This window comes from Streptomyces sp. NPDC101118, assembly GCF_044759445.1.
In the GTDB taxonomy this organism is placed as follows: domain Bacteria; phylum Actinomycetota; class Actinomycetes; order Streptomycetales; family Streptomycetaceae; genus Streptomyces.
Map to the genome: position 1 here is coordinate 1 of NZ_JBIVZG010000018.1, position 53914 is coordinate 53914.

The window sequence follows — 53914 nt, forward strand, 5'->3', positions numbered from 1 at the left end:
AACCCGGAAGCTAAGCCTTTCAGCGCCGATGGTACTGCAGGGGGGACCCTGTGGGAGAGTAGGACGCCGCCGAACAATCATTGTGGGAAAGCCCCTCACCTGATTCGAAAGAATCAAGGTGCGGGGCTTTTCTGCGTTTCAGGGCCTGTGCCGGCCGTTTAGGGTCGGGGCATGGGCTATGAACTCGTCATCTTCGACAACGACGGCGTGCTGGTGGACAGCGAGCGGATTTCCAACACGCTCCTGGCCGCCTACCTGACCGAACTGGGGCATCCCACCAGCTACGAGGACTCCCTGCGCGACTACATGGGCTCCGCCATGCACCGGGTGCACGAGCTCGTCCTCGAGCGGACCGGACGCCGGCTGCCCGACGGGTTCGACGACACGTTCCACGCGCGCGTCTTCGCCGCCTTCGAGCGTGAGCTGCAGCCCGTGCCCGGGGTGCGGGAGATGCTCGACGGACTGCGCGCGAGCGGGACGGCGTACTGCCTCGCCTCCTCAGGGAGCCACGAGCGGATCCGGGTCGGCCACCGGAGCGCCGGGCTGACCGGGTACTTCGACGACGCGCGCGTCTTCAGCGCCGAGGACGTCGGCAAGGGCAAGCCCGCCCCGGACCTCTTCCTCCACGCCGCCGCGAAGATGGGCGTCGCGCCCGAGCGGTGCGTGGTGGTCGAGGACAGCCGGCTCGGCGTACAGGCCGCGGTGGCCGCCGGCATGGACGTGTACGGGTTCACCGCCATGACCCCCGCCGACCGGCTCGCCGGGGCGACCGGACTCTTCGGTTCCATGTCCGAGCTGCCGGGACTGCTGAAACTGGCCATGTGATCCATCTACCCACCGGTAGCGGCGAGGCCTACGCTGTGCGGCCATGACAGACGTGCGCCTGCGCCGCGGCCGGGCTTCCCTGGCGGTCAGCTTCTTCGTCCAGGGGGTCACGTTCGCCCTCCTCGTGACGCGGATCCCCGCCATCCAGGACCGGTACGGGATATCCGACGCCCTGCTTCCGGCCTTCCTGGCCGCCGTGCCGATCCTGGCCGGGGTGTCGAGCGTGGCCACCGAGAAGCTCGTGCGCAGGGTTCCGCCCAGCGCCATCCTGCGGTGGAGCCAGCCGCTCGTGCTGCTCGCGCTCCTCGGGGTCGGCGCCGGGTCCCAGATGTGGCACGTGGCCGTCGCGCTCGGCGCCTTCGGGCTGGCGGTCGGCGCCCTGGACGCGTCCATGAACATGCTGGGCGTCAGCCTCCAGCGCGACTACGGCCGCAGCATCATGCTCGGGTTCCACGCCGCGTACAGCCTCGGCGGCATCGCCGGTGCCTCCGCGGCCTGGGCCGGCGCCCACTGGCACCTGTCGCTGTTCGTCTCCTACCTGCCGGCCGTCGTGCTCCTGCTGCCCGCCGCGCTCGTCGGGTCCCGCTGGTACGCCGACCAGCGCCGGCCCGGGGCGGCCGCCGGCGAGGGCACCGAGGCTGCCGGGTCCTCCGGCGTCGCGTTCAAGCTGCTGCTGCCGCTGTGCCTGGTGATGGCCTGCGCCTACATCGGCGACTCGACCGTCGCCAACTGGAGCGCGAAGTACCTCCAGGACGTGCTCGGCAGCTCCGAGCAGCTGGCCACCGTCCCCTACAACGTCTACATGGTCACCACCCTGCTGGGCCGGGCCGTCGGCGACCTCGGCGTGCGCCGCCTCGGGGCGGTGGCCGTGGTGCGCGGCGGGACTCTGCTCGCCGCCGCCGGTTTCGCGGTCGTGGCCGTCGCGCCCGGGGCCTGGGTCGGCATGGCCGGGTTCACGCTGCTGGGCCTCGGGCTGTGCGTGATCGTGCCGCAGACCTTCGCGGCCGCGGGGCGCCTCTTCCCCGGGTCCTCCGACGCCGCCATCGCGCGGCTCAACATCTTCAACTACGTCGGCTTCCTGGTCGGTTCCCCGCTCGTCGGCGCCCTGGGCGACGCGTGGAGCTACCGGGGCGCCATGCTCGTACCGATGGCCCTCGTACTTGTCACACTCGGGTACGCCCGCTCGTTCGGCTCCGAGACCGCCCGATACGGTGGCGGGCATGAGCGGGCGCGCGCTGTTGATGTGGGACGAAGCGGTCACGGGGTATGACTTCGGGCCGAGCCATCCGATGGACCCGGCGCGTCTGGCGCTGACCATGGGCCTGGTTCGGGCCTTCGGGCTCGACCGGGAGGTCGAGGTGCGGGCGGCCAAGGCGGCCGGTGACTCCACCCTGCGGCTGGTGCACCGGGAGGACTACGTGGCCGCCGTGCGGGAGGTCTCGGCGGACCCCGGCGTCGCCGACGGCTCGTACGGCCTCGGGACCGTCGACGACCCCGCCTTCCACGGCATCCACGAGGCCTCCGCGCTGATCGCCGGGCAGTCCGTGGCGGCCGCCGAGGCGGTGTGGCGCGGCGAGGCCGAACACGCCGTGAACTTCGCCGGCGGACTGCACCACGCGATGCCGGGGGGCGCGGCCGGGTTCTGCGTGTACAACGACGCGGCCCTCGCCATCGCGCGGCTCCTGGAGCTGGGCGCCGAGCGGGTGGCGTACGTGGACGTCGACGTGCACCACGGGGACGGCGTGCAGGCGGCCTTCTGGGACGACCCCCGCGTGCTCACGATCTCGCTGCACGAGCACCCCAGGACGCTCTTCCCGCAGACCGGCTGGCCGGAGGAGACCGGCGGCGCGGAGGGTTCGGCGGTGAACGTGGCGCTGCCGGCCGGCACCGGGGACGCGGGCTGGCTGCGGGCCTTCCACGCGGTGGTGCCCGAGGTGCTGGCGGACTTCCGGCCGCAGGTGCTGGTGACCCAGCACGGTGCCGACACCCACTTCGAGGACCCCCTCGCGCACCTGGCGGTGTCGCTGGACGCCCAGCGGGCCGTGCAGGAGGCGTGCCACGCGCTGGCCCACGAGCACTCCGACGGGCGCTGGCTCGCCCTGGGCGGGGGAGGGTACGCGATCGTGGACGTCGTACCGAGGTCGTGGACGCACCTGGTCGGGATCGCCGCGCACCGGCCCGTCGACCCGGAGACCGCCGTGCCGGCGTCGTGGCGGGAGGCGGCCTACGCGCGGACGCGGCAGCTGGCGCCGGGGCGGATGACGGACGGACGGTCCGTCAGCTGGGCGGACTGGGAAGCCGGTTACGACCCGGCGGACCGGATCGACCAGGCGGTCCTCGCGACCCGGCGGGCCGTCTTCCCGCTGCGGGGGCTGCTGGCCTGAGCCGGTCGCATCCCGGCCCGGACCGGGCTGGAAAGGGTTAGGCCAAGTGTGGGCCGTATCCGGTGTTCCGGTGCCGGCACCGGGCCGGTGCGGGAGCATCGAACGGTGTTGAGCACCGCCGCGCTGCGTGCGCATCTGCTGGCCGCCCGGTTGGCCGGGCCCGTGGCGACCTCCCGTGAGGAGAGCCTGCGCAGCTACCGCCTGTTCGCGGCGCGCGATCCGCGGGCGCTGCTCGGGCTGGACCCGGAGTGGGGCTGGGGCGAGGGCGACCTGCTGGCGCTGATGGCCGACAAGTGCGGTGTGTCCGGGGACCCCCGCCACGTGAGCGGCCCGGACATCATCGATCCGGAGCGGACCCTGGCGGCGCTCGACGCGTTCGCGAGCCGGTTACGGCAGGTGGCGGCGGCGCGGGCACCCGTGCTGTTCGGCACCGGTCATCCACACCGTCTCCTGGGGTTCTACGTCAGTTTGGCGGAGGCGCTGTCGGCGGCGGGATGTGAAGTCCTCACCCCGGCGCAGGGGTGCGGTGTCGACATGGCGAGCCGGTTCGGCGTACGTCCGTACACCCTCGATTACGTACGGGGTGTCGCCCTCGTGCGGGAACCCGGAGCGCGGCCGCCCGGGAGTGCGACCGGCGCACACACGCACTCGCCGCTCCCGGTTCGGGTCGCCCTGGGGGCCCTGGCCGACTCCGGAGGGCCGCTCCCGGCGCTGGTCGTCGGCGATCACGGATGGGTCTGCGGCGCAGGTCAGCTGGGGTTCGAGGCCATCGGGCTGGCCGACACGGACGACCCGGCGCTGTTCGTCGGCGAGGCCGAGGGGCGGGTGTCGGTGGCCGTTCCGCTTGATGACGCCGTGCGTTCGGACTACTACCGTCCGCTCACGCGCTACTTACTCGATCGGGCGAGTCTCGCGGCCTGAGCCGGCGGCCGTAGCTCCTCTTCCCCACTCGTACCACCCGCCCCTACTCTGGGAGTGAGCGCGCAACGACGAGGAGTAACCGGAGGGGAAGCCGGTGCCCGTCAGGTGCGGAAGGTCAAGGTGTGTCATGGCTGCTGGCGAGAGGCCTCTCAGTGAGGTTCAGTTCCTGACCGTGGCGGAGGTCGCCTCGGTGATGCGAGTGTCGAAGATGACCGTGTACCGCCTGGTGCACAATGGCCATCTGCCCGCGATCCGAGTGGGCCGGTCCTTCCGGGTCCCCGAGAACGCGGTCCACGAGTACCTCCGGGAGTCCTACGTGGGGGTGGAGACGGCCTGACGCCTCCCCTCGGTTAACAGGCTCGGAGCTCGGGCGGGTAGGCTAGGCCGACGTAGGTCGTGTGGGCCCAGACGCCCCGCACCAGTGAAGAGAAGTGAGCGAGGGTAGTCGTGGGCTCTGTTATCAAGAAGCGGCGCAAGCGGATGGCCAAGAAGAAGCACCGCAAGCTGCTCAAGCGCACCCGCGTCCAGCGCCGTAACAAGAAGTAAACGGCGTCTGTACGTGTTCTCCGCGGCCCCTCCACCATCCTTTGGTGGAGGGGCCGCGGTGTATAAGGGCCCAGGGAACGCATGCCCGCGCGGGCCGCTCGCGGCCGCGCGTCCGGCATCGAAGGGGAGGCGCTGATCGTGGGCAAGGTCGTGCTGGTCACCGGGGCCGCCCGGCAGCTGGGCAGCCGCTTCGTGCGGCGGATCCAGCGGGACCCGGACGTGGAGCGGGTCATCGCGGTGGACACCGAGGAGCCCGACCGGCGGCTCGGCTCGGCGGTCTTCCTCCAGGCCGACATCAGACAGCCGTCGATCGCGCGGATCCTCGCCGAACACGCCGTGGACACCGTCGTGCACCTCGCGGTCACCGGCAGTCCCCCGCTGGGCGGCGGCGGCCGGACCTCCGTGAAGGAGGCCAACGTCATCGGGACCATGCAGCTGCTCGGCGCCTGCCAGAAGTCCCCGACGGTCCGCCGGCTGGTCGTGAAGTCGACCACGAGCGTGTACGGGGCCGCGCCGCGCGATCCCGCGGTGTTCACGGAGACCACCCAGCCGAAGGCGCTGCCCGGCGGCGGGTTCGCCAAGGACGCCGTCGAGGTCGAGGGGTACGTACGCGGCTTCGCGCGCCGCAGGCCCGACGTGGCGGTCTGTGTGCTGCGCTTCGCGAACATCCTGGGCCCCCGCGCCGACTCCGCGCTGGCCGAGTTCTTCTCGATGCCGGTGATGCCCACGGTGCTGGGCTACGACCCGCGGCTCCAGTTCGTCCACGAGGACGACGTGGTGGACGTGCTGGAACTGGCCTCGGGCGAGCCGCGGCGCGGCACGCTGAACAGCGGTACGTTCAACATCGCCGGCGACGGCGTGCTGTTGCTCTCGCAGTGCTCGCGGCGGCTGGGGCGGCCGACGGTGCCGCTGCTGCTGCCCGCGGTCACGTGGGTGGGCCAGGCGCTGCGCACGGTGGGCTTCGCCGACTTCTCGCCGGAGCAGATCCGGCTGCTCACGCACGGGAGGGTCGTGCAGACCACGCAGATGCGCGAGGTGCTGGGCTTCGAGCCCTCGTACACGACCGCCGAGACCTTCGCGGACTTCGCGCGGAGCCGCGGGCCGGGGCTGCTGCCGCCGGAGGCGCTGGGACGTACCGTCGACCGTCTGAGAGGGGCGCTGTTGTGATGGCGGATGCCAAGGTCATCCCGTTCGACGAGGACCGTGAGCGGCCGCGCAGGGCGCCGCGGCGCGGCCGAGCCGGGGGGCGGCGGGGCGGGCGCGAGGCGCCGGTGTCGGTGGTCGCGCCGGAGGCTCCGGAGGAGCCCACGGGCCCCGAGGAGCCCGAGGCGGCCGGCGGAGGCCCGGGGGCGGCGGAGGGCTGGGACCGGCGCATCGCGAGCGGACTGGCCTTCCTGCGGCGGCGCCTGACGGGCGAGTACGAGGTCGACGAGTTCGGCTACGACAAGGAGCTCACCGACCAGGTGCTCATGTCGCTGCTGCGGCCCCTGTACGACGGGTACTTCCGGGTCGAGGTGAAGGGCGTCGAGAACATCCCCGCGGAGGGCGGGGCGCTGATCGTCGCCAACCACTCCGGGACGCTGCCGCTGGACGGTCTGATGCTCCAGGTCGCCGTGCACGACCGGCACCCGGCGCAGCGGCACCTGCGGCTGCTGGCCGCGGACCTGGTGTTCATGCTGCCGGTCGTCAACGAGCTGGCGCGGAAGGCCGGGCACACGCTGGCGTGCGCGGAGGACGCGCAGCGGCTGCTGGAGGCCGGGGAGCTGGTGGGCGTGATGCCCGAGGGCTTCAAGGGGATAGGGAAGCCGTTCGGCGAGCGGTACAAGCTCCAGCGGTTCGGCCGGGGCGGGTTCGTCTCGACGGCGCTGCGCGCGGGGACGCCGATCGTGCCGTGCTCGATCGTGGGGGCGGAGGAGATCTACCCCATGATCGGGAACGCGAAGACGCTGGCGCGGCTGTTCGGGCTGCCGTACTTCCCGGTGACGCCGACCTTCCCGTGGCTGGGGCCGCTGGGGGCGGTGCCGCTGCCGACGAAGTGGACGATCCAGTTCGGGGAGCCGATCCCGACGGACGGGTACCCGCCGGAGGCGGCGGAGGACCCGATGCTGATGTTCAACCTGACCGACCAGGTGCGGGAGCAGATCCAGCACACGCTGTACAAGCTGCTGGTGCAGCGGAGGTCGGTCTTCTTCTGAGCGCAGGCCGCCTTGGAGGCGTGCCGCGTTGAACGCATGCCGAGGGGTGGGGCGCCGGTTCTCCGGTGCCCCACCCCTCGTGCGTGTCCTACTCCGCGTCCTCTGCGCCCAGACCCAGGCCCGGGAGGATCCCCGGCAGGATGGGCGGGAGGGTGATGTCCGGCTTCGGGGAGGACGGGGACGTGGCCGGCGGCGTGGTCGTCGACTCCTTGGGCGGGTCGAGCAGGTCGCCCGTACCGCCGCCGAGCAGGCCTTCGGAGTCGTCGTCGCCCGAGTCGCTGGGCGCCGGGCGCTCCGGCGTGCGGCCCTGGGCGTCCGGGGACGCCGAAGGAGCGGCGTGCCGGCCGCCGGGCTCGGCCCGGCCGGTGCCCTGGTCCGCGGTGCCGCCGCCGGACGACTTGGCCTGACGGTGCTGCTCGGGCGTCTTGGGCAGCAGCGACTGCAGCGGCGCGACCTCGTCGTCTATGGCGTCGAAGACCGAGTTCACCTCGTCACCGACGTCGGTGAGCTGGGCGGGCAGCCGCTCACGCAGCTGACCCCAGGCCTCGCGGTGCGAGCGCGAGAACGAGGACAGCGCCTGGATCGCGCCCAGGGAGCCGTCCCGCTCGTACTCGGCGTGGAGCAGGCGGTGGCCTTGCTCGGCGTCGTGCTTCATCCCGGACAGCGCGCGCCTGATCTCGCCCAGCGATTCGTGGTCGAGCGCCCCGGACCTGCCGCGCTCCATGAGGCGCCGGGCCTCGTGGAGCCTGGTCGAGGCCTGGTCCAGATAGAGCTCGCCCCGGTCCGAATCGTCCTCGGCCATACCGAGTTTGAGGTCTTCCATCCCGCGCTTCACGGGGTAGAGGGAGTCACCCGGCAGTGCGTCGGTACTGGCAGCGGCCACTCCGCTGAAGGCCCCTGCGGCCACACCGACGGTGAGACCGCCCGCAGCGATGCCCTTCGACCAGCGGGAGCGGGGCCGCAACTTCCGGAGCGAGGTCGCCCGGTGGGCGCCACGGCCGGTCCGCTGTTCGGGCACCTGAGGGTCCGTCGAAGCACCCGCTCCGAAGGTTCCCTCCATCACCATGGTCTCCATGGCGGCCACGAGCTGCGCTCGCTGCACCACCTTGACCTCGGGGTCCAACTCCGGGCGCGGTAGCGCGTCGAGCACGTTCGCCAGGGCCAACATCCGGTCGTAATCAGCCGGTTCAGCCGGGTCGGCAGGCGCGTCGGGCTGCTCGGCCGCCGTCTCCGCGGGATCGGACAGCGTCCGATCCTCCAGGGCCTGGGCGAAGGCGTTCGCCCGCCGGTGCGCCGAAACGTTCGCGATCACTGGCGGCACCTCCTCTCGTCATGACGATCGACTCCCCTGTGTGTCCGGATGGTTGCCCGGCTTGAGCACATCCACTCTTTCGAGTGAGCGACCGCAGGCAGGGCGTGTCCACAGGGAGTCTGCATTCCGCACAACGAGCGGCGCGGCACTTGGGTTACGGACGAAGGATGATCGGACCACAGCGTCATACAGGGGTCACCGGATGTGAGTTGGGATCAGCGGGCGTCGTCCGGCAGCAGTCGGGCCAGCGTGCGGACGGCCCGGTACTGGAGGGTCTTGATGGCACCCTCGTTCTTGCCCATCACCCTGGCCGTCTCGGCCACCGAGAGGCCCTGCAGGAAGCGCAGTGTCACGCACTCCTGCTGCTGAGGATTGAGTTTCCGTACGGCCTCCAGCAGGGCCGCGTTGGACAGGGACTCCAGGACGGAGTCTTCGGGGCTGCGCTCGACCTCGTTGGCGTCGAGCATCTCGCCGGTGGTCACCTCCAGCCGGAAGCGGCTGGACTTGAAGTGGTCGGCGACCAGGTTGCGCGCGATCGTCACGAGCCAGGCACCGAAGTCCCGGCCCTGCCAGGTGAAGGTGGAGATGCGGCGCAGCGCGCGCAGGAAGGTCTCGCTGGTGAGATCCTCCGCCGTCGCCTTGCCGCCGACGCGGTAGTAGATGTAGCGGTAGACCGTGTCGCTGTACTGGTCGTACAGCCGGCCGAAGGCCTCGGCCTCGCCGTTCTGGGCGCGTTCGACCAGGTCCATCATGCGGGCGCTGTCGCTGTCCGCGGTGGGGCGGCGGGCGGTCGACGTGCTCGTACCGGTGCTCCCCCGGCCTCGTCTGCCCACGGTCGCTCCGCCGTCGGCCAGGGCGTAGCAGGGACCGGCAGGGCCGATTCCGGCGGGGACCGCGGCGGCGAAGGCGGGTAGGGCGTACGCGGTGGGGACGAAGCCGCGCAAGTGGCCGAGGACCGTTGCGCGGAGCGTAGCCAGGCCCGAGGCGTCAACCCCGACAGGTGGGTACACGGGACTCCCAGAGGCAGAGCTTCCATCACGTGCAGTGCGGACCGTTGACTCGCCGACCAGTGGTGGGGCGACGGAGAGGGGGCCCGTATGCGTTTGAGGAGAATAACGCTTCGTACAGGCAGCGCTACACCCAGTTGCTCAAATCATCGATTCCGACGCTTCTGTTGCGTGTCGAGGGCATATTCGATCGCGGATAGTGATCGGCTGGTGATCACTTCTGTACGCGGAATGCCTGCTTCCAGGGCGTGTTGTGGCCGACTCGAAAGCACCCGTGTGCCCCGCGTGTCCTGCGGGCAGAACCGGGGGAATGCCCGTCGTACGGGCGGTGGCCGCGGGGGTCCGCGGGCGGCTACCTGCGGCGCCGGTGCAGGGCGACCGCGGCCGCCGTGCCGCCCGCCAGGGCGCCCACTCCGGCCGCCGCGGGGATGCCGACCCTGGCCGCCTTGCGGCCGGTCCGATAGTCGCGCAGCCGCCACTCGTTGGCCCGGGCATGCTTGCGCAGTTTTGTGTCGGGATTGATCGCGTACGGATGTCCGACCAACGACAGCATGGGGATGTCGTTGTGCGAATCGCTGTACGCGGCGCAGCGCGCCAGGTCGAGGCCCTCGGCGGCGGCGAGGGCGCGGACGGCCTCGGCCTTCGCGGGTCCGTGCAGCGGCTCGCCGACGAGCCTGCCCGTGTAGACGCCGTCGACGGACTCCGCGACCGTGCCGAGGGCGCCGGTCAGGCCGAGCCGCCGGGCGATGATGGTGGCCGTCTCGACCGGGGCGGCCGTCACGAGCCAGACCTTCTGGCCGGCGTCGAGGTGGGCCTGGGCCAGGGCGCGGGTGCCCGGCCAGATCCGCTCCGCCATGTACTCGTCGTAGATCTCCTCGCCGATGACCATCAGTTCGGAGACGCGGTGGCCCTTGACGATGGAGAGGGCGCTGTCGCGGGCGTCCTGCATGTGCTCGGGGTCCTCGACCCCGGCGATCCGGAACCAGGCCTGCTGCCAGGCGAAGCGGGCGAGTTCGCGGCGCTGGAAGAACTCGCGCTTGTAGAGGCCCCGGCCGAAGTGGAAGATCGCCGCGCCCTGCATGACGGTGTTGTCGAGGTCGAAGAAGGCGGCGGCGCGCTCGTCCCCGGCGACGGGGAACTCCGGTTCCTCCGGCGCCGCCTCGGGGGCCTCCGGCGCGGCGGGCTCCGCGTACTGGGCGGAGGTCTTGCGCGCGGCCTCGGCGGAGGCCTCGCCCGCGAGCACGCTCCGCGCGGTCGCGGGGCGGTTACGGCGGGTGAGCCATCCGGGAGCGGCCATGAGGTGAGGATAGCCATTGTGTTCGGGTGTTCCCGAACCGTGCGGAAACGGCTGTGTGAACACTGGCGACATCGGCCGGGCCGTTCCGCACCGCGGACGCCGCGCGAGAATGGCCGTATGAGTCCTCTGCTGCGCCGTAAGGAAAAGAAGGCTCCCGGGGAGCGGATGGTGACGCTCATCGGGAAGCCGGGCTGCCACCTGTGTGACGTGGCACAGGAAGTGATCGAGAAGGTGTGCGCGGAGACGGGCGCCTCGTGGGAGAAGAAGGACATCACCCAGGACGAGGAGCTCTACCGCAGGCACTGGGAGCAGATTCCGGTGGTCCTCGTCGACGGTGAGCAGCACACCTTCTGGCGGGTGAATCCGGAGCGGCTGCGGAAGGCGCTGGCCGGCTGAGGTTCCGGTGTCGGGGGGCCGGCGCGCCGTGCGGTTACCATTCAGGGCGATTTGAGCGGTATCGGGGGCGTATCGAAGAGGAGTGTGTTCCGCTTTGCCCCCGTCGGGACGAGGACGCGCGGCGTCGGCCGGTAGTTCCCGCAGCTCGTGGCCGGAACGCGTGACCCCCATCACTTTGGTCGGACAAATTGGACACAATCTTTGTGCACGCGTTCACAAAGACATAGCCTGCTGTCGACGGGGCGGTCATGGGACAAAGGACCGCCTGCAGCCCCGCTCATCCCGCAGGAGCATCGTGGCAACTGGCCGAAATCACCGACCGGCGACCCGCAGCCGAGGCATTCCCGAGGCCACTGTCGCCCGGCTTCCGCTGTACCTGCGGGCCCTGACCGCGCTGTCCGAGCGCTCGGTGCCCACGGTCTCCTCGGAGGAGCTCGCCGCTGCCGCGGGGGTCAACTCCGCCAAGCTGCGCAAGGACTTCTCCTACCTCGGCTCCTACGGCACCCGCGGTGTCGGCTACGACGTCGAGTACCTCGTCTACCAGATCTCCCGTGAGCTGGGCCTCACGCAGGACTGGCCGGTCGTCATCGTCGGCATCGGCAACCTCGGCGCCGCCCTGGCCAATTACGGCGGGTTCGCGTCCCGTGGTTTCCGCGTGGCCGCGCTCATCGACGCCGATCCCGCGATGGCCGGGAAGCCGGTGGCCGGAATGCCGGTGCAGCACACCGACGACCTCGAGAAGATCATCGACGAGAACGGCGTCTCGATCGGCGTCATCGCGACCCCGGCGGGCGCTGCCCAGCAGGTCTGCGACCGGCTGGTCGCCGCCGGCGTCACCTCCATCCTGAACTTCGCGCCGACCGTGCTGTCCGTGCCCGAGGGCGTCGACGTGCGGAAGGTCGACCTCTCCATCGAGCTGCAGATCCTGGCCTTCCACGAGCAGCGCAAGGCGGGCGAGGAGCCGGCGGGCGGTGCTGCGGCGCCTTCCGCTGCTGCTCCGGCCCCTGCCGCCTCCTCTTCTTCTGCTCCGGCCCCTGCCGCTCCCGCGTCCGGCGCGCCGCGCCCCGCCGCCGGTGGCGGCGCCGCGACCGGTGCCGGGCGCAAGGGCGGCGGCCCGGAGGGCGACGTACCGGCGGTGATGCCGGCATGAGTCTGCTCGTCGTTGGGCTGAGCCACCGCAGCGCGCCGGTCAGCGTGCTGGAGCGGGCCGCGCTGACCGCCGACGCCAAGGTGAAGCTGCTGCACGACACGCTGGCGGCGGAGCCGGCCACGGAGGCGGCGGTGCTCGCCACGTGCAACCGGATCGAGCTGTACGCGGACGTGGACAAGTTCCACGCCGGCGTCGCCGAGCTGTCGACGCTGCTCGCGCAGCACAGCGGGGTGGCTCTGGAGGAACTGACCCCGTACCTCTACGTGCACTACGAGGACCGGGCCGTCCACCACCTCTTCTCGGTGGCGTGCGGGCTGGACTCGATGGTCGTCGGCGAGGGCCAGATCCTGGGCCAGATCAAGGACGCGCTCGCGCTGGGGCAGGAGCTCCACACCGCGGGCCGGCTGATCAACGACCTCTTCCAGCAGGCGCTGCGGGTCGGCAAGCGGGCGCACTCCGAGACCGGCATCGACCGGGCCGGGCAGTCGCTGGTGACCTTCGGCCTGGAGCAGCTGGCCGTGGACGTGCCGGTGGAGGCGTGGGCCGCGGGCAAGCGGGCGCTGGTGATCGGTGCCGGCTCGATGTCCTCGCTGGCCGCGGCGACGCTCGCGCGGCTGGGCGTGGCCGAGGTCGTGGTCGCCAACCGGACCCTGGAGCGGGCCGAGCGGCTCGTCGAGATCCTCGGGGAGAAGGTGGCGGCGCGGGCCGTCGCGATGGACTCCGTCGGGCGTGAGCTGACACGAGTCGACGTGGCGGTGTCCTGCACCGGAGCCACCGGGCTCGTCCTCACGGAGGACGACGTGGCCGCCGCCGTCGGTTCCGTCCGCGCGGAGCCCTCCCTTTCCGAGACCGCGGGCTCCGCCCCCGGCCCCCGCACCCCCGGCCCGGTCGTGGCCGCCGATCCCGCCGTCGTCGCGCGGCTGGCCGAGGCCGCCGCGCGGCTCGGGCGCCTCGCCGACGCGGGTGCCGCGCGGACGCTGACGGCCGAAGCCGCCGGCGCCGACGCGTGCCCCGTCGACTTCGCCCCCGCGGGAGCGAGCGGGCGGGCCGCCATTGCCGGGGTCGACGCCAGCTCGCTGGAGCTGCACGGGGCGTGGGCCGACCGGGCCGAGGCCGCCGGGCGGCAGCCGGTGCGGCGGGCCGCCGTGCCCGCGCAGGCCGGCGGTGCCGTACGGCTCGCGCTGCTCGACCTCGCCATGCCCCGGGACATCGACGCCGCCGTGCACCGCATCCCCGGCGTACGGCTCGTCGACATCGAGTCGCTCGCCGAGGCCTCCGCGGACGCCCCCATGGCCACGGACGTGGAGCTCGTCAAGGAGATCGTCGCCGACGAGGTGGCGGCCTTCGGCGCGGCCCAGCGGGCCGCGCACATCACCCCGACCGTCGTCGCCCTGCGCGCCATGGCCGCCGAGGTCGTGGCGAGCGAGGTGGCGCGACTCGACGGCCGGCTGCCCGATCTCGACGAGCGCCAGCGGGCGGAGGTCACCCAGACCGTCCGCCGCGTCGTCGACAAGCTCCTGCACGCGCCCACCGTGCGGGTCAAGCAGCTCGCCAGCGAGCCCGGTGGCGCCGGGTACGCCGAAGCACTGCGGGAACTCTTCGACCTCGACCCGGAGACGGTGGCCGCCGTCAGCCGCGTAAAGAACACAGGACCGGCATCATGAACTCAGCGAACTCAGCCCCTGACCAGAGGCCCCTCAAGCTCGGGACGCGGCGCAGCAAGCTGGCCATGGCCCAGTCCGGGCACGTCGCCGACGCGGTGCGCGCCCTGACCGGCCGGCCCGTCGAGCTCGTGGAGATCACGACCTACGGGGACGTCTCCCGCGAGAACCTCGCGCAGATCGGCGGCACCGGCGTCTTCGTGACCGCCCTGCGCGACGCCCTGCTGCGCGGCGAGGTCGACTTCGCGGTGCACTCCCTCAAGGACCTGCCCACCGCGCAGCCCGCGGAGCTGGTGCTGGCGGCCATCCCGCGCCGCGAGGACCCGCGTGACGTCCTCGTGGCCCGCGACGGCATGACCTTCGAGCAGCTGCCCGACGGCGCCCGGGTCGGCACCGGTTCGCCGCGCCGCATGGCCCAGCTGAACCACTACGCCCGGCAGCTCGGCAAGAGCATCGAGACCGTCGCCATCCGCGGCAACGTGGACACCCGCATCGGGTTCGTGCGCAGCGGCGAGCTCGACGCCGTGGTCCTGGCCGCCGCCGGCCTCAACCGCGTGGGCATGAGCGCGGAGGTGACCGACTTCCTGTCGGTCGACAACGTGCTGCCCGCCCCCGGCCAGGGTGCCCTGGCCATCGAGTGCACCGCGGACAACGCGGACCTCATCGCCGTGCTCGGAAAGCTCGACGACCCGCACACCCGGGCCGCCGTGACCGCCGAGCGTTCCCTGCTCGCCGCCCTGGAGGCCGGTTGCAGTGCACCTGTGGGTGCGCTCGCCGATCTGCTGGCCGACGGCCAGGTTGTCAACGAAATGCGCCTGCGCGGCGTCGTCGGCACCACCGACGGCTCGACGCTGGTGCAGCTGTCCACCACCGGTTCCGTGCCCCAGTCGTACGACGAGGCGCTGGCGCTCGGCCGCGAACTCGCGGACGAGATGCTGGCCAAGGGCGCGGCCGGTCTGATGGGGGAGCGAGCACTTTGAGCCCCACAAGTTCCACCACCTCCGCGCTTCCGGCCGTCGCCGTCCAGGGGCACGTCACCTTCCTTGGTGCCGGCCCCGGCGACCCGGGACTGCTCACGCTGCGCGCCGTCGAGGCGCTCGGCGCGGCGGACGTACTGATCGCGGAGCCCGAGGTGCTCGACGTCGTACGCACGCATGCGCGGGCAAATGTCGACACGCCGCAGCTGACGGTCGCTGACGAGGCGTCAGCAGCCGCCGGTGTGCCGGTGATCCGGGACGCCGCCAATCTTGTCATGGAGGCCGCGCGCTCCGGCAGGCGGGTCGTCCGTGCGGTCACCGGCGACCCCGGCCTCGACGGCAACGCCGCCGAGGAAATGCTCGCGTGCGCCACGGAGGGCATCCCCTTCGAGGTGGTCCCGGGCGTCGCGACGGCCGTCGGCGTGCCCGCGTACGCCGGTGTCCCGCTGCGCGACACGGCCGGTACCGACGTCCGCTTCGTGGACGCCCGCACCGCCAACGCGCGCTGCTGGACCGAGGCCGGCACGAGCGACGGCACGCTCGTGGTGTCCGCGACCCTGGAGACGGTGTCCGCCGCCGCGGCCGAGCTGGTCACGGCGGGCCGCAAGCCCGACACCCCGCTGACCGTCACGGTCGCCGGCACGACCACGCGCCAGCGCACCTGGACGGCGACGCTGGGCTCCATCGCCCAGGTCTTCAAGCAGGGCAAGGTGCTCCCCTCCCCGGAGGGCCACCGCCCGGTGATAGCCGTGGTCGGTGAGCACAGCACGGCCGCCCGCCGCGACGAGCTGGCCTGGTTCGAGTCGAAGCCGCTGTTCGGCTGGCGCGTCCTGGTCCCGCGTACGAAGGAGCAGGCGGCCTCGCTCTCCGACCAGCTGCGCAGCTACGGCGCGGTGCCGCACGAGGTGCCGACCATCGCCGTCGAGCCCCCGCGCACCCCGCAGCAGATGGAGCGGGCGGTCAAGGGCCTGGTCACCGGCCGGTACGAGTGGATCGCCTTCACCTCGGTCAACGCGGTCAAGGCGGTGCGGGAGAAGTTCGAGGAGTACGGGCTCGACGCGCGTGCCTTCGCGGGCATCAAGGTCGCCGCGGTGGGCGAGCAGACCGCGGCCGCGCTGGTCGAGTTCGGCGTGAAGCCGGACCTGGTGCCGAGCGGCGAGCAGTCGGCCGCCGGGCTGCTGGATGACTGGCCGCCGTACGACCCGGTCTTCGACCCGATCGACCGCGTCTTCCTGCCGCGCGCCGACATCGCCACCGAGACGCTGGTGGCGGGCCTGATCGAGCTGGGCTGGGAGGTCGACGACGTCACGGCGTACCGCACCGTGCGGGCGTCGCCGCCGCCGGCCGAGACCCGCGAGGCGATCAAGGGCGGCGGCTTCGACGCGGTGCTCTTCACCTCGTCGTCGACCGTGCGGAACCTGGTGGGCATCGCCGGGAAGCCGCACAACGTGACGGTGATCGCCTGTATCGGTCCGGCCACGGCGAAGACCGCCGAGGAGCACGGGCTGCGGGTGGACGTCCTCTCACCGGAGCCGTCGGTCTCGAAGCTGGCGGAGGCGCTGGCGGAGTACGGGATCGCGCGGCGGGAGGCGGCGAAGGCGGCCGGCGAGGCCGTTGCCCGTCCGAGCGAGCGTCGGCCGGGGGCGCGGCGGCGCCGTACGACCTGACGCGTCGGGGCGGGTGCCCTCCCGGGCTCCCGCCCCGCCGTGTCCCCTCCGGGCTCCGCCCGGTCCCGTGCCGGGTGCGGGTCCCGTGCCGGGTGCGGTGCGGGCCGTGTGCGGGTGCGGGTCGTTGCCCTGCGGGGCTGGTCCCCTACCCGCCCTTCCTCCGTTCCCCGGGCTTCGCCCGGACCCGTCGGGGGCTCCGCCCCCGTACCCCCGCTCCTCAAACGCCGGAGGGGCTTGATCTGTGGGTAGGGGAACGTTCCCCGGGGGTGGCGCCTACGCTGGGGGCGACCTGCTCCATACCCACCCAGAGGCGAACATGAGCGTGTACGGATCCTTCCCCGGCTCGCGGCCCCGCCGCCTGCGCACCACCCCCGCCATGCGCAGGATGGTGGCCGAGACCCGGCTCCACCCGGCCGACCTGATCCTCCCCGCCTTCGTGCGCGAGGGCGTCAGCGAGCCCATCGCCATCTCCGCGATGCCGGGCGTGGTCCAGCACAGCCGTGACACGCTGCGGAAGGCCGCCGTCGAGGCGGTCGAGGCGGGCGTCGCCGGGATCATGCTCTTCGGCGTTCCGGCGGACGAGAACAAGGACGCGCTCGGGACGGCCGGCACCGAGCCCGACGGCATCCTCCAGGTCGCCATCCGCGACGTGAAGGCCGAGGTCGGCGACGACCTGGTGATCATGTCCGACCTCTGCCTCGACGAGTACACCGACCACGGCCACTGCGGCGTGCTGGACGCGGACGGCCGGGTCGACAACGACGCCACCCTGGAGCGGTACGCCGAGATGGCGCAGGTCCAGGCCGACGCGGGCGTCCACGTCGTGGGCCCGAGCGGCATGATGGACGGCCAGGTGGGCGTCATCCGCGACGCGCTGGACGAGACCGGCCACGAGGACGTCTCGATCCTGGCCTACACGGCGAAGTACAGCTCCGCCTTCTACGGCCCCTTCCGCGAGGCCGTCGCCTCCTCGCTCCAGGGCGACCGCAAGACGTACCAGCAGGACCCGGCGAACGCCCGCGAGTCGCTGCGCGAGCTGGCGCTCGACCTCGAAGAGGGCGCCGACATGGTCATGGTCAAGCCCGCCGGCCCCTACCTCGACATCCTGTACCGCGTCGCCGAGGCCGTGGACGTCCCCGTCTCCGCGTACCAGATCAGCGGTGAGTACGCGATGATCGAGGCCGCCGCCGAGAAGGGCTGGGTCGAGCGCGACCGGGCCATCCTGGAGACCCTGACCGGCATCAAGCGAGCCGGCGCCGACACGATCCTCACCTACTGGGCCACCGAAGTGGCGGGCTGGCTGCGCAACCGGTAGCCCCGGGCACGGGCGGGCCGCCCGGAGCGTGCGAGGGCGGCCGCACGGGTGCACGCTGGTAACAGCGGCCCCGGAGGTGATCGCCATGAAGGACGCTGTCGGATGGCACGTCGACCTGGAGTTCCAGGAGGACAGCAAACGCACCCGCGCGGCTGCCCTCGTCCGCCTGCCGGACGGGAGCGAGCTGCGCTCGCACGGCTACGCGAGCCGCCACCCCAGTGACGGCAACCAGCCCAGGGTGGGAGAGGAAGTCGCGGCGGCCCGTGCCCTCAACGACCTGAAGGAACAACTGCTCACCAAGGCGCACGACGAGATCGACGAGGCATCGGGCCGGACCTCCTACCCGATCACCCGCTGACGCGCGTCGGACCGCGGTGGAGACGGACAAGGGTGGAGGCGAGTCCGTCATGTCGGAGCACCAGCACATCGGATGGCACGTCGAGACGGAGTTCGAGGACGAGGGCCACCGCACCAGCGCGGCCTGCCTCCTCAGACTCTCCGACGGTACGGAGTTGAAGGCGCGCGGGTACTCCCTGCGCCACCCCTCCGACCCGGAGCAGCTGAGGGTCGGGGAGGAGATCGCGGGCGCGCGGGCGCTGATGGACCTGGCGTCGCAGCTGCTGGAGAAGGCCCATGGGGAGATCGACGAGATGACGGGCAAGCACTCGTACCCGATCAATCGCTGATCGTCGGTCGCTCCCCTGGTGGGTGAGGGAAACCGGGACGGCCCGGGCGCGTGCGCCCGGGCCGTTCTCGTACCGTGGGAGTGCTGGTCAGGGGCGGGCGTCCGCCGGGGGTTCGGTGACCGGGGGCAGGACGGCGACGGTGGCCGCGTCCTCGTCGTGGTGGCCGCCGTTGCCGCCGGATCCGTTGCCGTTGTTGTCGTGCTTGCCGTTGCCGTTCCCGCCGGTGCCGTTGCTCTGCCATTCGATGGCGAAGGCCACGGTGTCGGAGGTGCGGTTGGGCTTGACCTCGGTCGAGCCGCCGTACGCGTACACGCACGGGCTCTTCGTGTTCTTCGGGCACGGCGCGGTGGCCCCGGCGAGGCCGCGGTGCGCGACGGGCAGCGACGGCAGGGTCGCCCAGGCGTTGGTGGCCGGACTGTACGCCTCGAAGGTGCTCAGCGGGGTGCCGGCGGCGGTGCCGCCGCCCATGGCGTAGACGCAGGTGTTCTTCATGCCGTCCGGGCAGGGGGCGGAGGCGGCGGCGAGCTGCTGCCGCGCCGTGGGCATGTCCGGTGCGTACGACCAGTTGTTGGCGGCCGGGTTGAAGACCTCGACCGACTTCAGGTCGCCCGAGGCGTTCACGCCGCCGAGGGCGTAGATGCAGGTGCCGTGGTGCTTGTGCTTGCTGGGACACGGGGCCGCGGTGCCGGCGTGGGAGGCGCGGGCGGTCTGGAGCGGGGTGAGGGTGACCCACACGCCGGTCTGCGGGCTGAAGGCCTCCACCGAGGAGAGGAAGCCGCCGTTGCCCTCACCTCCGAAGACGTAGACGCAGGAGCCCTTCAGCCCCAGGCCCTCGGGGCAGGGGCCGGTGGCCGCGGCCGCGCTGTGGCGGGGCGTCTGGAGGCTGGGGAGGGTGATCCAGGTGTTGGTGGCCGCGCTGTACGCCTCCACCACCCCGGAGGGGCCGGGCGCCTGTACGCGGGAGCCGCCCGCGGTGTAGACGCAGTCGCCGCTGAGCCCGCTCGGGCAGGGAGCGGTGGTGGCGGCCACGGCGGAGCGGGGGGTCGGCATGGACGGCAGCGTCATCCACGTGTTGGCGCTGGGGCTGTACGCCTCCAGGACCTTGTTCGCCTCGTCCCCGGAGACCGCGTACACACAGGTGCCCGCGTACCCGGTGGGGCACTTCGCCGCGGCGCCGGCCACGAGGTACCGGGGGGTGGGCATCGGGGGGACGGACACCCACACGCCCTGCGCCGAGGCGGTCGTCGTGGACAGGGCGAGGAAAGGGGCCAGGGCGAGGACGGCGAGCCGTCTCAGGCCCCGGGAGCGGAAGGGATGCATGGGACCTCCACACGCGGCCGATGGTTCGCTACTCACCATCACGCCGGGTGCGCGGAGCGTCGCGCGGAGCGCGTCCGAACGGCCCAGTCCCGGTTCCCTGCCGGTCCCCTGCGGGGTGCCGGCGGCTCTAGCGGGTGACCCAGCCGGTCAGTGCCGCCCAGGCGTGGGGCGCGAGCCGCAGCTCGGGGCCGCCGGTGATCTTGGAGTCCCGCACGTGGATGGCCGTGGGGCACGCGGCGACCTCGACGCAGGCGTTGCCGTCCCCTCCGCTGTAGCTGGACTTCCGCCACGGGCGGGCGTCTGTGGTGCTCATGGTTCTAGCTCCCCTAGCCTGCGGTCCAACAGGTCCCGCGTTTCCCCGACGTTGAGGGCCTGCGTGCGCAGCATCCCATACCGCTGCGAGAGGACGCTGACCTCCTCGGGGTCCATGATGAGCGAACTGCCGTGCTGGGACTCCGCGTACGCGAGTAGCTGGTGCTCCGGTGTTTCGAGGGTGAGGAACGCACCGTTCACCCCCGGATGGCCGGTGCTGCTCAGGGGCATTACTTGCAGGGTGAGGAAGGGCAGATCGGCGCAGGCGCGCAGGTGTCGGACCTGCTCGGCGTGGACGTCCGGGCCGCCCAGCGGGTTCAGCAGGATCGGTTCCCAGAGCACGAAGGTGAGTGACGGGGGCTGATCGCGGCGCAGGATCTCCTGGCGTCCCATCCGGGTCTCCATGTGCCTCTCGATCACCTTCTCGGGGAACGTTGGTACGCGGCCGCGGAACAGGGACAGCGCGTACGCCTCGGTTTGCAGGAGGCCGGGCACGATATGGGCCTCGTACCAGCAGATCGTCAGCGCTTCCCGTTCGTACTCGAAATAGGCCTCCGCTCCGCGCGGCGCCTGGTCGAAGTCGGGCAGGTGCCGGACAGCGACGCTGAGCGTGCCCTTCGTGTTGAGGATCGTGTCGAGCCGGGTGGCCACGTCCGGCTGCAGTGGCCGCCGCCCCTGCTCGATCGACGCGATCGTTTCCTCGTGGATGCCGGCGAGTTCGGCGAGCTTCTTCTGGGTCATCCCCATGGGGACACGGAAGTTGGCCACCATCGCGCCGATCATCTCGTGTGCCGACGCGTTCCTTCTGGGTTTTCTCGCTGCCATGCCCGTGTACTCCCCGGCCCGACCCGTACAAGCACGTCGCCGACCCGTACAACGGTTTTGTACGGGTCGGGTCCCTGTTCCACGGTAGTCACGCACCGCGACGATCGTCCCGTGAATACGGAGACTCGACCCGCCTTGATGCGGGAACGCCTGTTCCCGAAGTGCCGTCAAACGGTGCACGCCGCACGGCACTTCACTGCCCAGACGCTCGACGCCTGGGGCGTCGCCTGGCGTCGGCACGACGTGTTGCTCTGCGTTAGCGAGCTGGCCACCAACGCCCTGCGGCACGGCGTGCCTCCCGGCCGCGGGTACCGCGTACGGCTGCTCGGGTACGACGGCGGTGTCCGGCTGGAGGTGCACGACAGCGGGCCCGGGCTGTCCCGGACGCGGGTCGGGGCCGGGATGGGGCTCGTCCTCGTGGCGGCGACCTCGGACCGCTGGGGCGCGGTGCCGAGGTCGCCGGGGAAGACCGTGTGGTGCGAGTTCGACGCGCAGGGGCGGCAGCCGCGGCAGCCGCTACGGGCAGAGGCGGCCCGGCTTGGGGTAGCAGTCGTCCGGCGGGTCGACCGGGCCGCCGGGACGGAAGTTGGACCACCACAGCGGGGTGTTGGCGGACGAGTAGACGATGAGGTTGCCCTCGTTCGAGACGGCCAGGTACGCGCCCGGTCGGCCCGCGGTGCCGCTGTTCCACAGCGGGCGCCAGGCGGCGTCGTACGCGACGAGGTTCCCGTCGCCCTGCATGTAGAAGTAGGTGCCGATGCCGTACGTGCCGCGGGCCGTCCAGATCGCGGTGCCGTGGTGGTACAGGACCACGTGGCCGTCGGTCTGCTGGACCAGGGACGTGTTCCCGTCGGGCGAGGACCAGGACTGGCCGCGGGTCAGCCCGCTGTTGCCCTGGATGATCGTCTCGGTGCCGTTGACGGTCGCCGTGGCGGCCGTACGGGCCGGCGCACCGGCCGCGTGGGCGGTGGCGGCCCCCAGCCCGGCCGGGGCCAGGGCGAGGACGGCGGAGGCGGCGAGGACCGCCAGTCTGAGGCGGGTTCGGTTCATGCGGACTCCCGTGCGGTGTGATCCGGATGGACGCCGGAAGACTCGCAGCGGAACCGGCGCCGCGGCAGGAGGAATTCGGCCGGGTGCGGATACGTCCGGAAACGCGGACTTGCGGAGGTTCGCGCGGCCTGTCGGGGTTCCTTCCGGGGCGCCGGACCCGGCCCGATCACACCCCGGTGATCCCCGCTCGCCGCATCCGCAGTTCGGAGCGCACGAGTTCGAGGACGCGCCCCGACCAGTTGCGGCCCCGGCCGCCGTTGTCGCCCCAGAACTCCGAGTTCACGTCGTCGTAGATCACGGTGGCGTCGTCCGTTGCCAGCAGGACCTCGGCCAGCTCGGGGTGCTGGTCGTACTTGGCGCGCAGCAGGTGCGTCATGACGGCGGTCCGGACGTGCTCCCAGTCCTCGCGGCGGGGCACCCCTGCCGCGAGCGTGCGCGCCGCGGCGGCGTTCTCCGCCGCCGCGACCGTGTGCCGCGCCCCGGGCTCGGCGACCGACAGGGCCCAGTAGGCGTGGGCGACGGACGGGTAGCCGGTGTCCGCGACCGCGATCGGGGCGGGGTAGTCGTGCCGCAGGCCGAGCTTTCCGGGATCGGCCACCGGTTTGCCGGGATACGAGTGGTACAGCTGGACGGCCGGTGCGTGCGGCGTCGCCGGTCCGTCCGCGGGGACCTCGCTCGCCCTCTTGGCCCTCCAGCGGGCCCGCTCCTCGAAGTACGCGAGGGCCCTGTCGTAGTTCTGCTGGGTGACCGTTCCGTCGTACGAGAGGTAGGTCCGGCCACCGGGCCCCGCCACCAGGACGCGCAGCGGCCAGTCCTTGCTGTCCATGTCGCCCAGTGCGAAGCGCCGCTGGGACTCCGGGACGGCCAGGAACGCGGCACGGGCCACGGCCCGCTTCTCCTCGGTCCGGTCGGCGAGGAAGGCGTCGACGGCGGCCAGGCAGCGGTCGGTCGAGTCGGGCCGCCCGTTCAGCTGGTCGATGGTGTCGCGGACTTCGGCGAGCAGCAGCTCGGGCGTGAGCCAGCTCTCCGGCTCGCTGAACTTCCAGTCCGCCAGCTCGTGGGCGGACGCCTCGGCGCCCTCCGGGAAGCTGGTGGCCACCCAGCCGGTGCGCAGCTTCTCCTCGAACTCCCCGACGGTGACCAGGCCCCAGCAGTCGATGAGCCCGTCCGCGTAGACGAAGAGGTCGGTGAGGAAGTACTGGCCGCCGTTGCGGATGAAGGCGTGCCGCCAGGTTCCGGGTATGCGGACGCCGTCTGCCGTGCGGTGGGTGGTCCGGTTGCCGATCATCCTGGGATTGTGCCGCAGCGATCGTCGCGCGGACCGTGAATTTCCTCCGGGACGGCTCGTCGTGACCCCGTGGCGGAAGTGCAGCGCCGAGGGCGCCGATGCCACCGCCGGCGGTGTCCGGGACCGCTCCCGGGCCGCGTCCTAGACTCCGGGTCATGGGGAATCTGACTGCTGCCGTGATCGAGGACCTCGCGCCCAAGGGCGTGCTGCGGGCCTCGGTCAACCTCGGGAACCCGGTCCTCGCACAGGGCACGCCCGAGGAGCCCGCCGGGATCACCGTGGACATCGCGCGCGAGCTGGCCGCCCGGCTCGGGCTGCCGCTGGAGCTGCTCTGCTTCGACGCGGCCCGCAAGTCCTTCGCGGCGATGGCCGAGGGGCGGGCCGACCTCTGCTTCCTCGCCGTCGACCCGGCGCGGGAGGCGGAGGTGGCGTTCACCGCCCCGTACGTGCTGATCGAGGGTGTGTACGCGGTCCCGGCCGGCTCCGCCCTGACCACGGCCGCCGAGGTGGACTCCGACGGGGTGCGGATCGGCGTCAAGGAGGGCTCGGCGTACGACCTGTACCTGTCCCGGGCCCTGGAGCACGCGTCCGTCGTACGCGGTGCCGAGGGCGTGGACGTGTTCCGGGAGCAGGGGCTGGAGGCCGGGGCAGGCATCCGGCAGCCGATGACCGCGTACGCGGCCGCGCACCCCGAAGTGCGGCTGCTGGACGAGGCGTTCATGCAGATCAGGCAGGCCGTCGGGACGACCGTGGACCGGCGGCCCGAGACGGTGGCCTGGCTGCGGGCCTTCTTGGAGGAGCTGAAGGCGTCGGGCTTCGTCGCGGACGCGCTGCGGCGGTCGGGGCAGTCGGAGACCCTGGCCGCCCCGGCCGCCTGACGGGGCCGGGACGGGGGGCGGGGGCCGGGGCGGGACCGGTCAGGCCGGGTCGGGCTGCTGCGGCGCCTCCTTCGTCCTGATCACCGCGAACACCGCGCCCTGCGGGTCCGCGAGCACCGCCATCCGGCCCACCGGCATGTCGAAGGCCGGCGCCAGGACGGTGCCGCCCGCCCGGACCGCCGCGTCCTGCACGGAGTCCGTGTCGTCCACGTGGAAGTACGTCAGCCAGTGCGGCGGGGTGCCCTCCGGGTGCTGGTCCAGGCTCATGATCCCGCCCACCGAGCGGTCGTTGACCCGCAGCTCGGTGTATCCCTCGCCGCCGGGGATCTGGGACGGGGCCGTGTCCACGGGCAGGATCGCCCGGTAGTAGCCGGCGGCCGCCGCGGGGTCGGTGGTCGCCAGCTCGGACCAGACCACCGCGCCGTCCTCGTTCACGATCCCCGCGCCGGGGAACTCCTTCGGCTGCCAGATACCGAACACCGCGCCGGTCGGGTCGGCCAGCACGGCCATCCGCCCGAGGTCCATGACGTCCATCGCGTCCACGAGCACCGACCCGCCCGCCCCCTTGCTCGCGGCCACCGTGGCGGCCGCGTCGGGGGTGGCGAGGTACGTGGTCCAGGCGGCCGGCGGTGCCGGGTCGGGCACCGTGCCGTCCGGGTTCATCGCCTTCATGATCCCGGCGACCGGCGCGCCCTTGAGGTGGCAGACCGAGTAGCCGCCGGTCTCCGGCGGCCCGACCTCGCCCTGCCAGCCGAACAGGTCGCGGTAGAAGTCGAGGGCGGCCTGCTGGTCGGGAACCATCAGGTCGGTCCAGCAGGGTGTGCCGGGCCGGTACGGGCCGGACATGACGGCCACGGGTGCCTCCAGGAAGAGCGGGAACAGGACGCGCCCACCCCTACCCACCCAAACCGCCCGGAACCGACCCGTTCGGGTGGTCCCCTGCCGCCGGGAAGAACGTTCCCCGTGGTCCCCGTCATACCGCGCGGCTCACTGCCAGAAGATCTCCTCGACCACGATCTGCGGCTCCGCCACCCGGGGCAGGAACGTGAACAGCAGCCAGCCGCGGTTGCTGTCGAAGTAGGCCACGTGCGGCCCGCGCGGAGCCGTCGACCTCGCCGGCTCCACGTGCTCCGCCCGGTAGGGGTGGCGGGCCGTGAGCAGCTCGAAGACCGCTTCACGGAGTGATTCCCGTACGTCCTCGGACAGGCTGATGCGGTACTTCTCGGCTTCCTGCGTGTAGTCCACGGCCCACGGCGGCCCGGTGAACTCCTCGCTCACTCGCCGGGCTCCAGGGTGCGCAGTTCGTGGCGGATGCGGGATGCGTCCTCCAGGAGCTTCCGGGCCGCTTCGGCATCGGTGGCCTCGGCCGCGCGCGCTTCGAGGTCGGCGACGTGCCGGTCGAGCGCGGGGTCCCGGGCGAGGGCGTACTCGCCCCACCAGCGCGCCATGAAGGCCGGGACGGGGCCGATGTCGTAGGCGTCGGCGATCTGCACGCGCCACGAGGAGTCGAAGTCGGCCAGGAGCGCCGGCGCGTGGGCCGCTATGGCGGCGCGCAGTGCCTTCGGCGTGTACTCCGGCATCGGGGGCACCGGCCCGGGGGCCGGGGTGGCGGTGGTCATTTCCGGTTCCTCCTCGACGACGCATCCCACGATAGAGGCCGTGCCCGCTCCGGGGCCGGGGAACGCGACGACCCCCGGTGCCGGAGCGCCGGGGGTCGTCACGCGCGGGACGTGGAGCGTCAGAGGCGCTCGGGGGTGCGGATGCCCAGGAGGGCCATGCCCTGGTGGAGGGTGCGGGCGGTGAGGTCGCACAGGAAGAGGCGGTTCTCGACCTGCTCCTGGGTGTCGGCCTTGAGGACCGGGCACTCCGCGTAGAACGACGTGTACAGCGAAGCCAGCTGGTAGAGGTACGCGGCCACCTTGTGCGGCGCGTACTCGGCTGCCGCCTCGGCGAGCAGCTCGCCGAAGCCGTCCAGGTGCAGTCCGAGGGCGCGCTCCGTCGGCGCCAGCGCCAGCTCCGGGTGGGCGACCGGCTTGTGGTCGCCCGCCTTGCGCAGGATCGACTGGATACGGGCGTACGCGTACTGGAGGTAGACGGACGTGTCGCCGTTCAGCGAGACCATCTGGTCCAGGTCGAACTTGTAGTCGCGGGCGGCCGACGTGGACAGGTCCGCGTACTTCACCGCGCCGATGCCGACCTGCGCGCCCCGCTCGGCGATCTCTTCCTCGGTGAGGTCCTGGGCCTTCTCCCGGACCACGGCCGAGGCCCGGTCCACCGCCTCGTCCAGCAGGTCCACCAGCCGTACCGTCTCGCCCTCACGGGTCTTGAACGGCTTGCCGTCCTTGCCCAGGACCGTGCCGAACGCCAGCTGGTAGGCGTGCACGTCCTCGTTCAGCCAGCCGGCCCGGCGGGCGGTTTCGAAGACCATCTTGAAGTGCAGCGACTGGCGGGCGTCCACGACGTACACCAGGCTGTTCGCCTTCAGGTTCGTCACCCGGTCGCGGATCGCCGACAGGTCGGTGGCCGCGTAGCCGAAGCCGCCGTCCGACTTCTGGACGATCAGCGGGGTCGGGTTGCCGTCCGGGCCCTTGTACTCGTCGAAGAACACGCACAGCGCGCCGTTCGAGCGGACCGCGACGCCCGACTCCTCCAGCAGCCGGCAGGTCTCCACCAGCATGTCGTTGTAGCCGGACTCGCCGACGATGTCCTCGTCCTGGATGTCCATGTCCAGCTTGTTGAAGACCGAGTAGAAGTAGATCTTCGACTCGTCCACGAACCGCTGCCACAGCGCGAGGGTCTGCTCGTCGCCCGCCTGGAGGTCCACCACCCGGGCCCGCGCCCGGGTCTTGAACTCCTCGTCCGCGTCAAACAGCGCCCGCGAGGCCTTGTACAGGCGGTTGAGGTTCGACATGGCCTCCTCGCCGGACGTCTCCGCGTCCGACTCGGCGGCCTTGTGGTCCAGCTCGTGCGGGTGCTCGATCAGGTACTGGATGAGCATGCCGAACTGGGTGCCCCAGTCGCCGATGTGGTGCCGCCTGACCACCGTCTCACCGGTGAACTCCAGGATCTCGACCATCGCGGCACCGATCACCGCGGACCGCAGGTGGCCGACGTGCATCTCCTTGGCCACGTTCGGCTGCGCGTAGTCGATCACCGTGGTGCCGGCGTCCGGGTTCAGCGGCACGCCGAGCCGCGCGTCGGCGTACCGCGCCGCCAGCGTGTCGATGATCGCCTTGTCGGAGACCGTGATGTTGAGGAAGCCGGGGCCCGAGACCTCGACCTCGGCCAGCACGTCGCCCTTGTCCAGGCCCTCGACGACCGTGGCCGCCAGCTCGCGCGGGTTGGCCTTCGCCTTCTTCGCGAGCGCCAGGATGCCGTTGGCCTGGAAGTCGGCCCGGTCGCTTCGTCGCAGCAGCGGGTCGGCGGCACCGGCCTCCGGCAGGGCGGAGACGAGTGCGTCCGCGACGCGCTGGTTGACGTTCGAAGCGAGGGAAGGGACCGAGGCCATGGGCTGCCGTTCCTGTCAGTGAGTACGGGACTGCGCGTGGTGCGTACGTATACGCCCAGCGACACGAGTATCCCACGCGGCCGCGACCCACCTCCCGGGATGAAAAGCAACCCCGGGCCGCGCGCTTCCGTCTGGGAGAATGTTCCCAGCCAGTTCCAGAACCAGATAGCCAGATAGAAGGACGTGTCGTGGCTCAGAGCGCCCCAAGCAGCACCGAGACCGACTGGGTCTCCCGTTTCGCGGACGAGGTCATCGCCGAGGCGGAGCGGCGTGCGCCGGGCAAACCTGTCGTCGTCGCGTCCGGTCTGTCACCCTCCGGCCCGATCCACCTCGGCAACCTCCGCGAGGTCATGACCCCGCACCTGGTCGCGGACGAGGTCCGCCGCCGCGGGTACGAGGTCCGCCACGTCCTCTCGTGGGACGACTACGACCGCTACCGCAAGGTCCCCAAGGGCATCCCCGGTGTCTCCGAGGAGTCCCACGGGCAGCACATCGGCCGCCCGCTGACCGCCGTGCCGGCGCCCGAGGGCTCCGAGTACCCGAACTGGGCCGAGCACTTCAAGGCCGCCATGGTCGAGTCGCTGGCCGAACTGGGCGTCGAGTACGACCCGATCAGCCAGACCGAGCAGTACACCACCGGCGTCTACCGCGAGCAGGTGCTGTTCGCGATGAAGCACCGCGGCGACATCGACGCCGTGCTCGCCCAGTACCGCACCAAGCCCAAGGCCGCCAAGAAGTCCCAGAAGCCGGTCGACGAGGCCGAGCTGGAGGCCGCCGAGGGCTCCGGCGCCGCGGGCGAGGACGACGGCAGCACCGAGGGCTCGGAGTACTTCCCGTACAAGCCCTACTGCGGCGAGTGCAACAAGGACTTCACCAAGGTCCTGTCCTACGACGACGACAGCACCGAGCTGACCTACGTCTGCACCGAGGACCAGTTCACCGAGACGGTCAAGCTGTCCGAGTTCAACCGCGGCAAGCTGGTCTGGAAGGTCGACTGGCCCATGCGCTGGGCCTTCGAGGGCGTCATCTTCGAGCCCTCCGGCGTCGACCACTCCTCGCCCGGCTCGTCGTTCCAGGTCGGCGGCCAGATCGTGCACATCTTCGGCGGCGAGCAGCCGATCGGCCCGATGTACGCGTTCGTCGGCATCAGCGGCATGGCCAAGATGTCCTCCTCGAAGGGCGGCGTCCCCACCCCGGCCGACGCCCTGAAGATCATGGAGCCGCAGCTGCTCCGCTGGCTGTACGCCCGCCGCAAGCCCAACCAGTCCTTCAAGATCGCCTTCGACCAGGAGATCCAGCGGCTGTACGACGAGTGGGACAAGCTGGAGGGCAAGGTCGCCGACGGCACCGTCCTGCCCGCCGACGCCGCCGCCCACTCCCGCGCCGTCCGCGTCGCCTCCCACGAGCTGCCGCGCACCCCGCGCCCGATGCCGTACCGGACCCTCGCGTCCGTCGTCGACATCACCGCGGGCCACGACGAGCAGACCCTGCGCATCCTCTCCGACCTGGAGCCGGAGAAGCCGCTGGCCTCGCTCGACGAGGTGCGGCCGCGCCTGGACCGCGCGGAGAACTGGATCACCACCCAGGTCCCGGCCGACCAGCGCACCCTCGTGCGCGACGAGGCGGACGCCGAGCTGCTCGGCTCCCTCGACGACGAGGGCCGCCGCTCCCTGGAGCTGCTGCTGGAGGGCCTGGACAGCCACTGGTCGCTCGACGGGCTGACCACGCTGGTCTACGGCGTGCCGAAGGTGATGGCCGGCCTCGACCCCGAGGCGAAGCCGACGCCGGAGCTGAAGGTCGCCCAGCGGCAGTTCTTCGCCCTGCTGTACCGCCTGCTCGTGACCCGCGAGACCGGCCCGCGCCTGCCCACCCTGCTGCTCGCCGTCGGGGCGGACCGGGTGCGCAAGCTGCTGGCCGCGTAGCCGCCGCGTACGGCCCGCGCAACGCGGAAGGGCCGGTTCCCCGCTGGTGCGGGGGACCGGCCCTTCCGTGTGCCCGGGTGCGTGCGCGGGCTACGCGATGTGCTCGTTCTCCAGCTCGGTCTGGTAGCGCTGCTTCAGGTACGGCTGCATGCGCCGGATCAGCGGCAGGCTCCGCGGGTGCGTGACGCCGTGGATGTCCGCGAGGTGTATGTCGAGGGCCTCGGGCGACGGGAAGTTGTTGTGCTCGTCGACGAAGGCGCGGAACGCCTTGTACGCCAGCTCCTTGAACTCCGCGTCGCCGGGCTGCTCGGGCTGCCCGGCCGGCTCGGCCGGATCCTGCGGGGCGGCCTGCGGACCCTCGGCGGCCGGGCCGGCCTGGGCCCCCGCCGCGGTGTCCTCCGCACGCGGGGCCGGGATCGGGAGCTCGGCCTGCTGCTGGTCGGCCGCCGGGTCCGGGCCCGCCGGGGGCGCGACCGGGTGGGGCGCCAGGCCGTCCACGAACTGTGGGTTGTATGCGCCCTCGTACGTCGCCTGCGGGGCGACCGGGGCCGCGAACCACGAGCTGTTGTGCGCGGCCGGCATCTGCGTCGGGTCCAGCGGCACGAACGGCTCGGCGGTCGGGGCGTACGGGGTCATGCCCGGCGCCATGCCAGGCGCCATGCCCTGGCCCGGGTACGGCTGCTGGGGGAGGCCCTGCTGCGGGATCCCCGGGAGCTGCCCCTGGACGGCCTGCCGGGCGTCCGCGCCCTGCTGGGGGTACGGGAAGGCACCCGCGCCCGCGTCGGCGGCCTGGACGGGCTGCTGCGGGCCCTGCGGAGCCTGCTGCCCCTGCACCGGGCGGGCGCCCTGCGCGGCTCCCGGCACCTGCGGGCCACCTGCGGCCTGCACGGCACCCGGAACCTGCCCCGCACCCGGAACCTGCCCCGCACCCGGAACCTGCCCCGCGCCCGGAACCTGCGCCGCGCCCGGAATCCGGCCCGCGCCGGCACCCTGCACAGCGGGCTCCTGGGCCACCGGCTCCGGATGCGGCAGCCCCTGGGGCCCGTCACCCGGCACCCGTACGCCCTGCGCCACACCCTCCGGCCCGGCGGCCGCCCGTACCGGAACCCCGGCACCCGCCCCGCCCGAGGGCAGCTCCGCGGCCTCCGGCGGTGCCGCCACGGCCTGCGCCAGCACCGGCGACGCGGCCGCGGCCAGCGCAGGCTGCGGCGCCGGGGGCAGCAGCACCGGGTCGATGCCCGCGGCCGCCAGACCCTCCGGCGCGGTCTGCGCCAGCGGCACGCCGATGCGCGCCAGCCGCAGCGGCATCAGCGCCTCCACCGGAGCCTTCCGCCGCCAGGCCCGCCCGTACCGCGCCTGCAGCCGCGCCTGGTAGATCAGCCGGTCCTGCTCCATGCCGACCGCCTGCTCGTACGAGCGCAGCTCCCACAGCTTCATCCGGCGCCACAGCTTGAACGTCGGCAGCGGCGACAGCAGCCAGCGGGTGATCCGGACGCCCTCCATGTGCCGGTCGGCCGTGATGTCGGCGATCCGGCCCACCGCGTGGCGGGCCGCCTCGACCGTCACGACGAACAGCACCGGGATGACCGCGTGCATGCCCACGCCCAGCGGGTCCGGCCAGGCGGCCGCGCCGTTGAACGCGATGGTGGCCGCGGTCAGCAGCCACGCCGTCTGCCGCAGCAGCGGGAACGGGATCCGGATCCAGGTCAGCAGCAGGTCCAGGGCCAGCAGCACGCAGATGCCCGCGTCGATGCCTATCGGGAAGACCAGCGAGAAGTCCCCGAACCCCTTCTTCAGCGCGAGCGCGCGCACGGCGGAATACGACCCCGCGAAACCGATACCCGCGATGACCACGGCGCCGGCGATCACGACGCCGATGAGTATCCGGTGCGTACGAGTCAGCTGCATCGCGGCCACCCGCGACCCCTCCCTTGTCGAGCCTGGCGCGCACAGCCTGGCACATGCGCGCCGTCCGGGCGCCTCTCGGGGACCACTTGGGGCCGGCTCGGGACTGCCCGTAACCGGCCCGGAACTGCATGGAACCGGACGGGGCCCGTCCGGCCCCGTCCCGCCGTTCCGTCGTGCTGCTCGGTCGGTGCTACTTGTTGGCGGCCGCCACGGACGCGGCGGCCTCCTTGGCCGCGGCGACCGCGCCCTGGAGGAGCTTGGCCGGGTCCGGTGCCTTCATGCCCTCGTAGGACGCGCCGTTGTAGTCGAGCGTGATCACGACGTTCTCCGTGCGGGCCACGACCGTCTGGTTGAAGAAGTCCACCTGCTTCTTCGCCGAGGAGGTGATCGTGGTCGCCTCGTCGCCGATGCCGGCGGCGGCCTCGGCCTTCACGCCCGTCGCGCCCTCGGCGGTCTTCGCCGCCTCGACCTGCTTGGCGTACTGCTCGGCGGCCCGCTTGTTGCCGCTGCCGAGGGTCTCGTGCGAGTCGTAGCGCGCCATGGAGATCGCCAGCCAGCGGTACTCCGAGCCCTTCAGGCCGTTCTCGTCGAGACCGTTCCAGGAGCAGGTGGCGCGGCTGGTCAGGTCGTTCGACTTGGCCGACGTGCCGTCCTTGTCCTTGGCCTCCGGCACGAGCGTGTCGACCGTCTTCTGCACGATCGCCTTGCACGGCTCGGGAAGCTTGGCGAAGGCCGCCTTCTCCAGGGTCGGCGTGGGCTTGCCGCTCGGCGACGAGGCCGAGGACGCGCCGGACTGCTTGCCGCCGTCACCGTCCGAACCGGAACCGGAGCCGGAGTCCGAGGAGCAGCCGGAGACGGCGAGGACCACCGGGACGGCAGCGCAGGCGAGAACGCGGGTGAAGCGCGAGGCTGATCGGTGCATGGTTCCTTCACTCAATGGCTTGCGGGACCCGGCAACGGTAGCCCGATCGGGTGGCGGCCTGCTGTGCGTGGCGTCACGCCGGTCCGGTCACTCGCTCAGCGCGTCAGCCAGTCCGGCCGCCAACTCCCTTGCGCTGTCCTGGGTTTCCTCGGCATCCGGGGTGGCCGACGGGGCCGCCGGCTGCACCGTGTAGTCCACGGTGACGATCACATTGGACGACCGGAACACCAGGTGGACCGTGCGGGTCTGCGAGGTCGGCCCGGCCGGCGTGAGCCGGTCCTCCAGGAACGCGTCCTCCCCGAGGTCGTCCAGGGCGCGGGAGCCGAGCGCCGGACTGCCGGACGGCGTACCGGAGGGCGTGCCGCCGGACGCCGCGGGGCTTCCGGAGGCCGTGGGGCCGCCGGATGCGCCCGCGGACGGGGCGCCGGAGCCGGCCGTCGCGCCGGCGGACGGTGCGCCCGCCGAGGGGGCCCCGGGGGACGGCGTGCCCGACGGCGTCCCGGCGGACGGGCTGCCGCTCGCCGTCGCGGCCGGCACGGGCAGGTGGGCCGCGGCGAGCAGGCGGTCGTACACCTGCCGCGCCTTGTCGTCGTCGCTGGTGGCGGGGTCGTACGAGACCACCCGCTCGTACCCGACGAAGAGCAGCCGGGTCGCGTCGCCGGACGCGGCCTTCCAGCGGCAGCCGATGCGCCGGTCGCCGTCGTACGAGACGTCGGCCCGGCCCGCGTAGAGCTGCTCGCGCTGCTCCGTCGTGAGGGAGGCGGCGGCCGGCAGCATCGCCTTCAGCCGCCGTCCGTCGACGGAGGAGCAGGGCTCCGGGAGGCTGCGGTACCTCCCCGGTTCGGCGGCCACGTTCGACTCGCCCGGCTTGGGGTCCGTACCCGACCCGTCGGTCCCTGAGCCGGCGCTGCAGCCCGCGGCGAGCGCGGTCAGCACCGCCACGACGGGGGCGAGGGCCGTCCGTCGTCGCACGTGGCGTCGCACGTCGGGGGCTCCCTTCGGCAGTAAAAACGGTTGCCGCGCGATGGCGGCAGGCGGACACAATGTCTATCGCACGCACCGCTGCCGACGCCGGTCCGATGTCTCATTCGGCCCCAAGAGCGAGGCTTTTGCGTTTTCCAGACTTATGAAGCATTCCGGGGGAATGAAGACGTTATGTCGTATGTAGAGGTTCCGGGGGCGAAGGTCCCCATCCGCATGTGGACGGATCCGGCGACGGTCGAGGACGTCGCGATGCGTCAGCTCCAGAACACCGCGACCCTGCCGTGGATCAAGGGCCTGGCCGTGATGCCGGACGTGCACTTCGGCAAGGGCGCGACCGTCGGCTCGGTGATCGCGATGAAGGACGCCGTCTGCCCGGCGGCGGTCGGCGTGGACATCGGCTGCGGCATGTCGGCGGTCAAGACCTCGCTGACCGCCAACGACCTCCCCGGGGACCTCTCCCGCCTCCGCTCGAAGATCGAGCAGGCCATCCCGGTGGGCGCGGGCATGCACCGCGACCCGGTGGACCCGGACCGGCTGTACGGGTTCCCGGCGGCCGGGTTCGACGACCTGTGGAAGCGCTTCGACTACGTCGCGGACGCGGTCAAGTTCCGTCAGGAGCGTGCCACGAAGCAGATCGGAACGCTCGGATCCGGAAATCACTTCATCGAATTCTGTCTCGACGAGACGGGAGCGGTCTGGCTGATGCTCCACTCCGGCTCCCGGAACATCGGCAAGGAGCTGGCGGACCACCACATCGGCGTCGCGCGCTCGCTGCCGCACAACCAGAACCTGGTCGACCGCGACCTCGCGGTGTTCATCGCGCAGACCCCGCAGATGGACGCGTACCGGAGCGACCTGTTCTGGGCGCAGGAGTACGCGAAGTACAACCGCGCGATCATGATGAGCCTGTTCAAGGAGGTCGTCCGCCGGGAGTTCCGGAAGGCGAAGGTCTCCTTCGAGCAGGAGATCAGCTGCCACCACAACTACGTGGCGGAGGAGCGGTACGACGGGATGGACCTGCTGGTCACCCGCAAGGGCGCGATCCGTGCCGGCAGCGGCGACTACGGGATCATCCCGGGCTCGATGGGCACGGGCTCGTACATCGTCCGGGGCCTCGGCAACGAGAAGTCCTTCAACTCCGCGTCCCACGGGGCCGGCCGCAAGATGAGCCGCAACGCGGCGAAGAAGCGGTTCTCGACGCGGGACCTGGAGGAGCAGACCAGGGGCGTGGAGTGCCGCAAGGACTCGGGCGTCGTGGACGAGATCCCGGGCGCCTACAAGTCGATCGACCAGGTTATCGACCAGCAGACCGATCTGGTCGAGGTCGTGGCCAAACTGAAGCAGGTCATCTGCGTCAAGGGCTGAACGAAGCGGACCCACGGGGCCCGTGCCGCGCTGAGCGGTGCGGGCCCCGTGTCGTTCCGGAGCGGGTAACTGCCTTTCCTCGCCCAGGGGTTGACCGGGATGGTTGGTCTAGACCAGGGTGTGCGGCATGTGGAGAACTCGTGCTCTGGTGGGGTTGTTGGCGGCCGGTGTGATGGCCGTGGGGGTGGGCGGGTCCGCGGTGGCGGGGACCGGGCTGCCGCCGGTGGTGAGCAGGGTGCCCACGGCCGAGAAGGTCGTGTTCATCACCGTCGACGACGGCTGGTACCACGATCCGGCGGTGGCGCGGACACTGGTCGAGAAGCGGGTGCCGGCCTCGCTGTTCCTGCTGCCGGGGGCGACGTCGTACGACACCGCGTACTTCACCGGGCTCGTCGGGCAGGGGCGGGTGAAGGTGGAGAACCACACCGTGAACCACCCGGACCTGACCACGCTCGACGCGGCCGGCAAGGACGCCGAGGTGTGCGGGGCCGGGGAGCAGCTGGAGGCGGTGTTCGGGCGGGAGCCGAAGCTGCTGCGGCCGCCGTACGGGGCGTACGACGACAACGTGCGGCTGGCCGCGAAGGCCTGCGGCGTGAAGGCCCTGGTGACGTGGACGCACGACTTCACGACCTGGGGCGACGTGCCGCCGCCGGTGCCCGCGCTGAAGGCCGGGGACATCGTGCTGCTGCACTTCACGCCGACGCTGGGGGCGGACCTGCAGCGGGCCCTGGACGCGGCGAGGGCCGCGGGGCTGAAGCCCGCGGCCCTCATGCCGGCGTTGAAGGACGCCGGGCTGGTGCCCTGATCCCGGCGGGTCTGCCTACAGCTCCCGGTGGACCTTGGTGTTCGAGGCCTGGGCGCGGGGGCGGACCACCAGGAGGTCGATGTTGACGTGGGAGGGGCGGGTGACGGCCCAGGTGATCGTGTCGGCGACGTCGTCGGCCGTGAGCGGCTCCGCCACTCCCGCGTAGACCTTGGCGGCCTTCTCGGTGTCGCCGCGGAAGCGGGTGGTCGCGAACTCGTCGGTCTTGACCATGCCGGGGGCGATCTCGATGACGCGGACCGGCTGGCCGACGATCTCCAGGCGGAGCGTTTCGGCGAGGACGCGGGCGCCGTTCTTGGCCGCGACGTAGCCGGCGCCGCCCTCGTAGGTGGCGTGGCCTGCGGTGGAGGAGAGGACCACGACCGTGCCGTCGCCGCTCGCGACGAGGGCGGGCAGCAGGGCCTGGGTCACGTGGAGGGTGCCGATGACGTTGACCTCGTACATCGTGCGCCAGTCGGCCGGGTCGCCGGTGGCGACGGGGTCGGCGCCGAGCGCTCCGCCCGCGTTGTTGACCAGCACGTCGCAGCGCTGGAGGGAGGCGGCGAAGGCGTCCACGGCGGCACGGTCGGTGACGTCGAGGGCGTGCCCGGTGGCCTGGTGGCCGGCGGCGGTGAGCTCCTTGGCGAGGGCCTCGATGCGGTCGGCGCGGCGGGCGGTGAGGACCACGTGGTACCCGGCGGCGGCGAGCTGCCGGGCGGTGGCGGCGCCGATTCCGCTGCTGGCTCCGGTGATGACGGCCGTGCGGGTGCTCATGGACGCTCCTCGTTCCAGGGGTGGTGCGGGCGGATCGCGCAGGTGGTCGATTTCCTGCCGGTCGGGGCCAGCATAGGCGCGCCTGGATGGGGGAGCGGCGCGACCACGATCGGGTGGTGATCCGATGAGCCGATCTTCCGCTTTCCTACCGTGCGGTGCATGCGCACAGGGCGAATGGTGGCAGTGGGCGGAGCGCGGGTCGCGGCCGCGGTGATGGTGCTCGGGGCGGTGGCCGGTCCGGCCCGGGCGGTGCCGGTGGCCGCCGCGCCGGCGGAGGCGGACGTCGCGTACCACGGGCAGGTGTCCCTGGCGGCGGGGCTGCTGGCGGTCTCGCTGCTGCCGGAGAACCGCGGGCCGGCGGGGCTGGTCAACGCGACCGTGCGGCTGCGGCTGTCGGTGCCGCTGGCGGACGCGCAGCAGCTCGCGGCGGGGTGCGCGCGGGCCGGCGACCGGGTGCTGGTGTGCGAGACGGGTGCGCTGCCGGTGAGCGGCAAGGGCCGGCAGATCGAGGTGGCGCTGGTGCTGAAGGAGCGTCCGGCGGAGGCGGTGGTGCGGATCGACACCTGGTGGAACGGAGGCGCGGTCGACTCCGACCTCAAGAACAACGAGCACGTGGTCCTGGCGCTGGACACGGGGGACTCTTACGTCTTCTGAGGCGGCCGGCCGGTGGCCGGGGCGCGGGGTCCGGTGTGCGTGCCGGGCCCCGCGCCCGTCCGCCGGGGCGGGCCGCTAGCGCAGCCAGCGGCCGAGGGCCGTGCGTACCGTCGCGGGGTCCGGTTCGCGTTCGGCCCAGGCGACGTAGCCGTCGGGCCTGATCAGGGCGCAGGCTCGCCGCGCGTCGGACCAGTGGGCGTGCCGGACGGCCGGGGTGCCGGGGCCGAGGGTCGTGCCGGGCGGGGTGATCAGGACGAAGCCGCCGTCGCGCAGCAGCTCGTACAGACGGCCTTCGGCCAGAACTGCGTCGGGGGCGCGGCGGCCCGAGGGGCGGTGTTCGCCGGGGGCCGGCGGGTACGCGATGCCGATGCCGCTGATCATGCCGGTGGCCCGGTCCACGGCGGGCCGGAGGGTGCTGACGGCGGCGGCGCCGAGGTCGCGGGCGGCCTTGCGGACCCGGCCGCGGGCCATGGCCAGGCGGATCATGGCCCCGCTGCTGCGCAGGACGGTGCGGCCGACGGGGTGGCGCTCGGCGTGGTAGCTGTCGAGCAGTGTCTCGGGGTCCGGGGTGGTGCCGAGCAGGGCGGCGGCGAGCTTCCAGGAGAGGTTGGCGGCGTCCTGGAGGCCGGTGTTCATGCCCTGGCCGCCGGCGGGGGAGTGGACGTGGGCGGCGTCGCCGGCGAGGAAGACGCGGTCCTGTCGGTAGGCGGGCACCTGGCGTTCGTCGCTGTGGAAGCGGGAGAGCCAGCGCGCGTCGTGCATGCCGAAGTCGGTGCCGAGGGCGGCGCGGGCGATCTCCTTGACCTCGTCGAGGCCGACGGGTTCGGTGTCGGCGACCTGGTGTTCCCGCAGCCAGCCCATCACGCGGTACCAGCCGTCGCCGAAGGGGGCGACGAAGGCGAAGGCGTCTCCGGTGCCGTTGACGGTGACCGTGGAGGCGGGTTCCCGGGCGAGGCGGACGTCGGCCAGGACCATGGAGCGGATCACGGAGTCGCCGGGGAAGGGGAGGCCGAGCTCGCGGCGTACGGTGCTGCGCACGCCGTCGGTGCCGACGAGGTAGCGGGCGGTGAGGGTGGTGCGGGTGCCGTCGGGGCCCTGGAGGTCGGCGCTGACGGCGTCGGGCCGCCGGCGCAGGCGGAGCAGGGCGGTGCCCTCGCGGTAATCCACACCTGTGGACAGCGCGCGGCGGTGGAGCAGGTGCTCGACCTCGTACTGCGGGGTGATGAGGAGGTACGGGAAGCGGGTGCGCAGCCCGCTCAGTTCGAGCGGGGTGCGGCCGAAGAGGCCCAGGCGGCGGACCTGCCGGCCGGTCTTGACGAGCTCGTCGGCGAGGTCGCGGGCATCGAGGAGTTCGAGGGTGCGGGCGTGCACGCCGAAGGCCCGGGTGAGGTTGCTGTCATGGTGCGGGCGGCGCTCGGCGAGGGTGACGCGCAGTCCGGCCGCGGCGAGGTCGCCGGCCAGCAGGAGGCCGGTGGGGCCGGCGCCGACGACCAGGACGTCGGTGTCGGTGGGTGCGGTGGGCATGGGACGTGGTCCTCCCCTGATCGACGTACGGTCTGATCGCGAGTACCCGGGGATCCCTGCCCAGCCGCGGGTGGTTCAGGCGGCCCGGTCCCCGAATTCGTCGAGGGCGTCGGTGACGATGCGTTCCAGCCGGGCGTGGTGGGCGCCCCGCCAGTAGACGCGTTCGCAGTCGGAGCACTGGGCGAAGACGTCGTACGTGCGGTGCGTGCCGTGTTCGAGGCGGTCGCCGACGGAGTCCTTGTCGGCCTCGTGCAGCGGGCCGTTGCAGGCGGTGCAGCGGGTCCACGGTGCCAGGGTGGGGGCGAACCGGCCGAGGATGTCGCGGAGTTGCTCGTCGGGGCGGTCGCTGTAGACGTACGCGCCGGCCCAGATCTCGCGGCGGCGCAGCAGGCCGCGGTCGCGGGAGAGCAGGACGCGGCGTTCGGCGGCGGAGCGGGCGGCGAGCGCGGGGTCGCCGATGTCCTCGTTCTCGTACGCGGCGTCGACGCCCAGCAGCCTCAACCGGCGTGCCAGCGTGCCGAGATGGACGTCGAGGAGGAAGCGGAGCGGGGCGCCGGGCACCTGCTGGGGGCGGCTGACGCCCTCGACCTCGACGGATTCCCCGGCGCGGGGCACGTGGGAGGCCGGGACCTCGTGGCCGTCGACGAGGAGGCGGCCGACCTCGGTGAGCGGGACGCCCGCGGACTCGACGACGTGGCCCAGGCTGGAGGAGCCGTCGGTGACGGTCCTCGTGCGGGCGGCGCGGCGTTCGGGCGCGGCGAAGAGGTGCAGCTCGGGGGCGAGGGTGAGGTGGATCTCCGGACCGTTCACGGGCCCAGCATGCCACCGGGGGCGGGGGCCGGCCGAGGGATTTACCCGGTCCCGGCGGTCTGGGCGGCGGCGTCGTAGGTCTCGCGGGAGGTGAGGACCTCCTCGATGTGGTTCTCCGCCCAGTCCTTCACGGCGCTGAGCAGGCAGGCCAGGTTGCCGCCGAGCGGGGTCAACTCGTAGTCCACGCGCACCGGTACGGAGGGTGTGACGGTGCGGGAGACGAGGCCGTCGCGCTCCAGGGAGCGGAGGGTCTGGGTGAGCATCTTCTGGCTGACGCCGGGAATGGTGCGGCCGAGGTCGCTGTAGCGCATGGGGCCGGTGGCGGCGAGGGCGCTGACGATCAGGCTGACCCACTTGTCGCTGATGCGGGCCAGGAGCTGGCTGGTCGGGCACTCCTTGAGGAAGGCGTCGTAGGCGTGGCGGGCCGCCTCGCGGCGGGCGGTGGCGGTCTGCGTGGCCATGGCTCCTACCTCCGGGTCGGGTACGCACCTTGAAGTGCGTACTTACCAAAAGAGAGTACCTCTCCATACGTTAGTGCGCAGAGGAAGAGCGAAACGCGAACCAGCGTGAAGAAGGAAGAGGGAGAGTCATGCGAGCGGTCATCGTGAACGGTTTCGGCGGTCCCGAGGTCCTGGAGGTCGTGGAGACCGCGGTGCCGGAGCCGGCGGCGGGCCAGCTGCGGGTGCGGGTGACGGCCACGGCCGTGAACCCGGTCGACACCGCCGTGCGCGCCGGGATCTTCGGCGGCGCCGGGCAGCCGGTCGGCTTCGGCTGGGACGTGGCGGGCGAGGTCGACGCGGTCGGCGCGGAGGTGACCGGCTTCGCCGCCGGAGACCGCGTGGTCGGCCTGCACTACGGGGCCGTGAAGCCGCTGGGCGCGCACGCCGAGTACGTGGTGCTGGACGCCGGCGCGGTGGCGGCCGCCCCGGCGAGCGTGGACGACGTACGGGCCGCGGTGCTGCCGCTGAGCGGGCTGACGGCGGCGCGGGCCGTGGCGCAGCTGGGGCTGCCGGCCGGGTCCTCCGTGCTGGTCACCGGCGCGGCCGGGGTGGTCGGCGGGCTGGCGGTGCAACTGGCCGCGCGGGCCGGTCTGGTGGTGACCGCGCTGGCCGGTGCCGGGGACGAGGAGCTCGTACGGTCGCTGGGCGCGGCCCACTTCGTGCCGCGCGACGGCGAGGCGGCCCCGGTGGACGGGGTGCTGGACACGGCGGTGCTGGGGGAGCGGGCGCTCGGGTACGTGAAGGACGGGGGCGTGTACGTGGGCGTCCGCCCCGGGGCCGCGCCGGCCGCGGTGCGCGGGATCCGGGTGGAGGAGCAGGAGGTCGCCGCGGACGGCGCCCACCTCGCGGAGCTGGCCGGGCTGGTCGACGCCGGTGCGCTGGACCTGCGGGTGGCCCGTACGTACCCGCTCGACGCGGCCGCCGAGGCGCACGCCGAGCAGTCCAAGGGCGGGGTGCGGGGGCGGCTGGTGCTGGTCCCGTAGTGGCCCGGGGGTGGGGTCCGGGGCGCGGGGACGGGACCCGCGCCCCGACCTGATCCGAAAGACACGACCTAGCCCTCCAGCAGGTCGTACCGCCAGTCGTTGCTCGCGTGCCAGTGGCCCGGCGGGTACTCGAAGTCCGTGGTGCCCATCAGCGTGAACCCGGCCCTGCGGCAGACGCCGTTGGACGCCGGGTGGTCGGCGCCCGGGAAGGCGTGCAGGTGGCGGCGGTCGCCGTGGGCCCGGACGTGCGCGATCAGGGCCCGGGCGGCGGCCGCGGCGACGCCCCGGCCCTGGTGCTCGGGGAGGATGCCCCAGCCGGTCTCGTACACCTCCTCGCCCTGCCACGCGCGCGGCCAGAAGCCGATCGAGCCGACCGTCCCGCCGGACTCCGCGTCCCGCACGGTGAACATCCGCCCGGCCTCCGGGGCTGCGGCGCTCATCGCGAGGTACCTGCGGTGCCGGTCGGCGAGCTTGGCCGCCGTCTCCGGGCCGCCGAGGTGCTCGGTCATGGCCGGTTCGTTCTTCCGCTCCAGCAGCCGGAAGTCGCCTTCGGCCCAGGGCTCCAGTCGCAGCGGTGTGTCCATCGGGCCACCGTAAGGTCCGTCACTGACAGGCGTACGGCCCCGGGCTACGCTCTGCCGACCGTCGGGTCGGGAGGTGTGGAGCGGATGTACCAGTGGGTGCTGGCCGGGGGAAGCGGAGCGGGGCTCGTGGGGGCGCTCGTGCTCTTCGCGCGCCCCCGGAACGTCAAGGAGCGGCTGGCGGCCGCCGCCGGTGTTCTGGTGTTCGGCACCGAACTGGCCAAGCACCTGCCCCGGGCGCTCGGCGCGAGCGCCGCGGCCCGGGACGCCTGGGAACTGGCCGCCGCCATCACGCAGGTCGTCGGCGTGCTGACCGTCCTGTCCGTCCTGGCCGTCCGCCGGACGCGCCGACGCCGCGCCGCACGCGGCTGAGCCGCCCGTGCCGGAGCCTACGGTTCCCGCATGAGCGACAACCGGCACAGCATCGGATCCCTGCTCGGGGCGGCGGCCGCACGGGCCGTGCCCGTCGTACGGGGCGTGGACGAGCGGCAGCTCGGCGGGGCCACGCCCTGCTCCGGCTACGACGTGCGCGAGCTGCTGAACCACTTCTTCGACGTGGTCGTCAACTTCACCGAACTGGCGCAGAAGCGGCCCAGCGCCTTCGCCGAGAAGCCCGACTACCTCGGCACCGGCGACTGGCGCGAGCGCTTCGCCGACGAGGCCGACCGGCTGGTCGCCGCCTGGTCCGCGCCCGGCGCCGAGGACGGCACCACCGGTCACGCGGACCAGCCGGCCCGCGTGGTCGGCCGCATGGTGCTGCTCGACATGACCGTGCACGCCTGGGACCTGGCCCGCGCCACCGGCCAGGAGTTCACCCCGGACCCGGACGCCGTGGACGAACTCGCCGGGGTGATCGGCGACATGGCGCCGGCCGCCCGCGACGCCGGGATGTTCGACGAGCCCGTCGAGCCCCGGCCCGAGGACGACCGCTTCGAGCGGCTGCTCGCCGCCACCGGCCGCGACCCCCACTGGGCCTGAGCCCGGGGCCCGGCTACGCCTCCAGCACCAGCAGGAACTCGTCCGTCTCCGCGCCCCGCGCGTGTGCCCAGCTCCGCTCGGTGCCGGTCACCACGAACCCGCACTTCTCCAGGACCCGCACCGAGCCGGAGTTGTCGCACGCGGCCCGCGCGTGCAGCGGCCGATCCGGCACCAGCTCCAGCAGCCGCCGCAGCGCCGCCGTGGCCACCCCCCTGCCCCAGTGCTCGCGCAGCACGCGGTAGGTCACCGAGCGCTCCTCGGGAGGCCCGAAGACCCCGGCCTGCCCGAGCAGCGTGCCGTCCCCGTCGGTGATCGTGTACATCGAGACCTCCGGATCGGCCCGGAACCGCTCCGCGCGGGCCCGGAACGTCTCCCAGTCGGCCGGCTCGGCGCGCGTGAAGGCCGCCATGCGGTTCGACTCCGGGTCGAGGTAGTCGGTGTAGAGCGGCGGCAGGTCGCTGTCGCGGACCTCGCGGAGGATGATGTCGTCGGCCATGCCGCCAGCGTAGGCGCGGGCACCGACAGGCCCCCGGGGCCGCCGGGGCTTCAGCGGGCGCCGGTGGCGGGAGCGGTCTCCAGGTGGGCCTTCAGGCGGTGCAGGGTCTGGCCGATGTGCTCGTGGTTGGCGCCGGGCCGGTCGAGGATCCCGGGGATCAGGACCGCGAACGGCAGGAACCAGGCGGGCGCCCGCAGCCAGCTGGTCTCGGTGACCGTGCACCCCTCGGGCGCGGGCTCGATGTCGTACTGCCAGCGCGAGATCGGTATGCGCAGCGGGGTGGCGGTCACCTCGAACGCGAAGCGGCGGCCCGGCTCCGCGTCGGTGATCCGGCAGTCCGTGGACCAGCGGCGGAGCGCGCCGCTGCGGTTGTAGCCGCGGAAGCGGACGCCTACCGCGGCGCGGGTGGCGCCGTCCAGCCAGCGCGCGCCGGTGGCCTCGGCGGCGAGCCCGGCCATCGCGGGCGGGTCGCCGATCACGCCGTACGCGGCCTCCGGCGTGGCGCGGACGGTGACGGAGCCGGTGGCCGAGGGCTCCGGGTGGCGGGGCAGGCGGGGCAGGGGCACGGTGGACCTCCTCGGCGATGTGATCGGCGATTACATCAGGGCGCGGAGGGGCGGTCAAGAGGGCCGGAGGCCGTCCCGTGGTGCCATCTCCCTTACTCAGGAGGGCGGTTGGCGATGCCGGTGCCGAAGGTGTCGATGATCTGCTCGGCCAGCTGCTCGGCGCCCTCGGCGGGGAGGTAGCCGTCGACGATCATCTGCGTGAGGCCGTACACGAGGGCCTGCCCGGCCAGCCCGACCAGGGCCGGGTCGCCGGGGCGCAGGGTGCCGGCCCGCTGGTCGGCCAGGATCAGCTCGGCGAAGGCGGCCTCGATGCCGGACAGCCGCTCGGTCAGCCCGGCCGGCACGTCCCGGCCGAAGACCCGGGACCTGACCAGTTCGAAGCGGTGCGGGTGGCGGATCGCGTAGCGGACGAAGCCGAGGCCGAAGGCGCGCACGGCGGAGCCGGGGGCACCGGCGACGGAGGCGGCCTGCCAGTGCTCGTAGTCGGCCAGGATGCGGTCGGCCACGGCGGTGAGCAGCGCCTGCCGGCCGGCGAAGTGGCGGAAGGGGGCCGCGGGGGAGACCCCGGCGCGGCGGGCGACCTCGCGCACGGTGACGCGCTCCGGCCCCTGCTCGTCGAGGAGCGCCAGCGCGGCGGCGGTCAGCGCCTCGGGCAGTGACCCGTGGTGGTACCCGGCCCGCTCCGGGAGCCCCGTGGTGCCCGCCGGCGCTGCGGGCTCGTCGTGCACGTCCATGGCGGAGCGCCGGGGGCCTAGGGCCAGACCAGGCAGTAGGGCTGGTGGCCGGCCTCGTGCAGGCGGTGGGAGAAGTCCTGCCACTCGTGGAGCAGCTGGTAGACGTTGAAGGCGTCGCTCGGGCCCCCGCGGTCCGGGACGGTGGACCAGATGAAGGCGGCGGCGCCCACCGACTCCTCGCCGATGTCCCGCAGCGGGTCGACGACGGTCATCGGGAGCTTGACCACGGCGTAGTCGGGGTGGAGCACGACCAGCTCCAGCGGGGGCACCTTGTGCAGGGGTATGCCCTCGATGCCGGTGAGGACCATCGCGGCGACGGTCTCCGGCTTGATCTTGGTGAACATGCCGCCCATGCCGAGCTCGTCCCCGCCGAGCTCCTCGGGCCGCATCGTCATGGGGACGCGCGCGGCCGTGGCCCCGTCCGGCGCGCCGAAGTACTTGTAGGTCACGCCCATGCCGCGGCCCCCGATCGTGGTGCCGGAATCGGGGCCCTCCTGGCCCGGCAGCGACACCTCGGGGGTGTCGGCCTGCTCGGCGGTGTGGCGTCGGTGCCTGCCCCGGCGGCGCGCCTCGCGGGCTTCACGGGCGCGCTTGGGGTCCAGGCCGTCCGTACCCTCGCCCGGTCCACCACCGCGTTGCATATCTCCACCCGACTGCTCTACCGGCCGCCCGGACCCCACCGTGCAGCCTGATCATCATGGCAGTGACCTCCCCCACGGCACGACGGTGAAACACGAAGCGCAAACACCTGTCCGCAAGACGGTCCGGGGCTCTGACACCATGGCTGATGTGAGCTACCCATACCAGGCCCCAGTTTCGCAGACTCTTTTCGACCGGGCGGCAGTCGTGACCCCCGGCGGCGTGAACTCTCCCGTCCGTGCCTTCAAGGCAGTGGGCGGTACGCCCCGGTTCATGGTGTCCGGTACCGGTCCGTACCTCACCGACGCCGACGGGCGCGAGTACGTCGACCTCGTGTGCTCCTGGGGTCCCATGATCCTCGGGCACGCCCACCCCGAGGTCATCGCGGCCGTGCAGGAGGCCGTCGCGCGCGGCACCTCCTTCGGCACGCCGGGTGAGGGCGAGGTCGCCCTGGCCGAGGAGATCGTCGCCCGGATCGAGCCGGTCGAGCAGGTGCGCCTGGTGTCCTCGGGCACCGAGGCGACCATGTCCGCGATCCGGCTGGCCCGCGGCTTCACGGGCCGCGCCAAGGTCGTGAAGTTCGCCGGCTGCTACCACGGCCACGTGGACGCGCTGCTGGCCGCGGCCGGCTCGGGCCTGGCCACCTTCGCGCTGCCGGACACCCCGGGCGTGACCGGCGCGCAGGCGGGCGACACGATCGTCCTGCCGTACAACGACCTGGACGCCGTGCGGGCGGCCTTCGCGGCCCACCCCGGCGAGATCGCCTGTGTGATCACCGAGGCCGCGCCCGGCAACATGGGCGTCGTGACCCCGGCCCCGGGCTTCAACCAGGGCCTGGCCGACCTCTGCCGCGAGAACGGCGCGCTGTACATCTCCGACGAGGTCATGACCGGTTTCCGCACCTCGCGGGCCGGCTGGTACGGGGTCGACGGGGTCCGTCCGGACCTGATGACCTTCGGCAAGGTCATGGGAGGCGGCTTCCCGGCGGCGGCCTTCGGCGGCCGCGCCGACGTCATGGCGTTCCTGGCCCCGGCGGGCCCGGTCTACCAGGCGGGCACGCTCTCCGGGAACCCGGTCGCGACGGCCGCGGGCCTGGCGCAGCTGCGGCTGCTCGACGAGGCGGCGTACGCGAAGGTGGACGCGGTCTCCCGGGAGATCCAGGACCTGGTGACGGGCGCGCTGGCCAAGGAGGGCGTGGCGCACCGGCTGCAGACCGCCTCCAACATGTTCTCGGTGTTCTTCACCGCGGACGAGGTGCGGAACTACGACGAGGCCAAGCGCCAGGAGTCCTTCCGCTTCACCGCCTTCTTCCACTCGATGCTGGCGCAGGGCGTCTACCTGCCGCCGTCGGCCTTCGAGTCCTGGTTCGTCTCGACTGCGCACGACGAGCGGGCCGTGGAGCGGATCGCCGCGGCCCTGCCGGCCGCCGCCCGTGCCGCCGCGGAGGCCACCGATGAGCAGTGACGAGATCACCGTCGTCCACCTGGTGCGCCACGGCGAGGTGCACAACCCGGACGGCGTGCTGTACGGCCGCCGCGCCGGCTACCACCTGTCGGAGCTGGGCCGCCAGATGGCCGACCGGGTGGCGGAGCACCTGGAGGGGCGCGACATCACGTACGTGGTCTCCTCCCCGCTGGAGCGGGCCCAGGAGACGGCCGCGCCGGTCGCGAAGAGCCACGGGCTCGACCTCGCGACGGACGAGCGGCTGATCGAGGCGGCCAACGTCTTCGAGGGCAAGACCTTCGGCGTGGGCGACGGCGCGCTGAAGAAGCCGGGCAACTGGAAGCACCTGACGAACCCGTTCAAGCCGTCCTGGGGCGAGCCGTACATCGAGCAGGTCGTACGGATGATGGGCGCCCTGGAGGCGGCGCGCGACGCGGCGCGCGGGCACGAGGCGGTGGCGGTCAGCCACCAGCTGCCGATCTGGATCGTGCGCAGCTTCGCGGAGAAGCGGCGGCTGTGGCACGACCCGAGGCGCCGTCAGTGCACGCTGGCGTCGCTGACCTCCTTCACGTACCGGGGCGACAGCCTGGTCTCGGTCGGGTACAGCGAGCCGGCCCGGGACCTGGTGCCGGCGCACCTGCTGGCCGGCGCCAAGCCGGTGAAGGGGAAGTCGAAGGCGTTCGGCGCCTGACGGCCGGGCCCGTTCGTCGCGGATTTGGCGAAATAAATACGGGCCGCGCGGGAACCACCGTGTCGAGGCATCCGCTCTAGCTAATTGTCCGTTTATATGGACTGGCTGTGGGCTTGCTGAGGGACGGGGACGGTGACATGCGCGAATTCAGTCGACGGGGTGCGCTGGGGCTGGGACTTGGAGCTGCGGCCGCGATGGGTGTCGCGGGATGCAGTTCCGGGGGAAAGGCCAGCCCCGGCAACCTCGGTCCGTTGAAGGACCGGTCGCCGGAGCCGAGCGGGCCGGCCGCGAAGCCGATAGGCGACGGCTCGACCGCGGACACCGGCCCCCAGCCCCACCAGCCGCCGAAGCCGGTGCCCCTGCAGCCGGGCGAGACGCCGCCGCAGTTCGTGGTGTTCAGCTGGGACGGTGCGGGCGAGGTCGGCAACGGCCTGTTCCCGCGGTTCCTGAAGGTCGCAAAGGACCACGGCGCGGCCATGACCTTCTTCCTCTCCGGCATCTACCTCCTGCCCGAGTCCAAGAAGAGCCTCTACAAGCCGCCGAACAATCCGGTCGGCGCCTCGGACATCGGATACCTCACCGACGACCACGTCCGCGAGACCATCAAGAACGTGCGCCAGGCCTGGCTCGACGGCCACGAGATAGGCACGCACTTCAACGGGCATTTCTGCGGGGGATCCGGCTCCGTCGGCCGCTGGACCGGCGCCGACTGGCAGAGCGAAATAGACCAGGCCGTGTCCTTCGTCACCAACTGGCGGACCAACACCGGATTCACCGACCTGGAGCCGCTGCCCTTCGACTACCGCAAGGAACTGGTCGGCGCCCGCACCCCCTGCCTGCTGGGCCAGGAGAACCTGCTCCCCACCGCGGAGAAGCTGGGCTGGCGCTACGACGCCTCCTCGCCCGGCGGCACCCAGGTCTGGCCGAAGAAGAAGGGCGGCATCTGGGACCTGCCACTGCAGGCCCTGCCGTTCCCCGGGCACTCCTTCGAGGTGCTGTCCATGGACTACAACATCCTGGCCAACCAGTCGAAGAACACCACCCGCGGCGTCCCCTCCAACTACCCGGGCTGGCGTACCCAGGCCACCGGCACGTACGTCAACGGCTTCAAGCGCGCGTACGAGACGAACCGCGCACCCCTCTTCATCGGCAACCACTTCGAGCAGTGGAACGGCGGCATCTACATGGATGCCGTGGAGGAGGCATTGAAGGCAATGGCGGACAAAAAGGACGTACGCCTCGTGTCGTTCCGGCAGTTCGCCGACTGGCTCGACGTCCAGTCCCCGGCCGTCCTCGCCAAGCTCCAGGGACTCGGCCCTGGTCAGGCGCCCGCCGGCGGCTGGGCCGGCTACACGGGGACCGCCTGACGCCCCCTCGGCGCACCCACCCCCTCGGGGGGCGCGGAAGATCCACAAAACGCCCATGCGAAACTTTTCACATGAGCCTTAGCCGCGCCTCCCGACGCCGCTCGACCAGCGGCCGCGCACTCCTGCTGACCGCGGTGACCCTTGCCGGCGGCCTGACCCTGACGGCCTGCGGCGACGGGAGCGGCGGCTCCTCCGGTTCCGGCGGCGCCAACTACGTGCAGGGCAGCGGCGGCATCCAGACCGTGGCCAGGGCCGAGCGCCAGCCCGCCCCCAAGCTCGACGGCGAGACCGTCGCCGGGGACCGGCTCGACGTCTCCGCGCTCAAGGGCAAGGTCGTCGTGCTGAACGTCTGGGGCTCCTGGTGCCCGCCCTGCCGCGCCGAGGCGCCGCACTTCGCCAAGGTCTCCCAGGAGCTCCAGGGCAAGGGCGTGGAGTTCGTCGGGCTCAACACCCGCGACGCCTCCAAGCAGCCCGCCGTCGAGTTCGAGAAGAACTTCGGCATCACCTACCCCAGCCTGTACGACCCGATCGGCAAGCTGATCCTGCGCTTCCCCAAGGGCACGCTCAACCCGCAGTCGATCCCCTCCACGATCGTCCTGGACAAGGACGGGAAGATCGCGGCCCGCTCCCTCCTCGCGGTCAACGAGGAGCAGCTCCGCAAGATGATCGACCCCGTGCTCGCGGAGAAGTGATATGAGTGCGACCGACAAGACGGCCGGCGCCGACGCCCCCGCCCCGGCCACCGACGACGCCGGCCTCGGCGACGCCGCGTCCCAGCTCTCCACCGCCCCCCTGGAGGACGCCCCCGGCGCCCCTACGGGCATCGGCGTCATCGGCTGGGCCCGCTGGTTCTGGCGGCAGCTGACCTCCATGCGGGTCGCGCTGATCCTGCTCTTCATGCTCTCCCTGGGCGCCATCCCGGGCTCCCTCGTCCCCCAGAACAGCGTCGACCTGCTGAAGGTCGCCGCCTGGAAGGCCGAGCACCCCAAGCTGACGCCGGTCTACGAGAAGCTCCAGCTCTTCGACGTCTACAGCTCGGTGTGGTTCTCCGCGATCTACATCCTGCTCTTCGTCTCCCTGATCGGCTGCATCGTCCCGCGCACCTGGCAGTTCGTCGGCCAGCTCCGCGGCCGCCCGCCGGGCGCCCCCAAGCGCCTGAACCGGCTGCCCGCCTACACCACCTGGCGCACCGAGGCCTCCCCCGAGGAGGTGCTCGACGCGGCCGGCACCGTCCTGAAGCAGCGCCGCTTCCGGGCCCACACCCTCGGCACCGCGGTCGCCGCCGAGAAGGGCTACCTGCGCGAGGCCGGCAACCTCGCCTTCCACATCGCGCTGATCGTGATGCTGGTCGCCTTCGCCTGGGGACGGCTGTTCTTCTCCGAGGGCGGCAAGCTCGTCCTCAAGGGCGGCGGCTTCTCGAACACGCTCACCCAGTACGACGACTTCAAGGCCGGCAGCCTCTTCGACTCCGACAGCCTGCCGCCGTTCAGCTTCGTCCTGGACGAGTTCGACGCGACGTACGAGCGCACCGGCCCCCAGAAGGGCACCCCGCGCGACTTCAAGGCGTACGTCACCTACAGCGAGGGCTCCGACGGCGCCCCGAAGAAGGCCGAGATCCAGGTCAACAAGCCGCTGGAGATCGACGGCTCGAAGATCTACCTGCTCGGCCACGGGTACGCGCCGGTCATCTCCGTGACCGACGCCCGCGGCAAGGTCGTCTTCAAGGACGCCGTCCCGATGCTGCCGCAGGACGGCAACCTCACCTCCACCGGCGCCGTCAAGGTCACCGACGGCTACCGCGACAAGGACGGCAGGAAGGAGCAGCTCGGCTTCTCCGGCGTCTTCGTCCCCACCTTCGCGGGCGCCGGCAAGGGCACGATGTTCTCCCAGTACCCGGGCCTGGACTACCCGGCCCTGGCGCTCACCGGCTTCCACGGCAGTCTCGGCGTGGACTCCGGCCTGCCGCAGAACGTGTACCAGCTGAACACGTCCAAGATGAAGCAGTTCAAGGACAAGGACGGCAACCCCTTCGCCGTCCGCATGCTGCCCGGCGAGTCGATGAACCTGCCGGACGGCGCGGGCACCGTGAAGTTCGAGGGCATCGGCCGCTGGGCCACCTTCTCCGTCACCCACCAGCCCGGCAGCGGCCTCGCCCTCGCGGGCGCCGTTGCCGCGATCCTGGGCCTGGCCGGCTCCCTCTTCATCCAGCGGCGCCGGGTCTGGGTCCGGGCCGTCGCCGGACCCGACGGCGTCACCGTCGTCGAGATGGCGGGCCTCGGCCGCAGCGAGTCCGCGAAGCTCCCCGAGGAGCTGGCCGAGCTGGCCCTCACGCTGAACGGCCTGGCGCCCACCGCGCCCGAGGCCTCGGAAGACCCCGAAGCACCTTCCGAAGAACCTGCCGAAGCACCTGTCGAAGGAGAGCGCGGATGACGCAGCTCGCAGTCGCCGCCAACGAGAACCTGGCGCACATCAGCAACGTGCTGATCTATTCGTCGATGGCGGTCTACACCCTCGCCTTCTTCGCCCACATCGCCGAGTGGACCTTCGGCAGCCGCAGCAAGGTCGGCCGCACCGCGGCCGCCCTCACCGGCGGCGCCGCGCGCACCGCCGCAGCCCGGGGCGCGGCCCCCGCGGTGCAGGTGAAGACCAAGGGCGGCGGCACCGCCGTCCTGGAACAGCCCAAGGTCGTCACCCGGGCCGCCTCCGGCACCCGCGACGTGCCCGACGGCCCCGGCGCGGCCGGCGGCACCGAGCAGGGCGACCTCTACGGGCGGATCGCGGTCTCGCTGACCACCCTCGGCTTCCTCGTCGAGGCAGCCGGCGTGGTCGCCCGCGCGCTGTCCGTGCAGCGGGCCCCCTGGGGCAACATGTACGAGTTCTCGATCACCTTCTCCACGGTGGCCGTCGGCGCGTACCTGGTCCTGCTGGCGCTGAAGAAGAACGTCCGGTGGATGGGCCTGATGCTCGTCACCACCGTGCTGCTCGACCTCGGCATCGCCACCACCTGGCTCTACACCGACAGCGACCAGCTCGTCCCGGCCCTGCACTCGTACTGGCTGTACATCCACGTCTCCACCGCGATCATCTGCGGCGCGGTCTTCTACATCGGCGCCGTCGGCACCGTGCTCTACCTCTTCCGCGACTCGTACGAGGCCAAGCTGGAGCAGGGCGGCAAGCCGGGGAAGTTCGCGACCTCGGTGCTGGAGCGGCTCCCCTCGTCGGGCTCGCTCGACAAGTTCTCGTACCGCATCAACGCGGCCGTCTTCCCGCTGTGGACCTTCACGATCATCGCGGGCGCGATCTGGGCCGGCGACGCCTGGGGCCGCTACTGGGGCTGGGACCCCAAGGAGGTCTGGTCCTTCGTCACCTGGGTCGCGTACGCCTGCTACCTGCACGCCCGCGCGACCGCGGGATGGAAGGGCCGCAAGGCCGCCTACCTGGCGCTCTTCGCCTTCGCCTGCTGGATCTGGAACTACTACGGCGTGAACATCCTGCTCAGCGGCAAGCACTCGTACGCCGGCGTCTGAGCCGCCGCACCCCGGGGGCCCCGCCCCCGGGGTGCGCCCTCACCCGTACGGAGTAACGCTGGTGCCATGGCCACATCGACGTCCGTGATCGGACACCGCACCAGCACCTCCCGCGACGGCGGGTTCCTCATCCAGTTCGAGGTGCGCCTGCCCCACGGGTACGAGCAGGTGTGGGCGGCCGTGTCGACCGCAGCCGGACTGCGCGGCTGGCTCGCGCGGACGGACGTCCTGGAGCGCCGGCTGGGCGGCGCGGCCACCCTGACCTGGCCCGGCGGCGGACCCACCGTCCAGGGACGGGTCACCGCCTGGGACGTGGAGCGCGTGGCCGAATACACCGTGACCGGGTACGGACGGATCCGCCTCCACCTGGAGGCGGCCGGGCCCGAGGCCACCCTGCTGCGCTTCACCAACGAACGCCGCGGCACCGACGCGGACCGGCTCGACGCCCTGGCCGCCTGGCACGAGCACTTCGAACGCCTCGCGGAGGCCCTCGACGGCCACCCCGTGGACTGGATGACCTGGACCCCGGACCGCCGGCGGGAACTGCGCGCGTACTACGCGGCCGGCTAGACCTCGTACCACGCGGCCGGTGAGACCTCGTACGGCCGGCGCAGCGGTCAGACCTCGTCCTCGTTGCGCCGCTTCTTCTCCTCGTCCAGCGACTTGAGGAAGTCCGGGTTGTCGTCCGGCGCCACCCACCGCTGCCGGCCGCCGCCCGTGCCGAAGCCGCCGGAGGCCACCCGCTTCTTGCCCGCCACCAGCCACACCACGGGGCCGACGATCGAGAACAGCAGGATGATGATCACCCACACCACCTTGGGCAGGTGCCTGACCTCGTCCTCGGGGGTGTTGAGGCAGTCGATGAAGGTGTAGATGGTCAGCGCGAGGATCAGCAGGAACGGCAGGTAGCGCAGCACGGTGTGGTCCGATCCCCGAAAGACGGCGTCGGGCCCGCGGGCGGGCCCCGGTGACGCTTCCAGGGTAGTGCGTGGCGGATACTGGCCTGCATGGCTTACGACGATCTCCGCTCGCTGCTCCGGGCCCTGGAGCGGGAGGGCGACCTCAAGCGCATCAAGGCCGAAGTCGACCCGTACCTGGAGGTCGGGGAGATCGTCGACAGAGTGAACAAGGCCGGCGGCCCGGCCCTGCTCTTCGAGAACGTCAAGGGCTCCGACATGCCCCTGGCGATGAACGTCTTCGGCACCGACCGGCGACTGCTCAAGGCCCTCGGCCTGAAGTCCTACGGGGAGATCAGCGACAAGATCGGCGGGCTGCTCAAGCCCGAGCTGCCACAGGGCTTCATCGGCGTCCGCGAGGCCTTCGGCAAGCTCGGCTCGATGGTGCACGTGCCGCCGAAGAAGGTGAAGGGCGACTCCGCGCCCGTCCAGGAGGTCGTGCTCACCGGCGACGACGTGGACCTGGACCGGCTGCCGGCGCTGTTCACCTGGCCCAAGGACGGCGGGTCCTTCTTCAACCTCGGCCTGACCCACACCAAGCACCCCGAGACGGGCGTGCGGAACCTGGGCCTCTACCGCCTCCAGCGCCACGACAAGCGCACCATCGGCATGCACTGGCAGATCCACAAGGACAGCCGCAACCACTACGCGGTCGCCGCCAAGCGCGGCGAGCGGCTGCCGGTCGCGATCGCCTTCGGCTGCCCGCCGGCCGTCACGTACGCCTCGACCGCGCCGCTGCCCGGCGACATCGACGAGTACCTCTTCGCCGGCTTCGTCGCCGGCAAGCGGATCGAGATGGTCGACTGCAAGACCGTGCCGCTCCAGGTGCCGGCCAACGCCGAGGTCGTCATCGAGGGCTGGCTGGAGCCCGGCGAGATGCTCCCGGAGGGTCCCTTCGGCGACCACACCGGCTTCTACACGCCGCAGGAGCCCTTCCCCGCCCTGAAGATCGACTGCATCACCATGCGCAAGCGGCCGCTGCTGCAGTCCATCGTGGTCGGCCGTCCGCCGACCGAGGACGGGCCGCTGGGCCGGGCCACCGAGCGGTTCTTCCTGCCGCTGCTGAAGATCATCGTCCCGGACATCGTGGACTACCACCTGCCGGAGTCGGGCGGCTTCCACAACTGCGCGATCGTCTCGATCGACAAGAAGTACCCAAAGCACGCGCAGAAGGTCATGCACGCCATCTGGGGCGCCCACATGATGTCGCTGACCAAGCTGATCGTCGTCGTGGACGCCGACTGCGACGTGCACGACCTCCACGAGGT

The 53914-nt window shown here is 72.3% G+C and carries 58 protein-coding genes, 1 rRNA gene and 1 pseudogene (1 of these 60 cut by a window edge); 34 read left to right on the forward strand and 26 right to left on the reverse strand.

Going from position 1 to position 53914, the window contains the following annotated elements; translation table 11 throughout:
• The 9 genes from rrf to ACIQUQ_RS25720 form a co-directional block, all read left to right on the forward strand.
• Window positions 1–75: ribosomal RNA gene (gene rrf, locus ACIQUQ_RS25680) — 5S ribosomal RNA — on the forward strand; the annotation flags it as partial.
• 96 nt (window positions 76–171) lie between these two features.
• The gene (locus ACIQUQ_RS25685; protein ID WP_403980102.1) at window positions 172–825 is read left to right on the forward strand and encodes an HAD family hydrolase; all 654 of its coding nucleotides are present in this window, start codon (window positions 172–174) and stop codon (window positions 823–825) included.
• Window positions 826–868: 43 nt separating this feature from the next.
• On the forward strand, window positions 869–2095 hold the full coding sequence (locus ACIQUQ_RS25690) for an MFS transporter (protein ID WP_403980105.1): 1227 nt from the start codon (window positions 869–871) through the stop codon (window positions 2093–2095).
• Window positions 2046–3209, forward strand: a complete 1164-nt coding sequence (locus ACIQUQ_RS25695) for an acetoin utilization protein AcuC (protein ID WP_403980108.1) — start codon at window positions 2046–2048, stop codon at window positions 3207–3209. Before ACIQUQ_RS25690 ends, ACIQUQ_RS25695 begins: the two co-directional genes overlap by 50 nt.
• Window positions 3210–3314: 105 nt before the next feature.
• Window positions 3315–4130 carry a phosphatase gene (locus ACIQUQ_RS25700; RefSeq protein ID WP_403980111.1) on the forward strand — a complete coding sequence of 272 codons (816 nt, stop codon included), beginning with the start codon at window positions 3315–3317 and terminating at the stop codon, window positions 4128–4130.
• 127 nt (window positions 4131–4257) lie between these two features.
• Window positions 4258–4467, forward strand: a complete 210-nt coding sequence (locus ACIQUQ_RS25705) for a helix-turn-helix domain-containing protein (protein WP_158939552.1) — start codon at window positions 4258–4260, stop codon at window positions 4465–4467.
• A 110-nt stretch (window positions 4468–4577) separates the two neighbouring features.
• Entirely contained in the window at window positions 4578–4676 is a 99-nt protein-coding gene (locus ACIQUQ_RS25710) for a 30S ribosomal protein bS22 (RefSeq protein ID WP_003948845.1), read from the forward strand.
• Window positions 4677–4814: 138 nt separating this feature from the next.
• The gene (locus ACIQUQ_RS25715) at window positions 4815–5843 is read left to right on the forward strand and encodes an NAD-dependent epimerase/dehydratase family protein (RefSeq protein WP_403980485.1); all 1029 of its coding nucleotides are present in this window, start codon (window positions 4815–4817) and stop codon (window positions 5841–5843) included.
• Window positions 5843–6871, forward strand: a complete 1029-nt coding sequence (locus ACIQUQ_RS25720) for a lysophospholipid acyltransferase family protein (RefSeq protein WP_403980114.1) — start codon at window positions 5843–5845, stop codon at window positions 6869–6871. The genes ACIQUQ_RS25715 and ACIQUQ_RS25720 overlap by 1 nt, the downstream gene beginning before the upstream one ends.
• An 88-nt stretch (window positions 6872–6959) precedes the next feature.
• Here the strand turns inward: ACIQUQ_RS25720 and ACIQUQ_RS25725 are convergent, their stop codons facing one another.
• The 3 genes from ACIQUQ_RS25725 to ACIQUQ_RS25735 form a co-directional block, all read right to left on the reverse strand.
• On the reverse strand, window positions 6960–8183 hold the full coding sequence (locus ACIQUQ_RS25725; RefSeq protein WP_403980117.1) for a DUF5667 domain-containing protein: 1224 nt from the start codon (window positions 8181–8183) through the stop codon (window positions 6960–6962).
• Window positions 8184–8398: 215 nt separating this feature from the next.
• Window positions 8399–9193, reverse strand: coding sequence for an ECF subfamily RNA polymerase sigma factor, BldN family (locus tag ACIQUQ_RS25730; protein WP_403663876.1), 795 nt, complete (start codon window positions 9191–9193; stop codon window positions 8399–8401).
• Window positions 9194–9542: 349 nt separating this feature from the next.
• Entirely contained in the window at window positions 9543–10487 is a 945-nt protein-coding gene (locus ACIQUQ_RS25735; RefSeq protein ID WP_403980120.1) for an HAD family hydrolase, read from the reverse strand.
• A gap of 117 nt (window positions 10488–10604) precedes the next feature.
• Between ACIQUQ_RS25735 and ACIQUQ_RS25740 the strand changes: the two genes are divergently transcribed.
• From ACIQUQ_RS25740 to ACIQUQ_RS25775, 8 genes are all read left to right on the forward strand, one after another.
• Entirely contained in the window at window positions 10605–10883 is a 279-nt protein-coding gene (locus tag ACIQUQ_RS25740; RefSeq protein WP_403980123.1) for a glutaredoxin family protein, read from the forward strand.
• Between the two features lie 295 nt (window positions 10884–11178).
• Window positions 11179–12033, forward strand: coding sequence for a redox-sensing transcriptional repressor Rex (locus ACIQUQ_RS25745; protein ID WP_403980126.1), 855 nt, complete (start codon window positions 11179–11181; stop codon window positions 12031–12033).
• Complete coding sequence (locus ACIQUQ_RS25750) at window positions 12030–13697, forward strand: glutamyl-tRNA reductase (RefSeq protein ID WP_403980128.1); 1668 nt, start codon at window positions 12030–12032, stop codon at window positions 13695–13697. Before ACIQUQ_RS25745 ends, ACIQUQ_RS25750 begins: the two co-directional genes overlap by 4 nt.
• On the forward strand, window positions 13694–14674 hold the full coding sequence (gene hemC, locus ACIQUQ_RS25755) for a hydroxymethylbilane synthase (protein ID WP_403980131.1): 981 nt from the start codon (window positions 13694–13696) through the stop codon (window positions 14672–14674). Before ACIQUQ_RS25750 ends, hemC begins: the two co-directional genes overlap by 4 nt.
• Entirely contained in the window at window positions 14671–16338 is a 1668-nt protein-coding gene (locus ACIQUQ_RS25760; protein ID WP_403980133.1) for a uroporphyrinogen-III synthase, read from the forward strand. Before hemC ends, ACIQUQ_RS25760 begins: the two co-directional genes overlap by 4 nt.
• A 316-nt stretch (window positions 16339–16654) precedes the next feature.
• Entirely contained in the window at window positions 16655–17653 is a 999-nt protein-coding gene (gene hemB, locus ACIQUQ_RS25765) for a porphobilinogen synthase (RefSeq protein ID WP_403980137.1), read from the forward strand.
• Between the two features lie 85 nt (window positions 17654–17738).
• Window positions 17739–18011, forward strand: a complete 273-nt coding sequence (locus ACIQUQ_RS25770; protein ID WP_399945629.1) for a DUF1876 domain-containing protein — start codon at window positions 17739–17741, stop codon at window positions 18009–18011.
• 49 nt (window positions 18012–18060) lie between these two features.
• On the forward strand, window positions 18061–18339 hold the full coding sequence (locus ACIQUQ_RS25775) for a DUF1876 domain-containing protein (protein WP_403980139.1): 279 nt from the start codon (window positions 18061–18063) through the stop codon (window positions 18337–18339).
• A gap of 87 nt (window positions 18340–18426) precedes the next feature.
• On the opposite strand, the gene ACIQUQ_RS25780 is transcribed toward ACIQUQ_RS25775, so the two are convergent.
• The 3 genes from ACIQUQ_RS25780 to ACIQUQ_RS25790 all read right to left on the reverse strand — a co-directional run bounded on the left by ACIQUQ_RS25780 (window position 18427) and on the right by ACIQUQ_RS25790 (window position 20742).
• Window positions 18427–19659 (reverse strand): Kelch repeat-containing protein, encoded by a 1233-nt coding sequence (locus tag ACIQUQ_RS25780; RefSeq protein WP_403980142.1) that lies wholly within the window; start codon window positions 19657–19659, stop codon window positions 18427–18429.
• Window positions 19660–19786: 127 nt separating this feature from the next.
• Complete coding sequence (locus ACIQUQ_RS25785) at window positions 19787–19972, reverse strand: DUF397 domain-containing protein (RefSeq protein WP_403980144.1); 186 nt, start codon at window positions 19970–19972, stop codon at window positions 19787–19789.
• A complete protein-coding gene (locus ACIQUQ_RS25790; RefSeq protein WP_403980147.1) occupies window positions 19969–20742 on the reverse strand; it encodes a Scr1 family TA system antitoxin-like transcriptional regulator in 774 nt (257 codons plus the stop codon). The genes ACIQUQ_RS25785 and ACIQUQ_RS25790 overlap by 4 nt, the downstream gene beginning before the upstream one ends.
• Window positions 20743–20934: 192 nt before the next feature.
• Here ACIQUQ_RS25790 and ACIQUQ_RS25795 point away from each other — a divergent pair.
• A pseudogene (locus ACIQUQ_RS25795) lies at window positions 20935–21276 on the forward strand (ATP-binding protein); the annotation flags it as partial.
• Window positions 21277–21312: 36 nt separating this feature from the next.
• Here the strand turns inward: ACIQUQ_RS25795 and ACIQUQ_RS25800 are convergent.
• Entirely contained in the window at window positions 21313–21846 is a 534-nt protein-coding gene (locus tag ACIQUQ_RS25800; protein WP_403980505.1) for a hypothetical protein, read from the reverse strand.
• A gap of 166 nt (window positions 21847–22012) precedes the next feature.
• A complete protein-coding gene (locus ACIQUQ_RS25805) occupies window positions 22013–23134 on the reverse strand; it encodes an NADAR domain-containing protein (protein WP_403980150.1) in 1122 nt (373 codons plus the stop codon).
• 155 nt (window positions 23135–23289) lie between these two features.
• Between ACIQUQ_RS25805 and ACIQUQ_RS25810 the strand changes: the two genes are divergently transcribed.
• Window positions 23290–24012, forward strand: a complete 723-nt coding sequence (locus ACIQUQ_RS25810; protein ID WP_403980152.1) for a transporter substrate-binding domain-containing protein — start codon at window positions 23290–23292, stop codon at window positions 24010–24012.
• 39 nt (window positions 24013–24051) lie between these two features.
• Here ACIQUQ_RS25810 and ACIQUQ_RS25815 read toward each other — a convergent pair whose 3' ends face one another.
• The 4 genes from ACIQUQ_RS25815 to argS form a co-directional block, all read right to left on the reverse strand.
• Entirely contained in the window at window positions 24052–24858 is an 807-nt protein-coding gene (locus tag ACIQUQ_RS25815) for a VOC family protein (RefSeq protein ID WP_403980488.1), read from the reverse strand.
• A gap of 141 nt (window positions 24859–24999) precedes the next feature.
• Window positions 25000–25290: a hypothetical protein gene (locus ACIQUQ_RS25820; protein WP_403980155.1), complete on the reverse strand. Its 291-nt coding sequence runs from the start codon at window positions 25288–25290 to the stop codon at window positions 25000–25002.
• Window positions 25287–25631, reverse strand: coding sequence for a DUF6247 family protein (locus ACIQUQ_RS25825; RefSeq protein WP_403980157.1), 345 nt, complete (start codon window positions 25629–25631; stop codon window positions 25287–25289). The genes ACIQUQ_RS25820 and ACIQUQ_RS25825 overlap by 4 nt, the downstream gene beginning before the upstream one ends.
• A 119-nt stretch (window positions 25632–25750) precedes the next feature.
• Window positions 25751–27520 carry an arginine--tRNA ligase gene (gene argS, locus ACIQUQ_RS25830; protein WP_403980160.1) on the reverse strand — a complete coding sequence of 590 codons (1770 nt, stop codon included), beginning with the start codon at window positions 27518–27520 and terminating at the stop codon, window positions 25751–25753.
• 188 nt (window positions 27521–27708) lie between these two features.
• Here argS and lysS point away from each other — a divergent pair, with 188 nt between their 5' ends.
• Entirely contained in the window at window positions 27709–29442 is a 1734-nt protein-coding gene (lysS, locus tag ACIQUQ_RS25835; protein ID WP_403980163.1) for a lysine--tRNA ligase, read from the forward strand.
• A 90-nt stretch (window positions 29443–29532) separates the two neighbouring features.
• On the opposite strand, the gene ACIQUQ_RS25840 is transcribed toward lysS, so the two are convergent.
• The 3 genes from ACIQUQ_RS25840 to ACIQUQ_RS25850 form a co-directional block, all read right to left on the reverse strand.
• Window positions 29533–31359 carry a DUF2637 domain-containing protein gene (locus ACIQUQ_RS25840; protein ID WP_403980165.1) on the reverse strand — a complete coding sequence of 609 codons (1827 nt, stop codon included), beginning with the start codon at window positions 31357–31359 and terminating at the stop codon, window positions 29533–29535.
• Between the two features lie 181 nt (window positions 31360–31540).
• On the reverse strand, window positions 31541–32272 hold the full coding sequence (locus tag ACIQUQ_RS25845; RefSeq protein WP_403980167.1) for a DUF3558 domain-containing protein: 732 nt from the start codon (window positions 32270–32272) through the stop codon (window positions 31541–31543).
• Between the two features lie 87 nt (window positions 32273–32359).
• Complete coding sequence (locus ACIQUQ_RS25850) at window positions 32360–33256, reverse strand: DUF3558 domain-containing protein (RefSeq protein WP_403980170.1); 897 nt, start codon at window positions 33254–33256, stop codon at window positions 32360–32362.
• 171 nt (window positions 33257–33427) lie between these two features.
• Between ACIQUQ_RS25850 and ACIQUQ_RS25855 the strand changes: the two genes are divergently transcribed.
• Window positions 33428–34621 carry an RtcB family protein gene (locus ACIQUQ_RS25855; RefSeq protein WP_403980173.1) on the forward strand — a complete coding sequence of 398 codons (1194 nt, stop codon included), beginning with the start codon at window positions 33428–33430 and terminating at the stop codon, window positions 34619–34621.
• Window positions 34622–34729: 108 nt separating this feature from the next.
• Here ACIQUQ_RS25855 and ACIQUQ_RS25860 read toward each other — a convergent pair whose 3' ends face one another.
• Entirely contained in the window at window positions 34730–34864 is a 135-nt protein-coding gene (locus ACIQUQ_RS25860; RefSeq protein WP_403980175.1) for a hypothetical protein, read from the reverse strand.
• Between ACIQUQ_RS25860 and ACIQUQ_RS25865 the strand changes: the two genes are divergently transcribed.
• Window positions 34857–35426 carry a polysaccharide deacetylase family protein gene (locus tag ACIQUQ_RS25865; RefSeq protein WP_403980177.1) on the forward strand — a complete coding sequence of 190 codons (570 nt, stop codon included), beginning with the start codon at window positions 34857–34859 and terminating at the stop codon, window positions 35424–35426. The two genes, ACIQUQ_RS25860 and ACIQUQ_RS25865, sit on opposite strands and share 8 nt — an antisense overlap.
• A gap of 15 nt (window positions 35427–35441) precedes the next feature.
• Here ACIQUQ_RS25865 and ACIQUQ_RS25870 read toward each other — a convergent pair whose 3' ends face one another.
• Window positions 35442–36197 carry an SDR family NAD(P)-dependent oxidoreductase gene (locus ACIQUQ_RS25870; RefSeq protein ID WP_403980180.1) on the reverse strand — a complete coding sequence of 252 codons (756 nt, stop codon included), beginning with the start codon at window positions 36195–36197 and terminating at the stop codon, window positions 35442–35444.
• Between the two features lie 159 nt (window positions 36198–36356).
• On the opposite strand from ACIQUQ_RS25870, the gene ACIQUQ_RS25875 reads away from it, so the two are divergent.
• Entirely contained in the window at window positions 36357–36851 is a 495-nt protein-coding gene (locus ACIQUQ_RS25875) for a hypothetical protein (protein WP_403980183.1), read from the forward strand.
• 75 nt (window positions 36852–36926) lie between these two features.
• Here ACIQUQ_RS25875 and ACIQUQ_RS25880 read toward each other — a convergent pair whose 3' ends face one another.
• From ACIQUQ_RS25880 to ACIQUQ_RS25890, 3 genes are all read right to left on the reverse strand, one after another.
• Window positions 36927–38375, reverse strand: a complete 1449-nt coding sequence (locus tag ACIQUQ_RS25880) for an FAD-dependent monooxygenase (protein WP_403980186.1) — start codon at window positions 38373–38375, stop codon at window positions 36927–36929.
• A gap of 75 nt (window positions 38376–38450) precedes the next feature.
• Entirely contained in the window at window positions 38451–39185 is a 735-nt protein-coding gene (locus ACIQUQ_RS25885; RefSeq protein WP_403980189.1) for a Mut7-C RNAse domain-containing protein, read from the reverse strand.
• Between the two features lie 41 nt (window positions 39186–39226).
• Window positions 39227–39646, reverse strand: a complete 420-nt coding sequence (locus ACIQUQ_RS25890) for a winged helix-turn-helix transcriptional regulator (protein WP_403980192.1) — start codon at window positions 39644–39646, stop codon at window positions 39227–39229.
• 128 nt (window positions 39647–39774) lie between these two features.
• Between ACIQUQ_RS25890 and ACIQUQ_RS25895 the strand changes: the two genes are divergently transcribed.
• Entirely contained in the window at window positions 39775–40668 is an 894-nt protein-coding gene (locus ACIQUQ_RS25895; RefSeq protein ID WP_403980195.1) for an NADP-dependent oxidoreductase, read from the forward strand.
• Window positions 40669–40736: 68 nt separating this feature from the next.
• Here the strand turns inward: ACIQUQ_RS25895 and ACIQUQ_RS25900 are convergent, their stop codons facing one another.
• Window positions 40737–41252, reverse strand: coding sequence for a GNAT family N-acetyltransferase (locus ACIQUQ_RS25900; protein ID WP_403980197.1), 516 nt, complete (start codon window positions 41250–41252; stop codon window positions 40737–40739).
• Between the two features lie 84 nt (window positions 41253–41336).
• On the opposite strand from ACIQUQ_RS25900, the gene ACIQUQ_RS25905 reads away from it, so the two are divergent.
• Both ACIQUQ_RS25905 and ACIQUQ_RS25910 read left to right on the forward strand, forming a co-directional pair.
• Window positions 41337–41621 (forward strand): hypothetical protein, encoded by a 285-nt coding sequence (locus ACIQUQ_RS25905; RefSeq protein WP_403980200.1) that lies wholly within the window; start codon window positions 41337–41339, stop codon window positions 41619–41621.
• 30 nt (window positions 41622–41651) lie between these two features.
• Window positions 41652–42227 carry a TIGR03086 family metal-binding protein gene (locus ACIQUQ_RS25910; protein WP_403980203.1) on the forward strand — a complete coding sequence of 192 codons (576 nt, stop codon included), beginning with the start codon at window positions 41652–41654 and terminating at the stop codon, window positions 42225–42227.
• A 13-nt stretch (window positions 42228–42240) separates the two neighbouring features.
• Here the strand turns inward: ACIQUQ_RS25910 and ACIQUQ_RS25915 are convergent, their stop codons facing one another.
• The 4 genes from ACIQUQ_RS25915 to ACIQUQ_RS25930 all read right to left on the reverse strand — a co-directional run bounded on the left by ACIQUQ_RS25915 (window position 42241) and on the right by ACIQUQ_RS25930 (window position 44664).
• Entirely contained in the window at window positions 42241–42723 is a 483-nt protein-coding gene (locus ACIQUQ_RS25915; RefSeq protein WP_403980206.1) for a GNAT family N-acetyltransferase, read from the reverse strand.
• A gap of 50 nt (window positions 42724–42773) precedes the next feature.
• Window positions 42774–43289: an SRPBCC family protein gene (locus ACIQUQ_RS25920; protein WP_403980209.1), complete on the reverse strand. Its 516-nt coding sequence runs from the start codon at window positions 43287–43289 to the stop codon at window positions 42774–42776.
• A gap of 92 nt (window positions 43290–43381) precedes the next feature.
• The gene (locus ACIQUQ_RS25925; protein ID WP_403980212.1) at window positions 43382–44023 is read right to left on the reverse strand and encodes a TetR/AcrR family transcriptional regulator; all 642 of its coding nucleotides are present in this window, start codon (window positions 44021–44023) and stop codon (window positions 43382–43384) included.
• Between the two features lie 17 nt (window positions 44024–44040).
• Window positions 44041–44664, reverse strand: a complete 624-nt coding sequence (locus ACIQUQ_RS25930; RefSeq protein ID WP_403980214.1) for a hypothetical protein — start codon at window positions 44662–44664, stop codon at window positions 44041–44043.
• A gap of 139 nt (window positions 44665–44803) precedes the next feature.
• Here ACIQUQ_RS25930 and hemL point away from each other — a divergent pair, with 139 nt between their 5' ends.
• From hemL to ACIQUQ_RS25965, 7 genes are all read left to right on the forward strand, one after another.
• Window positions 44804–46126, forward strand: a complete 1323-nt coding sequence (gene hemL, locus ACIQUQ_RS25935) for a glutamate-1-semialdehyde 2,1-aminomutase (protein WP_403980217.1) — start codon at window positions 44804–44806, stop codon at window positions 46124–46126.
• Window positions 46116–46796, forward strand: a complete 681-nt coding sequence (locus ACIQUQ_RS25940) for a histidine phosphatase family protein (protein ID WP_403980219.1) — start codon at window positions 46116–46118, stop codon at window positions 46794–46796. Before hemL ends, ACIQUQ_RS25940 begins: the two co-directional genes overlap by 11 nt.
• Before the next feature lie 137 nt (window positions 46797–46933).
• Window positions 46934–48163, forward strand: coding sequence for a hypothetical protein (locus ACIQUQ_RS25945; RefSeq protein ID WP_403980222.1), 1230 nt, complete (start codon window positions 46934–46936; stop codon window positions 48161–48163).
• A 71-nt stretch (window positions 48164–48234) separates the two neighbouring features.
• A complete protein-coding gene (locus ACIQUQ_RS25950; protein ID WP_403980224.1) occupies window positions 48235–48855 on the forward strand; it encodes a TlpA family protein disulfide reductase in 621 nt (206 codons plus the stop codon).
• A gap of 1 nt (window position 48856) precedes the next feature.
• Complete coding sequence (locus ACIQUQ_RS25955; protein WP_403980225.1) at window positions 48857–50593, forward strand: cytochrome c biogenesis protein ResB; 1737 nt, start codon at window positions 48857–48859, stop codon at window positions 50591–50593.
• Window positions 50590–51690 carry a c-type cytochrome biogenesis protein CcsB gene (gene ccsB / locus ACIQUQ_RS25960; RefSeq protein WP_403980228.1) on the forward strand — a complete coding sequence of 367 codons (1101 nt, stop codon included), beginning with the start codon at window positions 50590–50592 and terminating at the stop codon, window positions 51688–51690. Before ACIQUQ_RS25955 ends, ccsB begins: the two co-directional genes overlap by 4 nt.
• Window positions 51691–51756: 66 nt before the next feature.
• Entirely contained in the window at window positions 51757–52260 is a 504-nt protein-coding gene (locus tag ACIQUQ_RS25965; RefSeq protein WP_403980230.1) for an SRPBCC domain-containing protein, read from the forward strand.
• A 47-nt stretch (window positions 52261–52307) separates the two neighbouring features.
• Here the strand turns inward: ACIQUQ_RS25965 and ACIQUQ_RS25970 are convergent, their stop codons facing one another.
• Window positions 52308–52607 carry a PLD nuclease N-terminal domain-containing protein gene (locus ACIQUQ_RS25970; RefSeq protein WP_403980233.1) on the reverse strand — a complete coding sequence of 100 codons (300 nt, stop codon included), beginning with the start codon at window positions 52605–52607 and terminating at the stop codon, window positions 52308–52310.
• Window positions 52608–52697: 90 nt separating this feature from the next.
• On the opposite strand from ACIQUQ_RS25970, the gene ACIQUQ_RS25975 reads away from it, so the two are divergent.
• Window positions 52698–53914, forward strand: the 5' portion of a protein-coding gene (locus ACIQUQ_RS25975; RefSeq protein WP_403980235.1) for a menaquinone biosynthesis decarboxylase. The gene runs 241 nt beyond the window's last position; only the first 1217 of its 1458 coding nucleotides appear in the window; it begins with the start codon at window positions 52698–52700; the stop codon falls past the right edge of the window.

Bases quoted from the DNA above. Each gene is read 5' to 3' on its own strand.
- ACIQUQ_RS25685 (WP_403980102.1), top strand. From the start codon at position 172: ATGGGCTATGAACTCGTCATCTTCGACAACGACGGCGTGCTGGTGGAC.
- ACIQUQ_RS25690 (WP_403980105.1), top strand. From the start codon at position 869: ATGACAGACGTGCGCCTGCGCCGCGGCCGGGCTTCCCTGGCGGTCAGC.
- ACIQUQ_RS25695 (WP_403980108.1), top strand. From the start codon at position 2,046: ATGAGCGGGCGCGCGCTGTTGATGTGGGACGAAGCGGTCACGGGGTAT.
- ACIQUQ_RS25705 (WP_158939552.1), top strand. From the start codon at position 4,258: ATGGCTGCTGGCGAGAGGCCTCTCAGTGAGGTTCAGTTCCTGACCGTG.
- ACIQUQ_RS25720 (WP_403980114.1), top strand. From the start codon at position 5,843: ATGGCGGATGCCAAGGTCATCCCGTTCGACGAGGACCGTGAGCGGCCG.
- ACIQUQ_RS25735 (WP_403980120.1), bottom strand. From the start codon at position 10,487: ATGGCCGCTCCCGGATGGCTCACCCGCCGTAACCGCCCCGCGACCGCG.
- ACIQUQ_RS25740 (WP_403980123.1), top strand. From the start codon at position 10,605: ATGAGTCCTCTGCTGCGCCGTAAGGAAAAGAAGGCTCCCGGGGAGCGG.
- ACIQUQ_RS25750 (WP_403980128.1), top strand. From the start codon at position 12,030: ATGAGTCTGCTCGTCGTTGGGCTGAGCCACCGCAGCGCGCCGGTCAGC.
- hemC (WP_403980131.1), top strand. From the start codon at position 13,694: ATGAACTCAGCGAACTCAGCCCCTGACCAGAGGCCCCTCAAGCTCGGG.
- hemB (WP_403980137.1), top strand. From the start codon at position 16,655: ATGAGCGTGTACGGATCCTTCCCCGGCTCGCGGCCCCGCCGCCTGCGC.
- ACIQUQ_RS25770 (WP_399945629.1), top strand. From the start codon at position 17,739: ATGAAGGACGCTGTCGGATGGCACGTCGACCTGGAGTTCCAGGAGGAC.
- ACIQUQ_RS25775 (WP_403980139.1), top strand. From the start codon at position 18,061: ATGTCGGAGCACCAGCACATCGGATGGCACGTCGAGACGGAGTTCGAG.
- ACIQUQ_RS25780 (WP_403980142.1), bottom strand. From the start codon at position 19,659: ATGCATCCCTTCCGCTCCCGGGGCCTGAGACGGCTCGCCGTCCTCGCC.
- ACIQUQ_RS25785 (WP_403980144.1), bottom strand. From the start codon at position 19,972: ATGAGCACCACAGACGCCCGCCCGTGGCGGAAGTCCAGCTACAGCGGA.
- ACIQUQ_RS25790 (WP_403980147.1), bottom strand. From the start codon at position 20,742: ATGGTGGCCAACTTCCGTGTCCCCATGGGGATGACCCAGAAGAAGCTC.
- ACIQUQ_RS25800 (WP_403980505.1), bottom strand. From the start codon at position 21,846: ATGAACCGAACCCGCCTCAGACTGGCGGTCCTCGCCGCCTCCGCCGTC.
- ACIQUQ_RS25805 (WP_403980150.1), bottom strand. From the start codon at position 23,134: ATGATCGGCAACCGGACCACCCACCGCACGGCAGACGGCGTCCGCATA.
- ACIQUQ_RS25810 (WP_403980152.1), top strand. From the start codon at position 23,290: ATGGGGAATCTGACTGCTGCCGTGATCGAGGACCTCGCGCCCAAGGGC.
- ACIQUQ_RS25815 (WP_403980488.1), bottom strand. From the start codon at position 24,858: ATGTCCGGCCCGTACCGGCCCGGCACACCCTGCTGGACCGACCTGATG.
- ACIQUQ_RS25825 (WP_403980157.1), bottom strand. From the start codon at position 25,631: ATGACCACCGCCACCCCGGCCCCCGGGCCGGTGCCCCCGATGCCGGAG.
- argS (WP_403980160.1), bottom strand. From the start codon at position 27,520: ATGGCCTCGGTCCCTTCCCTCGCTTCGAACGTCAACCAGCGCGTCGCG.
- ACIQUQ_RS25845 (WP_403980167.1), bottom strand. From the start codon at position 32,272: ATGCACCGATCAGCCTCGCGCTTCACCCGCGTTCTCGCCTGCGCTGCC.
- ACIQUQ_RS25855 (WP_403980173.1), top strand. From the start codon at position 33,428: ATGTCGTATGTAGAGGTTCCGGGGGCGAAGGTCCCCATCCGCATGTGG.
- ACIQUQ_RS25870 (WP_403980180.1), bottom strand. From the start codon at position 36,197: ATGAGCACCCGCACGGCCGTCATCACCGGAGCCAGCAGCGGAATCGGC.
- ACIQUQ_RS25875 (WP_403980183.1), top strand. From the start codon at position 36,357: ATGCGCACAGGGCGAATGGTGGCAGTGGGCGGAGCGCGGGTCGCGGCC.
- ACIQUQ_RS25880 (WP_403980186.1), bottom strand. From the start codon at position 38,375: ATGCCCACCGCACCCACCGACACCGACGTCCTGGTCGTCGGCGCCGGC.
- ACIQUQ_RS25890 (WP_403980192.1), bottom strand. From the start codon at position 39,646: ATGGCCACGCAGACCGCCACCGCCCGCCGCGAGGCGGCCCGCCACGCC.
- ACIQUQ_RS25895 (WP_403980195.1), top strand. From the start codon at position 39,775: ATGCGAGCGGTCATCGTGAACGGTTTCGGCGGTCCCGAGGTCCTGGAG.
- ACIQUQ_RS25900 (WP_403980197.1), bottom strand. From the start codon at position 41,252: ATGGACACACCGCTGCGACTGGAGCCCTGGGCCGAAGGCGACTTCCGG.
- ACIQUQ_RS25905 (WP_403980200.1), top strand. From the start codon at position 41,337: ATGTACCAGTGGGTGCTGGCCGGGGGAAGCGGAGCGGGGCTCGTGGGG.
- ACIQUQ_RS25910 (WP_403980203.1), top strand. From the start codon at position 41,652: ATGAGCGACAACCGGCACAGCATCGGATCCCTGCTCGGGGCGGCGGCC.
- ACIQUQ_RS25915 (WP_403980206.1), bottom strand. From the start codon at position 42,723: ATGGCCGACGACATCATCCTCCGCGAGGTCCGCGACAGCGACCTGCCG.
- ACIQUQ_RS25925 (WP_403980212.1), bottom strand. From the start codon at position 44,023: ATGGACGTGCACGACGAGCCCGCAGCGCCGGCGGGCACCACGGGGCTC.
- ACIQUQ_RS25930 (WP_403980214.1), bottom strand. From the start codon at position 44,664: ATGCAACGCGGTGGTGGACCGGGCGAGGGTACGGACGGCCTGGACCCC.
- hemL (WP_403980217.1), top strand. From the start codon at position 44,804: ATGGCTGATGTGAGCTACCCATACCAGGCCCCAGTTTCGCAGACTCTT.
- ACIQUQ_RS25940 (WP_403980219.1), top strand. From the start codon at position 46,116: ATGAGCAGTGACGAGATCACCGTCGTCCACCTGGTGCGCCACGGCGAG.
- ACIQUQ_RS25945 (WP_403980222.1), top strand. From the start codon at position 46,934: ATGCGCGAATTCAGTCGACGGGGTGCGCTGGGGCTGGGACTTGGAGCT.
- ACIQUQ_RS25950 (WP_403980224.1), top strand. From the start codon at position 48,235: ATGAGCCTTAGCCGCGCCTCCCGACGCCGCTCGACCAGCGGCCGCGCA.
- ACIQUQ_RS25955 (WP_403980225.1), top strand. From the start codon at position 48,857: ATGAGTGCGACCGACAAGACGGCCGGCGCCGACGCCCCCGCCCCGGCC.
- ccsB (WP_403980228.1), top strand. From the start codon at position 50,590: ATGACGCAGCTCGCAGTCGCCGCCAACGAGAACCTGGCGCACATCAGC.
- ACIQUQ_RS25965 (WP_403980230.1), top strand. From the start codon at position 51,757: ATGGCCACATCGACGTCCGTGATCGGACACCGCACCAGCACCTCCCGC.